Source organism: Bacillus sp. FSL E2-8900, from assembly GCF_037966225.1.
Taxonomy (GTDB): Bacteria; Bacillota; Bacilli; order Bacillales; family Bacillaceae_G; genus Bacillus_A; species Bacillus_A cereus.
This window is the reverse complement of sequence record NZ_CP150193.1, coordinates 840,344-898,014: the sequence shown is the minus strand read 5'-3', so window position 1 is coordinate 898,014 and position 57,671 is coordinate 840,344. Positions and strand designations below refer to the sequence as shown.

The following is a 57,671-nucleotide window of genomic DNA, read 5'->3' as shown; positions in this document are numbered from 1 at the left end:
GATTACATCTTTATGTAACTATTTTAGTTACAACTAATATAGAAGTCAATTCTTTTTTTCGAAAACATTAAATTTCTACATTATAACGAAATTCTGTGTTAACTTGTAAAAAAAAAGAGGAGCCATCTCCTCTTCATAAATAAACACTATTTAATTTGTTCCTTATACTCATGGTTAACAACTACATACCACTTTCCTGTATCAAATTTTTCTTTATTAATCACGTAAACTTTACTTTCTCTCATTACCTCCCCTGGTTTTAATCCCTTAGTAATAGTAGAGGTCTCGCCTTTTTCAACCGCATAACTACTAGCTGCCAACACATCACTTTGGTAAGCATTATCATTTTCATCCACTAAATCCACTGATGGTAAAACGGCTAATTTCATCGGTTCGTTTGTGATATTTTTCCCTTCTGCTTCTACAACAATAAAGACATGTCCATCTTCAGGTTTTTGGAATCCTATACTCTCTTTACCAACCTTATCTCTTTCTACAACTCTTTTTACAGTTACATCAAATTTAGGTGTATGAAAATCCTTGTTTACAGCATACTCTTTTTCTTTTATTTTTGATTTCTCTTTTGTTTGTTCTGTATTTTTCTGCTTTGTATTCTCTTTCGTTTTCGTCTCATCAGTCGTTTGCACTTTCTTTTCTTCTTGTTTAGAATTGGTTTCTTTAGATTCTGAAGAAGTTTTGTCGGATGTATTGCCACAACCAGATAAATTGAATACTAAAGCGCCACCTAAAATACATGTAGTAAATTTTTTCAACATCTCTTTTATCCCCCAATAACACGATATATAAATTTCTTACTTATCATAGCAAAAAACACGATCTTAAATTGTTGCATCTTGTCGAATGATTAAGAATAATCAAGTTACTCCACATCTTCTTTTATTATAAAGGTAAATATAACGTCTATAAAACCTGCTATAATAGGTTTTTACACCCTTAGCATACAATTTTTTACTTTCGGTAATGTGCCCCCCATTTGAAGGATAATTGAAATATTAAGACCAACTGATAGAGGTGTTTGCGTGGAATTATTTGAGTATTATAAAAAAAGGGGAAGTTGAATTGTTTAATTGGAACTGGGCTTTTTCTTTATGGATTAATTGGTATGTATAATACTTGGGGTAATATTAATTGGGGACCAGTAATCTTAATTATTATAGCTTCTCTTGTATTTTTTAGTATTGGATTTTGGCAATTAAGAAAAGGAAATTTACTAGAAAAAAATATAGTTAAAAATGATTTAACATTTTGGGATATTGGTACTTATGTTTTGTTAGAATTACCCAGCAATAATAAACATTTAGGTTTATATACTCCTGATGGAAGATATGTAGCAGGAACAAAGATGATTTCTTCAACATTACCTATTGTAAAAAACAAAAAAGTTTTTGGATTAGAAGCAAGTGATGGAGAAATTCTTGCATATTTTCATAGTGAAGTTGAAAATTATGATTGGGCTATTTATGATTCGAATTATAATTGTGTAGGTATGTTTAAAGAAAATATGATACAAGGATTTGGAATGGTACGTGGTTCTTTGATGAATGAAAAAGAGATAAAAATTTCTGAGATAGAAGTGGAATTTGATTTTTTCGAAACGTCTTTTCGTACATTGGATGATCGTATATTAATAAACTGCAAGAGGGGATATATGCCTTTAGAATGGAGTGAAAGATTTGGCTTAAATGTACCGATTATTAAATTAGGTAATAATATTTCTAATGCTGAAAAAATATTTGGTTTAGGTATTCTTCTTTATATTTTAGAAACAATTAAAGTAAGAAAAAGTAGGATTTTTAATGATTAGAATTAATTATTTATATTATGAAATTTATTGAATCTTTTATTAGAGATTACATCGCCGAAAGTGAAATATTGTATATTTTAGAATTACTTTACGTTTACTTTTTAAAATTGATGAGCATTTGTTATGCCAGAACCAACTGGAAATGGAAACGGCAAGCGAGTATACTCCGCTTGCCGTTTTTTCATAGCTTCGTATGTATTTGAATCCCTTTCGCTTTCTCTTCTTCACCCTTCACGCGTACAATTAAATCATATGACCCAGGTTTTGGCGCTTCAAAAGAAAGCAAACCTTCTTTTTGAGAAGTGACTTCTTCTTCATAAATGACCTTATCATCTTTTGTGACTTGCAATAAAATCGTACCTTCTTCAACTGCTGCCTCATAAGGAATTTCCACATTTCCTTTTTCAGCTTTAAGCGTTTGTACATCGTAATACCCCTGCAAAGAACCAATTGTTAAAGTCGTTTCGCCATTTTTTTGAACCTTTGTGACTTTTGTTGCTGTATTACATGCGCTTAATAATACAACAAGAGTCAAAATGAGAAATGAACGAAGCAATTTCATAGAGAGTCCCCCTTCCATTAAATATATTAAGGATAAAATATACAATCTAACATATCATTACAATTATAGTTGAAAAATAAGGAAAATTATATAACAGGAAATGCAACTATAAACAATCACTGACCATTAGTCTACAACCAATCCCACACCCCAACACAAAAGAAAAAAGCACCAGGTCCCCCCTAGTGCTCTCCCTCTAAAACAAATGACAAGCCACCTCATGCCCCTTCGCAATCTCAACCATCTTCGGTACTTCCTGTGCGCATTTTTTAGTGGCGAATTTGCAGCGCGTTCTAAATTTGCAGCCGGACGGTGAGTTGAGCGGGCTTGGAACTTCACCCTCTAGGATGATCCGGTCTTTACCAGTGTTTGTTGGATCTGGTTCTGGCATAGATGAGAGTAGTGCTTGTGTGTATGGATGTGCCGGTTTTGCGTATAGGTCTTCACTATCGGCAATTTCTACTATGTTTCCTAAGTACATGACTCCGATTCGGTCTGATATGTGTCTTACCATGGATAGGTCATGTGCGATGAATAAATATGTGACGCCTGTTTCTTCTTGAATGTCTTGCAGCATGTTTACGACTTGCGCTTGGACTGAGACATCTAGTGCTGAGATTGGTTCGTCACATAGGATAAAGTCTGGTTTTACAGATAGTGCGCGCGCGATGCTAATGCGCTGGCGCTGGCCCCCGCTAAATTCGTGCGGGTAGCGATATAAATGTTCTTCTTTTAAGCCTACCTTTTTAAGCAGGTCTAATATGATTTCTTTTTGTTCTTCTTTTTCATAAGATCCATGAATGTTCATTGGCTCACTAATAATTTGGAATACGTTCATTGCCGGGTTTAATGATGCGTATGGATCTTGGAAAATGATTTGCATTCTTTTTCGATATTCTTTTAGTTCACTTTCCTTTAAACTTGCGATATCTTTTCCGTCGAATAAAACGTTACCTGAAGTGACGTCGTGTAAACGAATGATGCTTCTTCCTGTCGTTGATTTTCCGCAGCCAGATTCTCCTACTAACCCGAATGTTTCACCTTTTTTAATTGTAAAGCTTAAGTCATCGACTGCTTTTAATTGCTCTGTTTTCCTGCCAAATAGTCCTTTTTTAATAGGAAAATACTTTTTTAAGTTCCGAACTTCAATTAAGTTTTCTTCATGCATGTGAATCACCTACTGTCTTATCGTTTAACCAGCACATGGAACGTCTTTCGTTTCCGATTTCAAAATATGGCGGACGTTCTTTTTCACAAATGTCCATCGCATGCGGGCAACGCTCTGCGAATGGGCAACCTTGTGGCGGGTTTAATAAGTTTGGCGTTACACCTTGAATAGGAGCGAGCCTTTCTTTTACGCCGTTCGCTATTTTTGGCAGAGAGTTTAATAACCCTTTCGTATATGGATGATTCGGCGATTGGAAAATATCAAGTACAGGTCCTTCTTCCATAATAAGCCCGCCGTACATAACGATAACGCGCGTACAGTTTTGCGCGACGATTCCTAAGTCATGCGTAATAAGAAGTAACGCCATATTTGTTTCGTTCTTTAAGTTTTTCATTAAATCTAGTATTTGCGCCTGTATCGTTACATCAAGTGCCGTCGTCGGTTCGTCAGCAATAAGAAGGTCCGGATTACAAGACATCGCCATTGCGATCATAACCCGCTGCTTCATACCACCGCTTAGTTCATGCGGATATTGTTTTACCCTTTCTTCTGGTGACGAAAGGCCAACTTGTTTTAACAAGTTGATCGCGATCTGCTCTGCTTCTTTCTTTTTCACTTTTTGATGCCTTATAATTACTTCCGTCATTTGTTTTCCAATTTTCACGACCGGATTTAGCGCTGACATTGGGTCTTGAGAGATAAGTGAAATTTGATTTCCTCTAATAGAACGCAATTCTTTTTCAGATTTAGAAAGTATGTTTTCATTATGAAAAAGGATTTCCCCTTCTTTCACTTTTCCTGGTGACGTAACGAGAGACATAACAGACTTCGCCATTACACTCTTCCCGCTTCCAGATTCCCCAACGATACCGACTACTTCTCCTTTATTTAAGCGAAATGTAACGCCGCGAACCGCTTCAACTTCGCCACTTTCTATGAAAAAAGAAGTCTTTAAATTTTTCACTTCTAGTAGTTTTTCAGACACGCTTCTCACTCCTTTCACTTAACACTTTAGTTTTCATGTCCGGCTCCTTTTGGTGCGAAAGCTTTCTTCAATGCTTCACCAATTACGTTAAAACTAAGTACCGTTAAAAGGATAAGGAATCCTGGGAAGAGTGTTAAATACCAAGCTTCACCAATATATCCTTGCGCATTGTTTAGCATGCTGCCCCAAGAAGAATCTGGTTCCCTAATACCTAAACCTAAGAAGCTAAGTGATGATTCCATTAAAATCGATGTCGCAATCGTTAATGTCGCGGCGATAATAATGGTTGATAAAATGTTAGGAATGATATGTCTTACAATAATCATAAGTGATTTTTGTCCTGATACTTTTGCGTATAAAACGTACTCACGCTCTTTTACAGATAACGTTTCTGCCCTTACAATACGGGCCGTGTCCATCCATGTTAGTAATCCGATAATAAGAACTAGCGTCGTAATTCCTGGTTTTAAATACGCATTTAATAGTAGCATTAAAAAGAATGATGGAATTGACATAAGCACTTCAACAACTCTCATTAAAAAGTTGTCTAACTTTCCGCCAAAATATCCGCTAATTGTTCCAACTGCTGTTCCGATTGTAATAGAAACAACCATCGCAAGGAAACCGACCGCAAGTGAAACTCGTCCGCCATATAACGCTCTCGTTAAGTAATCCCTTCCGTAATCATCCGTTCCGAAAGGATGACTCATACTCGGTTCTTGTAAGCGATCTGGAATCGACATTTTGCTAGGATCGTACGGCGACACGAATGCGAAAATTGATGCGACCGTTAAAATCGCAAGTATAATAACTCCCATTGCAACAAACTTATTTTTTGTAAAGCTATGTTTTATCGTTTGAAATCTCCTATTATTCATTCCAAATCACCCCCTCATTCGAATGCGCGGATCTACTACGCCATATAAAATATCAGCAATTAAGTTACCGAGAATTAACATGAATGATGATAGTAATGTAATTGCCATGATAATCGGATAATCAAATCTAAAAATAGCATTTACCCCAAGTGAACCAAGACCCGGCCATGAGAATACTGTTTCCGTAATGAACGCTCCGCCTACTAAACTTGGAATCGATAATCCGAAAATTGTAATGATCGGTATTAATACATTTCGAAGTACGTGATTAAATAACACCGTTTTCTTTGAAGCGCCGTACGCATATTGAATTTGTACATATTCTTCTTCTAATTGCTGAATCGTACTTGAACGAATATATCTCATATAAACAGATACGTTTTGGAATGCTAACACCATACAAGGTAAAATGCCGTGTTGCACAATATCCCAGACAGAATCTTTACCTACGGTGCGCATACCCATACTCGGAAGTAGGTTCAATTTTAAAGAGAATAAGTAGACTAATAGTAGTGCAAACCAGAAAACCGGCATAGAAATACCAACGTATGAAATAAAGTTTACAATGCGGTCAAAGAATGAATTCTTTTTCACACCTGTAAATAGTCCAAGTGGTATTGCGATTACGAATGAGACGAGTAAAGATGATCCCATTAACCCAATTGTTGCAGGTAATCTTTCTGTGATAAGTTCCAAAACAGGACGATGATTTTGAAGTGAGTAACCAAAATTTCCTGTTAAAATGTTTTTTAACCATAAAAAATACTGCACGTAAATTGGTTGATCTAGTCCTAAACTTTTGCGAATACGCTCCACATCAATTGGACTCATGTTTGGCGTTACAAAGTTTCGAACGGGATCCCCCGGCGCTAGCTTTATTAATAGAAAAGAAATAATAGAAATAACAAATAAAAGCGGAATTGCATTTAAAAGCCTCTTCGCAATTACTTTATACACAAACTTCCCCCCTCAAGCTAAAGAAGCTGATTTCCACCAGCTTCTTTATTGTTTCTTATTTCACTTCATAAATCTTAGATAGATCTTCAAACATTGTGACAGGAATTGCTTTCGCTTCTTTTAATCCATCAAACTTTTTATCTACTGCAATAACTGCTTTCGGATACGCGATTGGTAGATAAGGTACGTCTTCTCTAGCTGTCTCTTGAATTTTATGGTATAGCTCTGCGCGTTTTGTTTTATCTGTTTCAACTGCAGCTTCTTCCCATAACTTATCGAAATCAGCGTTTTTATATCGTGCATAATTGTATTCAGCATTACTTAAGAATAAGCTCTTATATGAATCTGGCTCAGGTCCCATTATGTAACCACCAAATGTAATGTCATATTCTTTATTCTCTTTATCTAAGCCTTTTTCACTTGCTGCACTAGCATCTAATGCATTTAGTTCAACTTCTAAGCCAACTTCTTTTAATTTTTGTTGTGTATAAAGCGCTAAGCTTTCCATGATTTTGTTATTCGTTACATACATCACACGTACTTTTTCTTTATCTTTCACGCCAGCTTTTGCTAATAAATCTTTCGCTTCTTTTTTATCATACTTATAGTCTTTAATATCTTTCGCATAATACATAGCGTCCGGCGTTAAGATTGAATTTGCTGGTTCTGCAAATTCACCCGAAACGAATGCTGAGTTAATCATTTCTTTTTTATCTAACGCATGCGCAATTGCTTGGCGCACTTCTTTTTTCTTCATAAGATCAGTATTCATGTTATAAGATAAGTAGAATAATCTACCTTCAGGGAATGTCACCATTGAGAAGTTCCCAGTGCTATCTAGTTTCTTAAAGTCTTGCGGCTCAATCATTTTCATGTTGATTTGACCATTTTGCAGTGAAACATTTGCTGTATTACGGTCTTTTACAACGCGGTATACGATAGAGTCTAATTTAGCTTTCCCACCTACATAATCATCAAATCGATCTAATGCAACGTACTCATCTGATTTATACTCTTTAAACTTAAATGGCCCTGATCCTACAGGCTGTAAGTTTTTCTTACTCTTCGCTAAATCTGCTTCCCCTTCAAATACATGTTTCGGAATTGGGAAGAAATCATTCATCACACCTTCGAAAGATGCGCTTACTTGTGGTAAAACGAATTGAGTAGTTAACTCATCTACCTTTTTCACCTCAAGCGGCTTTCCTTTAAAAATAAAGTTTTCACGACTTGAGCTATTTTGCTTCTCATCTAAAATAGATTGGAATGTAAATGCTATATCGTCTGATGTAATTTTCTTACCATCATGCCATTTCAAATTATCTTTTAGTTTCAATGTCCACGTTAATTGATCTTCTGAAGGCGTAAAGCTCTCAGCAAGAACAAACTTTTTCTTACCGTCTTCCATATGATATAGCGGCGCATATAAAGCTTGCTGCACAGTTAATGACACACGATCATTCGCATAAAGCGGATTCATCGTATCTGGATTATCGCTAACACCAATCGTTAACGCCCCTCCATCTTTCGGAGTCCCTGATTTACTAGTGCCCGCTTGCTTCGAATCTTTTTCCCCTGAACAAGCAGCTAATGCAATAAATAATAGTAGGACAAATGGTAATACAAACAACTTCTTCTTCATATTTCGACCCCTCTCGACTATTTACACCTATAAGAAAACTCGGAATTAATACCGAGTTTTCTTATAGGTTTTAAATTACCACTACCGGTATGTATTGTCAAACTTTTTCGCAAAGGTAGAAAGTTTGTAATCTATTAATGCATTCTTGCGATAAACTATATTTATGCGGAGGAGAGAATAAAAAGACCACGAATAAGTAGCCTCATAAAATGATTTAAAAAACTAGCAGCTTACAGAAACCCCCTCTAAAATGATTGTTTTATATGATCGAAAATGTAGAATGGGATTAAAGACAAAAAACACATTTAGGCGGTTATCATGACATTTGATGAATTGAAAAAAAGACCACCAAAAGGCAGTCTCAAAACTCAATCTTATTCCCCATCCCTTGCTCCACCGCTTTCTCATACAAATACTTCGCAACGATAATATCTACTACCGCCAAACCAACTGATTTGAAAATAGTAATCTCTTCATCATTTTCGCGTCCAGCTTTTTCTTTGCTTATAATTTGACCAAGTTCAGCGTGAATGGCGTTTGCTTTGAATAGACCTTCTTTTATCGGAACTTGAAGATCTCCTGTTTCGTCTAGTGCTGCTTCTTTTGATTCGACTACTACTTTGTTTGCGCTTGTGATGGCGTGTGAGGGTAGTTCTTGCATGCTCGGTCTGAATGAGCCGACGGCGTTTATGTGGACGCCTTTTTGTAGTTTTTCTGAGAAGACTGGTGTGGATGCATTCGTAGTTGTGACGATGATGTCTGCTTCACATATCGCTTCATTTGGATCCTTGTAAACGTAAGCTGGTTTGCCTAATTTCTCTTGTATATATTGCGCAAATGCATACGCTTTTTCTTCTGTTCGATTGTATAAAATGACTTTTTCAATAGCTCTTACCGCAAATACAGCTTCAGCAATCCCCTTCGCCTGTTCTCCTGTCCCGATTATGCATAAAGTTTTTGCGTTATGACGAGCTAAATATTTTGTCGCTACTCCTGATAAGGCGCCTGTTCGGATCATCGTTAAGTACGATCCTTCTAAAAGTGCGAGCGGTTCTCCCGTTTGAAAGTCTGATAGCATCACAATCCCGTTTATCGTTTTCTTTCCTACCTGTTTATTTTGCGGGACTACCGTTACTATTTTTACTCCAAGTGCTTCAAGTCCTTCCGCTACTGAAGGCATAATTAATGCCGTATTTTGCTCGTTCGCAAATGGTAATGAGCCTCTTATTGGTGTAATTGTTCTTTCTGCGGAAAATTCTTTTAAAGCAAGCGCCGCGTATTCAATAACTTCATTCATATTTACTAAGTTTCTTTGTTCGTTCGCGCTTATGACTAGCATATCTTTCCACCCCCTCCTCTTATCCTAACAAAAATCCTCGATTCAAATCATCTCTCGGGTCTACAACGAACTGATGAAATCCTGTAATAAAGGCATTCCCCGTTACTTTTGGAACGACAGCTTCATATGTATCTACTGCGGTTACCGACAATACTTCCCCCTCGAATTTCCCGTCAGTAATGCATTCATGGACGAAAATTTCTCCCTTTTGTAAAGCATCTTTTCCAAAAAGAGTTGCGATTCTTGCGGAAGTTCCTGTACCGCAAGGAGAACGATCTACTTGCCCATCAGCAAAAATCGTTACATTTCGTAGCGTAGCACCTTTGTCTTTCGGTTCATCTGAAAAAATAACGCCGTATATTCCTTTTAAACCTTCTTCAAGTGGATGCTTCACTTCCATTTTGCTCTCTATATAATGTTTAATTTTACCGCCCCACGTTTGAATAGCAGGCAAGTCTTTAAAATCAACTTTCAAACCAAATTCTTTACAGTCTACAACAGCGTAAAATGCTCCTCCAAACGCGATATCTACTTGAAATTCATAGTTATCTATTTTAATAGGAACGTCTTTTTTGTATACAAATGAAGGGACATTTTCAAATGATACAGATTCTACTTCACTCCCGTTATATTTTGCATACGCAATGACTTCCCCAGCCGGGCTATCAATAATGAACTTTTGTTTTTCCCCCTTCACTTCAAACATGCCTGTTTCAATTCCAACTGTAATGACAGCAATAATGCCATGACCACACATCGTACTCCATCCTTCATTGTGCATAAATAAAACACCAAAATCAGCGTGGGCACTTGCAGGCGGGGTAATAATACAACCATACATCCCGTGATGCCCCCTCGGTTCATACATAAGAACTTCACGAAGGTAATCCAAATGTTCCATACAGTAGGCGCGTCTTTCCAGCTGCGTTTCTCCTTTTATTTCTGGCACACCACCCGTAATAATTCGAAGCGGCTCCCCAGCTACGTGTGCATCAATCGTTGTATATATTTTACTAACCTTCATTTCGATCTCTCCCCTATACGTTGATACTCTTTTCATTGCAAATATCATGCCAACGCATAGGGTATAAATTTGTATGCATTGTTTAGAAAAACATACACTACTGTCTATTTTTTTATACACTGTCCAGAGGCTATGTTATAGGGGCCCCCTTGATACAACCAGTCTTATTATTTTCAATGTAAAGTTACTTCGCTCCCCAACATATACTGTTCAAAAGCAAAAAGGAAGTGATCCAATGTACTACGGAACAAAGGGCTGGTACGTAGCTGAACTAAAAAAATTAGGTGTGCGTTATCATGAAGGACGAAAACTAGAAAGTTACCGCGGGCACATATTACGCAATTTATTAATCGCACAACAAGAGAAATTAAAAGAACAGTAATAGATTCTCCTATCACAATATCAACTTATCGCCGCCTACAAACTGCCAATCAATCACACATCAAACTACACTAAAAAGGTCACCCAAACGGGTGACCTTCCTTTCTTATTCACAAACAAGAATTTGTCTAGTAAATGACCCTTTTCTTGTAATACAGCGATCTGTAATTTCAAATCCTGCTTCATGGATCATGTCATCCATTGTTTCCATCGTGACAACGACTACTTTTTTCGCGATGCGGCGTGCACTTGAAAGAATGGAGAGCTGGTCTTCTGGTGTGGCATGCGTAAATAAGTCATAAGGCATATCGATAATGGCAACGTCATAGTTCTCAGTAATTTCCTCGATTGGACCTTTTGTTACTGTTCCTTCAAATCCGAAATGTGCGATGTTTTTTCTCGTTCCAAGAACTACAAGTGGATTTATATCTCTACCAACGATGTTAATCCCCATAGAAAGTGCTTCTACTACTACTGTTCCAATACCGCAGCACGGGTCAATTGCTCGTACTCCCTCTGGATTTGGTACAGCGATATTTGCAACTGATCTCGCAACACGTGTGCTAAGTGATGTCGAATAACTATGCGGTTTTTTTATGTGATGATACCAAACTGGTTCGCTTTCTACATAGTGCCCGAAGTACCAGCGTCCTCCAAGAGGAACAATCCCGAATACACGCTCTGGATTACGAACATCCGCTTCTCCTTCAATATGCATGCCAAGGTCTCGTTCAATAAGACGTCTTTCTCCATATTCAATTTTATTTTCTCCAACGAGGTCATTGATTTTAACGAAGATAACTTTAAACGACGCCCCCGCTAAATCAATTTGTTCCACTTGTTTTAAAATGCTTTCTAAGTCGTCCCCTTCATACATAACCTCAACGCGTTCTTTCATAAACGCACTTCTACTCGGGTCAATTTTTACATCACTTTTTAAAATATTAACGTGCGACTCCATTCCAAAGAACGAGCGCATTTCCAAGTAACATAAAGCACGCTCCTCCTCACGAAATGCATACGTATATATACAGGCAGGTGTTTTACTATGATTATTCAATCTATTATCATCCTCTATCGTTTAAAATTGTTATGATTACAATTACTCAAATACTTTTCTTTTGTATATAAAATTAAATGATATCATATGCCGGAAATAAAGAGAAACGTTAATAAATAAAAGAGACTGCCAATGGCAATCTCTTATTATTTATTAACGGAAAGAAGACACGTTGTTACCCATTTCCTCATAGTAATCTAAAATACCTTGATAAATAGCTTCCGCTGCACTTTGTCTCTGCGCTGGTGTAGCTATTTTATCTGCATCACTTTTATTATCTACAAATGCTAATTCTGCTAATACAGCTGGCATTGTATTTTCTCTAATTACGTATAAATCGCCTTTTTTCACACCACGATCTTTTGTTCCCAGTGCATCTACAAGACGCTCTTGAATTTTTTCTGCTAATAAACGACTTTCTGATACGTTAGGATTTGTTCCTCTTGCTGTCGCTGATTCATAGTAGAATGTTTCTGTACCTTGTCCATTTTTCTCTTCCGTGCCATTACCATGAATACTTACAAAAATATCCCCATTATTTTTTTGAGCAAATTCTACACGTTTCTTTAAAGAATCAGAAGCACTTGTTCCTGGACGTGTATCATCTGTACGAGTGAATAACACAGTAAATGGTGTCTTTTTCTCAAATATTTTCTGTAATCGTAATGATACATCTAATACAGTTTCACTTTCTTTCTCATAATAACCTGGATTACCTGAATCTGCTCCACCATGACCTGGATCAATAATAATCGCTTTTCCTTCTAAGAAATTCCCTTGCTTCACTGGATTTAATTGATTTTTATTAACCCATTGGAAACCAGCGCCCATGCGGATACGAATCCAGCTGCCGTTCTCTTCAATAACAGTTACTTGCTGTGCGTTATGTGTTCCCATTACTTTTGACGAAGAAGAAGCTTCTGCATAAGTAGTGAATCCTTCATTAATAACTTCCGTTTTCTCTACTAAAGGTGTCCATTTATCACCGTTACTTGTTGCAATTTTGATCCATCCATCTCGTTCTTCTTTAATTTCTACCGTTTGTGGATTATGCTGATTCGCACTAATCCCAGAACTTAATGATGGTGCGTGATATGTAATGAATTTTCTATCTATGTACATTTTCTTTGTTTCTACTGGACGATCACTATTCTTGCTAAATTTATCTGTTTGCGCAGTAAGCTGAGCTGCTTGTTCACGCGTAATAGAATCATTCGGTTTCCAGCCATTCTCTGTACCTAAAGAAAGTTTTAATTCTACTAAAATATTAACTTCTTCTTTACCCCAATGATTCTCTAAATCAGCGAATTTTGTAGGAACTGGTCCTGTTACTTTGCTTTTCAGATTATATGCTCTTACAAGCATAGCTGCCATTTCAGCACGAGTTACTTTTCCTTCAGGATCAAATACTCCTGGTTCTCGCCCTTTAATAATATTCTCTTTTTCCATGGCTGCAATAAATGAAGCTGCCCAATTATTTTTTGCATCATTATAAGACGGCTTTGCATTCGGATCTACTTTAGCACCAATTGCTGTTGCGATAATCTTTGCTGCCTGGGCACGTGTTAAATTTCCGTATGGCATAAAGTTACCATCTGGCATACCGTTAATTACATTTCTCTCTACTAAATAATAAATTGCGTCTTTCGACCACGCACTATCTGAAACATCAGGAAATTTCTTCGTTTCTGCTAAACTACTAATTGGATGTGCTAGTAAATTTGCTGCTAATAAACCTGCGGCTATTGCTTTGTACTTCATGAAAAATAAATCTCCTCTCAAAACTTCATATTCATACAATTTTTTTATTCAAGCTAACTAAAAAATATTAACTATTAATTAATTCCTTTCATAGTGTATAACATTATATATCTATAGTAAATACGTTTCCGGCCGTATAACAAAAATCGCATATATATAAGTTATAATGAATGTATATAAAAAACTTTAATCAGCCCTCACCAATCGGGCTTTTACAGGCAGCCCGGTCCCCATCTAACTTTTTTGCTTTCGCTGAATTTTGAGGTAGGGGTCTTACTACTCGGCAAATAGCGGGATAAAAAAGCGATTAGAACATGTCTCCTAATCGCTTTGCCAAATAAAAAGCTGATTAAAAATAATATCTTTAATCAGCTCTCTATTATCTATGAAATTATTCTTCAATTAAATTAGACATTACATATGCATACACTAATGCTTCTGTATGCGCAATAGAACTTTCATGTGTACGTTCAAATGCGTGAGAAGAATCAATACCCGCTCCAATTAAAGCATGTTTCACATCAAATCCCGCGCGAATCGCAGCTGATGCATCAGATCCGTAGTATGGATAAATATCTACTTTATATTCAATATGATTCGTTTTCGCAAGCTCTACTAAATGTTTACGCAGTGCGTAATGATACGGGCCGCTAGAGTCTTTTGCACAAATAGATACTGTATATTCATCAGATGCTTGTCCATCACCTAACGCTCCCATATCAACTGCTAAGTATTCAACAGTTTCTTCAGGAATGTTAGAATTACCACCGTATCCAATCTCTTCATTATTAGAAATTAAGAAATGCGTCGTATATGGTAATGTTACGTTTTCATCTTGTAATCTTTTAATTAATTTTAATAAAATCGCAACACTTACTTTGTCATCTAAATGACGGGATTTTATGTATCCACTCTCTGTAATTTGAACACGCGGATCAAATGAAACGAAGTCTCCTACTTCAATTCCTAATTCGCGTACTTCATCAGCTGAAAATACGCGCTCATCAATACGAACTTCAATATTTTTCTCATCGCGTTTTGCTTCACCTGCATCTTTATATACATGTACAGATGTTTGATGCATTAAAATCGTTCCTGTATATGTCTTGCCACTTGATGTTTCAATTTCGCAATATTCTCCTTCTACAGAGTTCCAGCGAAATCCACCAATCATAGAAAGACTCAGGCGACCGTCAGGCTTAATTTCTTTCACCATCGCACCTAACGTATCAACGTGTGCCGTTAATAAGCGGTGCTGCGCATCATTCTTCCCTTTTACCGTTAAAATAAGAGCTCCCTTATTATTACGTTTCGTTTCTACGTTCCACTCACTGACATAGTTTTCAATGAAATTAATAATTTTTGCTGTATTTCCAGATGGACTCGGAATAGAGACAAGCTCCTTAATCAGTTCCATCGTTTCTTTCGTATGGTGTGCCATTGTCGTTTCCTCCTCATTTTCTCTACTATTCAGTATACAAAATTCGCCAGAAAACCTCTACTTATATAGCTAAATTTTCTAAATTGTAGTAAAATTCTTTTTAGTATACAAAAGGAGTCCTGAAATATGAATATATCAAAAAAATATATACACATTGCACTCATTTGGTTTTTAGCATCATTATTTTGTTTACAAATCTCTTATGCCATTCATACTACTACTTCTATTACAATCGGCTGGATATTAACAGCTATCTTCTTCATTATTAGCTTCATTGCAACAAGAAAGCATAGCGTTACTCAGTAACGCTATGCTTTTCCTATAAAACTATTCTTCTGAAACATCTAATAAATAAATACCTCTTTCAAATCCACCGCGCTCTATCTCTTTTTGCTTACGAAGGCGTTCCACATCTTCAATCGATGCACCTTCTGCACGTGCTAATGAAATGATAACCTCTAGCGCATCTGCAAGAGAATCTAGTGCATGTTCGCGTTCTTTCATAGAAGCAAATTCACGAATTTCTTCCGTTCCAATTTTCGCTAAAGCTTGTATGTAGGCTTGACCTGTTAATTTTTGTGCTGTATATGTTTTTCCAGACATTAAAATCTTCTCTGGAACACGATCTCTGACTAACTTGTTATATGCTGACATCATTCATCCTCCTATATTTAATAACATCCGAGCTCTGCTTTATAGAAAAACCATTTTTTCTTCACGCATGCACTTAACATATCAATTCCTGATCCATGTGCTCTTACATGTGGAAAGAAATAGTGCTCTAAGTCTTCGTCCTTACCATATAGAGTTTGATACTCATCTGGAATCGCTTCTTTTTTCACATCTTTTTCTTTCGTCACCCCGTCAGAAAATGCAACACTTGGATGTCCCTCAAAAAATAACGCAGTCCGAACTGCCAAAGATGGTGTACTATGCAAAGCAGAATATGTAAGCAAAATAATAGTGATAACACCAATCATTCTCTTCATGTATTACTCCTAAAAAAAAGTGCTAACACAATTATACTAAAATGTGTTAGCACTTTCTCCCCTTTATCCCGAATTAACGAGCTAATAATCAGTGAGGAATGGACAAACTTTATTCCCCTTTAAATGCTGGTAAACGTTTCTCTAAAAACGCAGCAATACCTTCTTTATGATCCGCTGTTTGTCTCATTGCATATTGACCACGCTTTTCTAATTGCAATGTTTGCTCTAAATTAGAGCGATTTACTTCACATAAAATTTGCTTCGTTTGAATCATTGCTTTAATCGGTTTTTGTGACCATTCATTAATTTTTTTCTTCACAGCCGTTTGGAAATCTTCGCCGATTACTTCATCAATTAAGCCGATATCAAGTGCTTCGCTCGCCGATAATTTCTTGCCTTCCCAAATAATTTGCTTCGTCATATTTTCACCGACGCGCTTTTGAAGGAAGAAATGACCGCCTCCATCTGGAATTAAAGCGATTCCAATAAAGTTCATCGCAATAACAGATGATATATCCGCCATTACATAATCAGCTGTTAACGCAATACTTAACCCAAGACCTGCAGTTGGTCCATGAATTGCACTAATAACAAGCTTTGGCATCGTATATAATGTCACGACAACTTCAGAAATGGTATTCATAATACCATCAAACTTACTTTCATCATTACTTGAAAGCATCGATTTAATATCCCCACCCGCAGAAAAACCACGACCGTTCCCGCATAACACAACGATATGTGCAGAACTTTCCGCTACTTCTTTCAACTTTTGTAATAACTCTTTTAAGGTCGGCTCATCTAACGCATTTAACACCTCTGGGCGGTTGACCATAACCGTTGCAACGTGGCCTTCATATTTCACAACGACAGATTCTGTTTTACTTGTTATTTCCATTATATATACCCCTCTTTTCTCCATAAAGATTATACTTATATAATTATAGAAAACCACTGAAAAATCCTTCTTTTTTCTCAATTTTCTGTCTAATAATCTCGCAATTTGTACATTTACCGTATAAAACATACAATTCCGTTGAAAAATATAGAAATTAAAGTCGGTTTATCCATGCTTTTCATCTATTTACCATTACAATGAAATGGTGTATTCTTAAGTTTGATAAAAAAACAAATATTGAAATTCATTCGCCTTACTATGTAAAAAAGGCTTTATACCCATCTTTTGGGTGTTGTAATAAAGGAATGAAGAACTGGAGGAACATATGGTTAATAAGTTGAAACAAACGGATAACTACTTCCCACATTTCCTATTGCTATTCATTGTGTTTCAACCAATTTTAGATTTATTAACATCTTTTTCAATCTATATACTACACATGAGCGCAACAGTTGGAGTTGTAGTCCGTTTCGCCTTTATGCTTCTTGCATTAGGATACCTACTTCTTCATCACAAACAACAAGATGCGAAAAAGTACATCCTCTATTTATGTTTACTTGGAATCGCACTCGCAATCGGCCTTGTAAATAATATGATGGTTAAATCTCCAGTTTCATTTGGAGAAGAAGTTAAATTCATCTTAAAGAGCATATATCCAATTGTGCTACTGTTTGGATATATTATCGCCTTTAAAGAGCTAAAAAATAAAGAGTATGTATTCCATAAAATCATTACATATTTCTTATATGCAACTTTAATTTTAAGCATTACAATGATTGTCGCAATGCAAACTGGAACGGATTTCCCAAGCTATCCTCACTCAAAAATCGGTTCAAGAGGTTGGTTCTTCGCTGGAAATGATTTAAGTTCTCTTTTCGCCATTATGTTCCCAATCATTGTCTTATATTCGATTCATAAAACAACTTCTTTCTCGAAAATATATTACTGGATTCCAACAATACTTGCGATGTATGCAAGTATTATGGTCGGAACGAAAGTCGGATATGGCGCAATTGTTATTACATTAGGCGTAGCACTTTTCTTCTCATTCATTGAATATATGATAAATCGTAAAAAAGAAGGAAAAGGATTCACACATATTGTAAATACCGTTGTTGTCGCAGTTATACTAGGAGGTTTAATTGCTCTTACACCGCATACTCCTATCGCAAAAAATATGGGCATTCACATGCAAATATACGAATACAAAAAATCAGTACAAGAAGAGAAAGATCGAAAAGAAGGAAAAGTAATTAAAGCAGATCCAGAAGATGCAAAAAAACATGCAAAAGGTGAACTTACAGATTCTGAAGTAAAAAGTTTAATTTACAGCGATCGCGACAAATTCTTAAAAACATACAAACAGTACTATAAAGACGCACCGCTTTCACAAAAACTATTCGGAATGGGTTATGCTGGTAACTACACAGATAAAATTAAATTAATTGAAATGGACTTCCATGACCTATTTTTCGCATTTGGAATTATCGGTTTCCTTATTTACTTAATACCACTTCTATACTTTGGTATTACATTATTCATCCGCATGATCACAAACTTTAAGAAAATCATGAGCGTAAAGTATATGCTATTAGCGAGCACACTCATTCTATCACTTGGCATTGGCTTTATGTCTGGCCACGTATTAACAGCGCCAGCCGTTAGCATTTTCTTCGTTGTTATACTCGCTTATATCATTGTTGATTTTGAAATTGAATAAAAAGAAGGTGCTACGAAATATTAGTAGCACCTTCTTTTTTATTTAATTAATGTTTTACGTACTCTAAGCTTTCTTTTGCAATATACGCTTCTGTTACAGTAGGATTATCTGAAATAACTTTAACCCACGCTTTTCCATTTATTATCTCTTCACCAGTAACTGTGACAACTACATTTGTATTTAAACGATACAGTCGCTCATTTGATATACTAGGATTCTTTTTCACTTCCACGTTATTCATCACACGTGCAAGTTTGTACTTGTTGTATTCTTTTTTACCTAAATAAGAATCAAAACGGTTCATATGCCCCGCTACTTTTTTACCCCAGTTCGCATCAGATGCATATTTCGCATTTAAACCAGCAGCTTTATCACCTGTATATGTTGCTGTATAACGCCAATGTCCTGGATTTAAATATCCTTCATTCATGTATAATTTTGCTGCATGTTCAATACAATCTTCTTTTGAATTGAATGCTTCTCCGTTACCATATGGACTATCGTCTGTTGCTTTTAAACCAAATAAATTATTTTTGTCTTTTGCAAGAGCGCTTGTTCCATAATAACTTTCATGAATTGCTAATGAATATAAGAATAATGCATTTACATTATACTTGCTTTCTACTTCTTTAAATTTCTTTCCTAAACCAATTAATGGAGAGTCTGGCTTAATCGATTTCACATAACTATCTAGTTGTTCAGCTGTATAATCTGTTTTCGAACGTAATGATAAATAATTGAAATATTGATAGAAAGTTTCGTCTCCAAATGTCTTTCCATCTACACTATACATTTGCTGTCCTTGCTTCATGAAAGAAGGTGCCACACCATATCTAAATTCTGTATATCCAGGTGAACTTGTATTATATGTATAATATTTATGGTATAAATATCCATCTGATTTCACATAATAAGACGACTGTTTCATTTCATTGGTAGGAATTAAAGTGATTTCATTCTTCTTCACATAACCTGTCAAACCAGAAAGTTGAACTTTCACACGATCTTCGCCAACTTCTAACACTTTCAATTCTGTTCCATACTGAATATACGTATATACTGTTGATAAATTCTCATCATAAATATTAATGATGTTTTGCCCAGTTATTCTTTTCGCACTTGCAAAACCATCTTTAATCCATAAAAATTCGTTCTCGTATTTTACCGCATTCATACCTTTATTTTGAGCAGCGGTAACCGCTTCTTTATACGTATTATAGCGCTCTACTTCTTGCTCTGTTCCGTTTTCTCTTACATTTGTCACGACATATTTCTTAGTTTCTACAGGATTGCTATTTCCGTTTTTTTCAATCGTCTGAAGCATGCGATCCAACATAGCTGAAGCCATCCCTCTTGTAGCTGATAAATGTGGTCTAAATGTATTATCTTCTGGATACCCTTTAATAATTTGAGTAGCCACCATAACTTGCACATGCTCTTTATAGTTAATACTATCTTTATCAGTAAAGGTAAGCGGACTTACAGCTACTTTAATATTTTTATAGTCTAACGCTCGCTTTACCATTATCGACATTTCTTCACGTGTAATCACATCATTTGGTGAGAACGTCTCGTTCGTACGACCATTAATAATTTTCGCTCCATATGCTCTACTTACACCATCATATAAACCGTAAGTCTTCGGCACATCCTCGAAATTCGAATCAGCTTTCGGTAAATTTAAAGCCCTCGCTATGAATGTAGCAAACTCTGCTCTTGTTACTAATTTATCAGGCGCATATACATTGTCTCCATACCCCATTAAAACTCCTTTAGTAATAAGTGAGCGCATATTCGTCTCAAACATATGTCCTGTAATATCATCATTTGCCGCATAACTTGAAATAGGAGTTAAAAGTAATGATCCCGTTAATGCCACTGCTGTTATACCTTTTGAAAAAGTCTTCAAGGTTATCCTCCTCGTAATCTACGAATTTATTATCACAAATTTGATTATATAATAATCACAATCATTTTAGCATAATAAATAGGAATTAAAATAAAACGTTTTTTAATTTGAATTTTCATTACATTCAAAACAAAATAAAAGACACTTTACTTTTTTAATAAAGTGCCTTTTTCCATATGATCAATGAGTTTCTTTGTTGCCTGTTTGCCTTGCAACCGAAGCTCATCTATTGTCAATTGTAACTCTTGCTGCACAGTTCCTTGTTGCATTAATTGCTTTTTCGCAATTTCATATAAATATTCAGCACTCCATTCGCCATCCACACTTCCTATAACTGGCTGATTCACTTGACTTAAAAACGAATCAATTTTTGGATCGTATGAAATCCCGACCATTGGAGTTTTGGCTACAGCAGAAAAAACTAGTGCATGAAGACGCATACCAATTAGTAATGAACATTGTGATAAAATGAATATTTTCTCGTCGATATCCATTTTATATGGAAGCATATACGTCTCTTCTCCCATTAAGTCTACTACTTCACGCGAAGCTTTTTGATCAAATGGCTCATGCATTGGAACAAATAGAATTTGGTATCCTTCTTGCTTTAATTTTTTTAATGCCGCAGCTAATTTTTTTATATAATCTTCTTTTGCATTCCAATAACGCACACTAACCGCAATTACTTTTCCATGTATCGAATGCTTTTGCAACCAATCCGATTGTTTTGTCCGTTTCCATGTTAAAACAGGGTCTGGAACAATTTCAATATCGTTTTTTATGCCAAGTTCTTTTAAATATAAAAACGAATCCTCATCTCGAACTGATACATAGGAAGCTTTTGACAAGTTCCATTTTACTAATAGACGATTATATCCTTTTGTAATTGGACCTATTCCTTGTGAATAAATATAATACGGCTTTTTTAATAATCGAGCGAGTCCCATAATACCCGTATAATATAGAATACTCTTCGTACTTGTCTGATCTTGAAGAAGGCTCCCGCCACCGCTAATAACTCCATCACTGTTTTTTATCGCATGATAAACAGCTTTTATATCCCAGCGATCTACCGATTCTACACCATACATTTCCTTTGTATATTTAGAATCATTTGATAGTACTACTAGTTCTATATCCGGGTTCTCTTTACTTAACGATTCAATAATTGATTGTAGAATCGCCTCGTCTCCAACATTATAAAAACCATAATATCCTGATAAGACTAAACGCACCCTAAATCTCCTCCAAAACTAGGTAACCATTTATTTCATCTAACATAAACTAGTACCCATTCCTTACCTAAACACTTGATACCCTACATAGTTTCCTCTTTATCAGTTCATATGAATTATAATAAAAAATTAAATTTCTATATTTATCTTTTTAAAAATGGTATTTTGTTTATTGATATCCATTTTAATTTCAAAGCACATACACCATACAAAATGGTTGTAATACTTAATGCTATACCACTGAATAATAACGTCATAATTCTTGAAGATGTAATATTTATCACATTACATAATTCATACAATCCTAGTCCCAAAATACATGCTATTGCTAGCACACCAAAAAAGCTTTTTAAATGAATAGAATAGGCAATATAGCTTCGAATATACAAATGATTTACAATACAAATCAATACGTAAGTAATTAATGTACTATACGCCGCTCCATCTATGCCAAACTTCTGCACGAACATTATGTTTAACACGACTTTCACACAACTCGCACCAATAACAATCCATGCAGCTTGTGCAGAACGGTTAATGCCCTGTAAAACACCTATTGATAATACCATAACCGCAGTAAAATACGAACTGCCAATCATCACTGTTAACATACTACTGCCTTTTACGTCTGTGAACAATCCGACATTTAACGGTACTGTTAATGCCATCAACCATATTGTTAACGGTGCTGTCAAAACATGCGCTAGTCGATTTGTATTTTGAATTGTTATTTTCGCCAAATTTATATCTCTTTTGGCCAATGCGGAAGTTAAGAGTGGTATTAACGGAAATACAATTGCGCTTGCAAAAATAACAATTATTTGCGTGAATGCAAAACCGCGACTGTATATTCCAAATTGTTCTTGAATTTCTGTTGATGATCCTTGTAATACATGCGGTATTGTAAGCGAGTCTACTAAATTTAAAAGTGGCATTGATAAAGCTCCAATAGCGATTGGGATCGATACCCGCAATATCTTTTTGCCGTTTTCTCTTAAATCTCGGAGCGAATAGGAATTGCTTTTATTGTAGTATGGACTTCTATTATATTTTATACGCAAATATATAAGCGAACTAATGACTCCAAGAAAAGAGCCAACCATCGCACCACTAGTAATAACAGTATTACTCTTATCCCATGATACTAGTATGTAAGCAATTATTAACATAAAAAACACACGTACAAATTGCTCAATGACCTGTGATACCCCTGTTGGTTTCATATCACCGAAACCTTGAAAATACCCTCTATACACCGCCATGTATGGCGCAATGAGTAACGCTAATGAAGTAATAAGCAACGGCATTCTAGTTTCTTGTCCACCAAGCATATTTGCAATTTCAATAGAAAATAATACAATGACTAAACAGCCGAAAACGCCAAATGCTATCCCAATAATTGAAGCTGATTTAAATAATTTCGCAATTTCCTTTTGCTTATTTTTTTCGTTCAACTCTGCAATTAGTTTCGAAATTGCAAGTGGAACTCCGGCTACCGATAATGTAAGAGCAATCATATATACAGGAAAAACAAGGCGGAAAATACCGAGCACTTCATCTCCTGCAATATTTTGTAATGGAATTTGAAAAAAACTACCCAGCAATTTCGACAAAAAAGTTGTAATGGTTAAAATTGCTGCTCCTTTTACAAATGTTTTATTCATATTTTTTCTCTTTTCTTTTATACATATACTCTCAAACATATTGTTTTAAACGATAGGAATTCACTTTATCCCATTGGTTATCATAACAAATTTATTATAGGTTGAATACTTGGTTTTTTTTTCAAAATAGAAAAGAGAACCCATTTAAGCCTGTCTCTTCACAATATTTTTTCTAATTCCTTCCATTATATATGTACACACTATAACCGTTTCTGTTACGCAAAAAGAGCCCTTCCTCTCTATCACTGCGATACATATTACTAAAAACATTATAAAAATATCCCACAACTCTACATTATAATTTATGTAAGATTGTGAGATATTCTAATTACCATCTAAACACTTAAAATTTTCAATTGCTCTTTCTGTTCATCGCTTGCCATTACTGCGATTGTTTTTTCAATACTCGGATGTACTTGCTCAAGCTTTACACTTGCTCCTACTTTATTTGATTGCTCAACAAAATTTAATAATGCCATAGCTCCTGATACATCCATATAACGCACATCTTTCATACGTAAAACAACCGGTGACTTCACATCTTGTAAAGTAGAGAAAATACGATCTACTGATAGGAAAGAGAGCGGTCCTTGAATTGTGTACGTTTCTTCTTTTTCTTTTACGATAGAAGTTTTGCGTTCTTTACATTTCACCATATATATGATGAACGAAAGAATAATACCGAATGCAACAGCAATCATTAAATCGAACTTCACCGTTACAATCATCGTTACGAGCATAACAACGACATCACCTTTAGGAGCGACATGCATCTTTTTCATGCTTCCCCAATCGAACATTCCAATACCAGTTAAAATTAAAATACCTGATAATACAGCAAGTGGAATATATTGTACGACCGAACCAAGACCCATAATAAAAATAAATAAGATAACACTATGCATACATGCCGAAAGTGCCGTTTTACCGCCACTTCTTATATTCACGATAGACCTTACAGTCGCACCTGCACCTGCTAATCCGCCAAACAATCCGCTCATCATATTACCGATACCTTGTCCGACCAGTTCTTTATTACTTTTATGACGTGTAGCTGTCACATTGTCCATTACGACCGATGTTAACAACGAGTCAATCGATCCTAATAAAGCAATACTAAGCGCTGGCAAAATAAGTGCTGCTATTCCTGTTCCACTTAAAGATGGAATATGAAGCGTAGGCATCGCTTCTGGAATGGTTCCAATCTTTTCAATTACTTTATTTAGTGAAAGATTTCCGATAATCGGTAACTTTACTGTAAGTCCTTCGAGTAAGGAAGAAAATAAAGGAAGCAAAGCTGTCACACCGACTAGTGCTACTAAACTAGACGGAATCGCCTTAATCCATTTACCAGAAACAATCATTACAATAATCGTTAACACAACAAGTAAAAAACTATTTTGTACGTGCTTTATTTCGCCTAAAATAATGATTAATGCAATACCATTCATAAACCCCGAAACGACAGGATACGGAATATATCGAACGTAAGAACCGAGCTTACATACACCGAATAAAATTTGAAATAACCCTGCCATCATAAAGGCAATAAAACTTGCCTCTAACCCGTGCGTCGCAATAACTCCTGTTGCAATAACGGTAATTGGTCCAGTTGGCCCTGTTACTTGCCCAGGTGTCCCGCCAAATAACGCTGCGAATAAACCTGCAAAAATCGCACCATACAATCCAACAAGCGCTCCCTCAGACGTTCCTGTCGCGGCAATACCAAATGCAATCGCAAGTGGTAACGCAACAATCGCAACAGTAAATCCTGCTAAACATTCCTTTGCTATTTTTTGAAACATAAAAAAACCACCTTTGTATAAAGTCCATGTTCCATTGTACACCTAAAAAGATACATTCGTTAGCTCACTTTTTACATTCTCGTGACGTAAACGTATTCAACGAAAAGTTTTCCCCTTATCTTTGGAAACAATTGCAACTATGCTATAATGAACAAATTAAATCTTTTACTATATACTTGGAGGCACTATGCTAACTTTTGAAGAAAAATTATCGATTATTGAATCTTTCCCAGAACTAGAAAGAAAGAACGTATCATTAAAACGTGTAAACTTCCACTTTGAAGAAAGTCGTTTAGATAAAAAGAACGTTGTATTTCATTTACACCCAAATGGAAATGGATTTGTATATGCAAGCGGTATTAAAGGTTATAAAACAGATGATAAAGGCATGGTTAACATCCGTGAGTTTTCAGCAGAGGAGTTACGTTCAGTAATTGAGAAATCAATTGACCTTCTATCACAAGAAGAAGTAGTAGCACCTGTAGAACCTGCGAAAGAAGAAGAATGGCAGAACGAAGATGGTCATATTCTTACTCTTATTTCAGAGGATGACATGTGGAACGTGTACGCTGGTGTAAACTTAGACGGTACATTCAACTCTTATCCAGAAGCTGCGGAATACCTTGATGAAGAAGGCTTTTCACGCAAATAAAAATAGAAACCTATTTTATTCAACGACTTTTATAGTAATCAAAGAAGACACTTAAGGTGTCTTTTTTTGTTATATAAACTCCTTTCTCACACTATCTCTATTAATTTTCATAAAATGATTCAGAGGAGGTTTATATGAATACAACTGCTAAATTAATAACTTGGAAAGAACATGGCGATATGATTATTCTAGAATGTGAATTAAATGGAAAACGCTTCGAGATATCAACATATAAACAACGAATATATAATGCACACCTTTTATCAGCTGACGTTTATATTCGTTTAGACTCATCTGATAATATAATTGGAATAAATATTTATAAAAAGTAAGAAAAGCCCCCTATTCGTAGGCGGGCTTCATCTTTATTACACAATATTAGAGTATACTCTCTTTTTTTTCATACAGTTTATGTAATTATACATATTCATCAAAAAATACACTAAATGAATATTACATGTAGTAAAATATAACTTGTGGGCACGTTCTATAAAGCAGATTCTTTTAAAAGGCGTAACATATCAATTATTATAGGGGATGTGGCGTCACTTCGATATTGATTTCAAATCTCTTGTCTTTTGTGAACTAACAATCTAGTGTATATAGACGATTCTGCTTTATAGTGTGTGTTTACACTCATAACAAAGGGGTAATGGTAATACGGATAGATTCCGATTCGTATGAAATGAAATGGTTCAAGTCGGAGAGAGGCACCTTAGGGTGTCTTTTCTTTTTGTGCATTACATCCCTTTTGTTTTTCCACCTTATTTCAAATGCGCTAATTAACCTTCACCAAGAAGAAATGAGAATTAACAAAGATATTGTTTCTTCTGTTTAATACAGAAAAATGCAGGATACCCCATAGATATGGGGCATCCTGCATTTTCTATTTTTTCGCACCTTTCAACGACTCCCTCAGTACAAACTTCTGCAACTTCCCGCTCGCATTACGAGGGAGTTCATCTACAAATAAATAATGACGCGGACGTTTATAATCTGCTAGTTCATCACTTTCTTTGCAATACGTTTCTAAATCAGCTTCTGTTATTGTTTCATCTTTCTTCACAATAACTGCCACAACACGCTCTCCCCATAATTCATCTGGCTCACCAAGTACCGCCACATCTAATATACCTGGATGACTATGAAGGAAATCTTCAATTTCACGAGGATAAATGTTTACGCCACCGCTAATTACCATATCATCAACGCGATCAGCAACGAATAAATAACCGTCTTTATCAAAATAGCCTAGATCACCAGAATGATACCATCCTTTATACATCGATTTTTTATTCGCTTCTTCACGATTATGATAGCCAGCCATCATAGTTGGGCCGCGTAAAATAATTTCTCCCACTTCATAAGGAGGTAATACATCATCTGGTTCTGCCGGTGCATCCTCGTTCGGTTTCACAATACGAACTTCATGGCTAAAACATGGCGTGCCTGCTGAACCAGCTTTCGTAATTTGATCCTCCTCTACGAGAAACGCAACAACTGGCCCCATTTCTGTCATTCCGTATATTTGAACAAGATCAATATAAAGACGTTCTTTACATTCCTTCACTAACGCCGGTGCCATTGCTGCTCCGCCATATATACCGATTTTCATTGACGTTAAATCATACTGAGCTAAATCTTTTTGCAACAACATATTCCACATCGTCGGCGCTGCAAAGAACGTCGTAATCTTTTCTTCTTGAATCGTATGTAATACTGTTTCTGTATCAAAATGATGCAAAATAACATTCTTTCCGCCAACTTGAATGCGTGGTATGATTCCGGCATTTAATTCACCACAGTGATATAAAGGCGCAACAACAAGCCCAACACTATCTCTATTATATTTAAGGAAATACGTACAAATCATACTATGCTCAGTCATTTCGCGATGACGATGTAATACGCCTTTCGGATGCCCAGTCGTACCGCTCGTATAAAGCATTGAACAATAATCCATTTCATCAATTTCGATATTTACTTTCTCAGAAGATGCTTCATTCACTTTTTCATGGTAGGAACTTGCATAGGAAGGTTTATCGTTTTCTATAGACCAAAAAGATGTATTTGGAAAATCTCTTTCAATTATAGCAACAGTTGACTCAACTGCTTTTTCAAAGACAACGACTTTCGAGGATGCGTCCTGAAGAATATAAGATACTTCTTTCGCCTTTAAGCGGAAGTTAATCGGGTTAAAAATCGCACCAATTTTCGCACAGGCTAAGTAAACGTTTACAAATTCATGGCAATTATATAAGTAAACAGATACCGTATCTCCCTTTCTTACCCCTTCTTCTAATAGAGCGTGCGCTGTTTTATTTATTTGTTCATCCCACTGTTTATACGTCCAGCGAATATTTTTTTCAGGTTCCACTAACGCCTCTTTATTTGGATACTTACCAACTGATAAATCAAAAATTCTCCCTATCGTCATATACATGCCAACAATTTCCCCCTTTTCTCTTTCATAAATCTATCATTTCGTCCATAAGTAGACATTGTCCTCTAATGATTTGACTAATTTTTCTGATTATTATCGACATAGTTTTACATACGGTACCGCTAGACGCTAAATGAAATTATATCGGCGATTTTCAAAATATATCAACCACAACTCAATTTATATCAGCGATTTTTCGAATATATCGACTTACCGACAAAAACTGACAAGATATAATCGGACCGCCCGTTACTGCAGGATAAAAAAGAGGTTGTTCCGACTCGGAACAACCTCTTTCTTCTTATGCAAATAGCTCTTCTAAAATTTTCAGTTTATCTTCTGTATATTTCACAAAGCCATCATTATATGATTTTGGATCTTTCGGATTCGCAAAGTGCGTAATTGCTCCCGTCTTCGGATGAACAAATTTACTTGATGCACCACAACCAAGTCCGATAATTGATTGTACTTCTTCCATAATGACAATGTTGTAAATACTTTCTTGCGTCGGCATTGCATAACCAACATTCTCTAAGTTACCTAAAATATTCTTTTGACGATATAGGTAATATGGTACGTAATTATGCTTTTGCGTCCACTCTTCTGCTTCGTGCATCATCGCTGTAATTTCTTCGCGACCTGCTACTTTATATTTACGTTTGTTTTGCGTCATTTCAGAAGCACGTTTAAATGATAACGTATGAACTGTTAATGATTCTGGCATTAACTTTTCTGTTTCATCTAACGTATGCTTGAAGATATCTAACCCTTCACCAGGAAGACCAATAATTAAGTCCATATTAATATTGTTCATTCCCATTTCACGAGCTAAATGGTATTTCTCAATTGTTTCTTCTACAGTATGATGACGTCCAATTGCTTTTAGTGTCTCTTGATGGTATGACTGTGGATTAATACTAATACGGTCAATGTTCCATTTATTTAACACTTCTAGCTTTGCTGGAGTAATCGTATCTGGGCGACCTGCCTCAACTGTTACTTCACGCACATTTTTCACATCTGGGAACGCTTCATACATTTCTTCATACAGCATATCCATCTCTTCTGCTGTAATACTTGTAGGTGTACCGCCGCCGTAATAAATCGTCGTAACTTTTACACCTTTTTCTTTTAAAAACTTACCAATTTCACGAACTTCATAATGTAAACCACCTAAGAACGAATCAACAGATCCTTGGCGTCCATTAATTGCATAAGCTGGGAATGTACAGTATGCACATTTCGTTGGGCAGAACGGAATACCGATATAAATACTTACTTCTTCTTTCAAACGGTATAAATCCGGAACAACTGCTAATTGGCAATCAACAATGCGCTGAAGAAGTTCAATTTTCTCTTCATGAATTAAATAACTTTCACGAAGTTCTTGATGCGCTTCTTCTTTTGACATACCATTTTGAAGCATTTTGTGAAGAAGTTTCGTCGGACGTACTCCCGTTAAAATACCCCAGCTTTGTTCAATACCAGTTAACTGCTGAAGAACAGAAAGATATACATAAGAAACAACGTGCTTCACTTGCTTCATACGCTCTTTTTCATCTGTGAAAGCAGATAAATCTTTCGAGAATGTTTCTTCATACACATTTCCTGTGCTAACATCCGTCAATTGAGCAGATGCTTTCACATTATCCTCAATGTGTATATCAACGATCAGATTTGCTTCCTCTTGTTCAAATCCAATCGTACTATCTTCAAAAAATAAGCCGCCAATATTTTGTAGCGGACGTAAAAAACGATCATCTTGTAACGTTTTAATTGAAATTAACAACATTATCACCTTTTCATTTGCAAACTCTCTTTAGTTTACTTGAAGGGCGTTTACAGGTCAATACAGAAGGTTTTACCTGTTTCTCTTACATTTTTTCAAATAATTCTTTTTATGAATATTGCTCATGTATATAGACATCATGATTTTCTCTTGTTAAAATTTATTAGTGTTAAAATCGATACATAGTGAAAATACAATATAAAAAGGAGGACTGTTAACACTAGATTCCACAATCTAATGTGTTAAAAACAAATATGAAAAAGAAATTTTATAGTGTTTTAACTCTCTCTCTTGCATTACAAACTGTTCTTGCGCCTACTTATTCATTTGCAGAGAGTGCTGAAAAATCTGCCGAAGTATATACGGAGGATCAAGTTTTTAAAAGTATTAAAGAACATGTTAATGAGCATAGTACTCATGAAGAAGATATCGAGGTTACTGGCCAATTCCTACTATACACTTCAAAAAAACATTCATTATATACCGCGAATGATTTAAAAAACAAATCGAATATCGAGATTACAGAACAAGTCGTAACGGCGACAAAGAAAAAAGGAAATGCTTATTACATAACGACGTCAACTGGCGCTGGATGGATAGATAACAATGATAATAGCTTAGAAGTTCAAGAGATTCATAAACTATCTAACCAAAAATTAATCGTAAAAGAAGAAGCTTCCATACATGCACTTCCGTTCCAATCATTTAAAGAAGAAGGAAAACTAGAGCCACAAGTCATAACTCCTACTGAACAAGCTGGAAATTGGTTTAAAGTTCAAATAAATGAAACAGCAAAATGGATTTATGCACCTTCTGCTACATTTGAAGGTACAAAAGCTTCATTATTAAAAAACAGTCGTACTGCTAAAAATAGTTTATTGAGATCGCCAGAAGCTCTACAAACAAACAATATTTATGGCGTTACATTTAAAGAAATGATTGTCCCAAAAGGAAATGACGATATTCGCCCTGGCTACCCGATGGTGCCTAAATATATTACGATTCACGAAACGGCTAATACAGCGAAAGGTGCTAATGCTCTGAATCATGCAAAATTCTTAGATAATCAAGCACGCGGAACAGCTGATCGCGCTGCATCTTGGCATTTCACAGTAGATGATAAAGAAATTTATCAACATCTTCCAGTAAATGAAGTTGGATGGCATGCTGGAAATAAAACTGGAAACTATGAATCTATCGGAATTGAAATTGCCGTTAATCAAGATGGAAACTATGAAAAAGCGGTAGAAAATGCACGTAAATTGGCAGCTTATTTAATGAACGACTTAAATATTTCTCTAGATAAGGTCCAAAAACACCAATTTTGGTCAGGAAAAAACTGCCCTGCGTTTATGATTCAACGCGGACAATGGGATGCTTTCTTAAAAGGAACTGAAACATACTATAAGGAAAACCAAAAAAATCCCGTAACTGATGACATTACAGGTGGATGGTATGAACAAGACATTCGTCAATTAGCAGCTAGAGGCATTATGCAAGGAGAAGGGAACGGCAAGTACTTCCCAGAACGTCTTGTAACGCGTGCTGAATTTGCTACATTAATTACTCGTGCTTTACAATTACCAAGTGGAAATGCTAATTTCACAGACTTAGAACAAGTACACCCATCTTTAAGAGACGGTATTAATCGTGCAGCAAGCGCAGGCATAATCCGCGGACGTGGTGATAATACATTTGATCCAAATACTACAATTACACGCGAAGAAGCTGTTATTATGATCGATCGTTCTCTAAAACACGCTGGTATTTTTGCAAAACAAGTTGAACTACCATTCGTAGACCAAAACTTAATTTACGCTAAAGAAGAAGTACAAAGAGTGTATGGATATGGAATTGTAAAAGGTAATGAATTTAATCAATTCGTACCAAAAGGACCATCACAACGTGCTCACGCAGCTGCATTTATAAACAGAATGCTTAGCGTAATTGAAGCTTAACATATTTATCATTCCATATAGATATTTTCATTTTATCTGTATTCACTTAAAAGGCATCAGAGATTATATATCTCTGATGCCTTTTATACATCCGTTAACTATTTTTAGCCATGAATCTTAAACGTATTCCTAGTAACAGAAGCATAAAACCGATGAATGGAACGTAATTCGTATTGTGTCCTGTAGCTGGAAGTTGTTGATTATTAGAAGAACCTTGTCCTTTTTCTGGTAAATTAGGTTTTTCTACTCCCTCACCTGGCTTCTCTGTTCCTTCACCTGGTTTTTCTGTTCCTTCACCTGGCTTTTCTGTTCCTTCACCTGGTTTTTCTGTTCCTTCACCTGGCTTTTCTGTTCCTTCACCTGGTTTTTCTGTTCCTTCACCTGGTTTTTCTGTTCCTTCACCTGGTTTTTCTGTTCCTTCACCTGGTTTTTCTGTTCCTTCACCTGGTTTTTCTGTTCCTTCACCTGGTTTTTCTGTTCCTTCACCTGGTTTTTCTGTTCCTTCACCTGGCTTCTCTGTTCCTTCACCTGGTTTTTCCGGACCTTTTTCTGTATCTTTTTTATTTGTAATTTGAAGTTTTACAAATTCAATTTTTTCATTAGAAATCGTAAATTTCATTTCCTTATCGGATAAAGTATATCCTTCTGGCGCTTGGATTTCTTTTAAAATATAATCTCCTGGTTCTAACTTCTGAGAAATTGCTTTACCGCTCTTATTTGTTGTTAATGTGTCAATTTTTGTTTCGTCTTTCCAAATTTCAAACACTGCGCCTGCTAATATTTTATTTGTATTATTAGCGTCTACCTTTGTAATTTCTAATTGACCTGTAATTTCTTCTTTCACTTTTTCATTCATAACTTCTTGTTTTACTACTTCATTTGCTACAACATTTACTTCTACTGTTACTTCTAACGCTCTATAACCTTCTGGTGCTTTCGTTTCTTCTAACGTATACTTTCCTGGCACTAAGCTTTCGAATTTCACAACACCGTCTTTACTCGTTGTTTTCGCTTCTCCAACTACTTGACCAGCTTCGTTCTTTAATTTAAATTCCGCACCTTCTAGAACTTTTCCACTCTCTGCATCCTTTTTGATTACTTGTAAGCTTCCTAGTTCTTTTGCGTTTTCTATTTGTACTTCTACTACTTTATTTGCTTCCACAACGACTTCAATTTCTTCTTTTAGTAGTTTATATCCTTGTGGTGCTTTCATTTCTTTTAATGTGTACTTTCCTGGTTCTAATTTCTGAGAAATTACTTTACCAGTTTTATCTGTTCGTAATGTATCTACTTTCTTACCATCTTTATACACTTCGAATTCTGCACCTGATAACAATTTCGTTTTATCATTCGCATCTACTTTTACAATTTCGAATTGACCAAGGCTCTTACCGTTCGTTACTTTTACATCAATAGCTTTTTCACCGTCAACTGTTACATGAATTATTTGTTTTGTTAACTCATAACCTTCTGGTGCTTTTGTTTCTTCTAACGTATATTCACCTGGCACAAGTCCGTCTACTTTAACCGTTCCAGACTTATCTGTTGTAATTCCTTCTTTTACAACATTTCCTTTCGCATCTTTCAATGTAAATTCTGCGCCTACTAAGCGTTTCGTTTTATCTTTATCATCCATTTTAATAATTTGTAGAGAACCTAAGATTTTTTCGTTTTCTGCCTCTACTTTTACTACTTCTTTCTCATTTTGAATTGTTACTTTCCATTCTTTATTTGAAAGTTTGTAGCCCGCTGGTGCTTTCGTTTCTTTCACTGTGTATTCACCTAGCGGTAATTTCGGTGACATCACTTTTCCACTCTCATCTGTTTTCAGTTCCGCTACCTTTTTACCATCTTTATACACTTCGAATTCTGCACCTGATAACAATTTCGTTTTATCATTCGCATCTACTTTCACGATTTCGAATTGACCCATTACTTTTTCATTCATGACTTCTTGTTTTACTACTTCGTTCGCTACAACGTTCACTTCTACTGTCACTTCTAGCGCTTTATAACCTTCCGGCGCTTTCGTTTCCTCTAACGTGTACTTTCCTGGCACTAAGCTTTCGAATTTCACAACACCGTCTTTATTCGTTGTTTTCGCTTCTCCAACTACTTGACCAGCTTCATTTTTCAGTTTAAATTCTGCACCTGCTAGAACTTTTCCACTCTCCGAATCCTTTTTGATTACTTGTAAGCTTCCTAGTTCTTTTGCGTTTTCTACTTGTACTTCTACTACTTTGTTTGCTTCCACAACGACTTCAATTTCTTCTTTTAGCAATTTATATCCTTGTGGTGCTTTCGTTTCTTTTAATGTGTATGTTCCTGGTTCTAATTTCTGAGAAATTACTTTACCAGTTTTATCTGTTCGTAACGTATCTACTTTCTTGCTGTCTTTATACACTTCGAATTCTGCGTCTGATAATACTTTCGTTTTATCTTCCGCATCTACTTTCACAATTTCGAATTGACCTGTTACTTTTTCGGGGATCTTTTTATTCACCACATCTACAGTCACTACTTTATTAGCCTTTACATCAACAGAAACTGAACTAGATGATAATTCATATCCTTTCGGTGCTTCTACTTCTTTTAATGTATAGCTTCCAACTGGAAGTTGTTTCGATAAGGCTTCGCCTTTATCACCTGTAACAATTGTTTCCACAACATTACCATCTTTATCGATAACATCAAATTTTGCACCTGGCAGAAGTTGACCAGATTCACTATCTTTTTTCAATAATTTAAATTGGCCATTCTCTACTTTTTTCGTATTCTTCATAACAAGTTCAATTACGTTTGTATTATCAATTGTTACTTTGACTGGTGTATCAACTTTTATATATCCTTCTGGTGCATTTATTTCTTTTACAAAATAGTCACCAAGTGGTAAATCTTTAACTTCCGCAATACCCTTTTCGTTTGTTGTAACAGTAGCCACAACGTTATTATCTTTGTCTATAACATCAAATTTTGCGTCTTTTAAAACAATGTTTTCATCGTTTTCATCAACTTTTTTAATTTGTAAATGTCCTTTTTCAGCTGCTGGTTTATTCCATTTTGGCCAGTTAAATTTAAAGTTATGAACCTCAAAACCATCTCTTTGGTGTAATCCTCCAACATAGGCTTGTCCATTAATAGAACCACCTTTTGTTTCTACAACTGCATTAGGTGCAAACACACTACCTACTACACCATAACCTTTAGTTGTTATCTTTGTAGCATTAGGAAATACCCAAATTACCTTACTAGCTAACTCAGTAAAAGATGAATTAGGGTCATATGCTTGAGATGTATTAATTAAATCCGTCGCCATCCCAGTATTTCTTGTATCATACAAAATTGCACCGCCACCAAAACTCACTTCTTCTGCATCTGAATAAATAACAATAAAATCTTTATTCTCTACATTCGGAAGAAAAACGTCTTTTACATCGAATGCTTTCTTTCCCGTCTGACCTGAAGAGACATAAATATTAGGGTTGTTTGCATCTTCACCGATTCCAAAGCTCATATTAGGTTTTGGCTTATCAGTGTGTAGTTTACTTGCATCCCCAATTACACCATCAACGTCTTTTCTAAATTCTTTAAACTTAGCATCAATCTCCGCTTGCTCTTTATAAGAGATACGGTCATACGATGTTTTCATTGCGCCATCTGGGTCACCGTCTTTTGTCATCGCCACTGTTCCATCTTGAATAATTACCTGTCCTGCTCCAGCTTTCGTAAATTGACCGCCTAGTAATAATGATGGATATCCTTCATCTACCCAAGTTGCTCCAGCTAAGTTATTTGCTCCAGTTGCAGCCGCTACGACTGTATAACTTGATGCGTTCATATTTTTCTGAACAGCCATCGCACCTTCAATATCCGCACTCGTTGCACTATGATCTCCAAAAATGATGGCGTTGTAATAAGATACATCACCTAAACCTTTTAATTCTGTTGTAGCTGCCTCTGCTTTAAATGGTAAATGGATTAAAAAATTCATACATATTAGTAATACAACTATTAAACTACTACTTAACTTTTTAATTTTTTGATTAAATGATTTCCTCAAGAAATTCATTCCCCCTTTTAAACTTCCTAAAACCACAAAAAGAAGTACATTTCATATGTACCAGGTCTTACTCACATTAACTTAAAATAATCCATTTAAATACAACAAAGGAACGCTACAACTACTTAATAAAATTACTACAATTCATTTTTGAAATAATACGTGAACTAAACTGTCATGCGGAAATACTTTTACGTATGGGAGCCCAATAAAATTAATCTGAAGAATATTTCATGTGGTGTAACTATTTTGACAACATCATCCACTTTACATTAGTTTTCTGAAGGATTCAAGTGAATTGTATGAATCCCATACACAATTCACAATTTAAAACGTTTCCATTCCTTTTAATAAGCTCAACAAAAAAACGTAGCCAAAAAGCTACGTTTTTCTTTCATCGTTTCGGTGTATTTTTATGATTCTTCAAAAACGGAAGCGGGAATTGCTTACGGAAATGCTCTTTAATCATATACTCTACACCGTTTTCGCTATTTGAACGTGTAATCCAATCTGCTACTTGCTTTAATTCTACAGGCGAGTTCCCCATCGCTACCCCAAGTCCCACGTTTTCAATAACCTCTAAATCTTCCATACTATCTCCAATCGCAACCATTTCATTTAGCGAAATATTTAAATGCTCTCCAAGCAATTGTAATCCACGTAATTTTGATACATTTTGCGGTAAAATTTCTATTCGTTTTGAATCACATTCAACATACTCTACATCTTGGAACGCTTTTCTTAATGTGTTCAGTCCTCTTTCTTTTTCACCTTTACTTTGGAAAATAACATCAATTTTTGGCGCTGCTACCGGATGGTCACGAAGCGCGTCACCTAACGAATCTACAAATTGAACTGGATAAAATAACGGATCTGCGCTTGATAATACAGTGCGCGCAATTAAGTTTGGTGTATTTCTCTCACGATTTCCTATCGAAAACCGTTCATGAGAAATGCGTACGTTACAATCAAAGTGCTCTAACACTTGCACAATGTTAAAAGTCTTCTCTTCAGATAATCTTCTTTGAACGTACGGCTTATCTAACGTTGCTGAAACGAAAGCACCACCATGTGTCACTAATATAGAATCTAATTTTAACGCCTTTGCTACTTTATGAGCGGATTGAAAATTACGACTCGTAAATAACGTAACGTATACATCTTTTCTTTTCACAAATTCAATTGTTTCTCTTAATCCTTTTGCAATTTTTCCATTGTTGTATAGTAGTGTCCCATCTATATTAAGAGCTAGTAAGCGATAAATCATGTCGCACTCCCCCTCTTCGCTGTTGTACTCTATCCATAATTTATGAAATAAATGTAGCAAATAGAACGAGTTAGAATTACTACTGAAAATTTGGTTTACTATATACATATACACTTAGCAAAGGAGATAGTACAATGCAGGCACCTCCTTCTTTTTATGAAGGCGATACGTTAGAAGTCGCAAAAAAATTACTCGGGCAAAAACTTGTTCATATTGTAGACGGAATAAAGCGAAGCGGAATCATTGTAGAAGTAGAAGCATATAAAGGCCCAGATGATAAGGCCGCACATAGTTACGGAGGCAGACGGACAGATCGCACAGAAGTTATGTTTGGTGCACCAGGGCATGCTTACGTATATTTAATTTACGGTATGTATCATTGCTTTAACGTTATTACAGCGCCAGTGGGCACCCCGCAAGGTGTTCTCATTCGAGCCCTTGAGCCAGTAGATGGAATAGCAGAAATAAAACTAGCGCGCTACAATAAGACCGAAATTACAAAAGCGCAGTACAAAAATTTAACAAATGGTCCTGGCAAACTATGCCGTGCACTCGGAATTACTTTAAAAGAACGCGGCGTATCGTTACAAAATGATACGTTACATATTGAATTAGTTCCAAAAGAAGAACACATATCATCACAATATAAAATAACAGCAGGACCTCGTATTAATATCGACTATGCAGAAGAAGCTGTACATTATCCGTGGCGTTTTTATTATGAGGGGCATCCGTTTGTTTCAAAGAAATAAGCGATATCAACGATTTTTCGAATATATCTATCGTAACTTACAATATATCAACGGTTCGACAAGAAATATCGATTTATCGACAAATAATAACATTACGAATAAAAGAAGACTGTTCCAAAATGGAACAGTCTTTCCCTCTTACTCTGCACCTTCCGCAGTTGCAATATTATCCTCTAAATTTTCTCTTGATAATTCAGCCGCCATAAAATCAGCTGTTTCTGGAAGTGCTAAATGCATATGAGCTTTTTGACAAATTTGGATCGTACAGTTTTCTATAACATAGTCGAAAACATGTCCGCCCCCGCTTCTTTCATCATCAATGTAATGTAAGTGGAATCCAGCTACCCCAATACCTTGTGCGTAATCTGGTGTCCAAAATCCAGCAAGCGTACCTTCTGTATTTTCAAATGAAAAGATTGGTTGTGATTTCGTCACTTCAACGAGCGGTGTATACGGTTTTTCTTGTCTTGGAACAGTTCTCGTCCTTACTTCACGGAACGTACCGTCCATTCGAATACCGTAAAACAAGTTTTTACTTGGCATTAATTCATGTAATAACGCTTCAACTTCTTCACGATTCATCGGACGCTCTACCGTATAACTCATTTCTTTTTCAAAAAACGTTACAGTCGCAAATGGCGTTGTTTCTTCTGGCTCTACTTTTTCTGCTGAACCGTCTGAACGTAAATGATAAAATTCATTATCAAATGCAATCATTTCACCATCTAATTGATCAAATGTGCCGATGCCGAAATCACCATGTTTTTTCAAATCTTCAAAGCTAATTACACCATCATATATACCATCTAATAGCGCAAGCATTGTAGATGTTTGATATACTTCATTACTCGTTTTCGTTTTTTTCGCATCAATATCAATTAATTGCGCAACAGTCATCTCAAATCTGCCTCCATTAGTTTAATTGGTTTGGTAATAATTTTTCGCTTAATTTAATGTTGTCACGATAGTCAATTGGAATATCAATAATGACAGGACCATCTGCTGCTAGCGCGGATTTTAACACACCTTCTAATTCATCAGGCGTGTTAACACGAAGACCTAACGCCCCGAAACTTTCCGCATATTTCACAAGATCAACATCGCCAAACTCTGTAGCGGATGTTCTGCCGTATTTCATCATTTGTTGGAATGCAACCATATCATATGTGCCGTCTCTCCAAACAAGATGGACGATTGGAGAATTTAAACGTACCGCCGTTTCTAACTCCATCGCAGAGAATAAGAAACCACCGTCACCTGATACGGAAACTACTTTTTTACCTGGTTCTACTAAAGTAGCTGCGATTGCCCAAGGAAGTGCAACACCTAGCGTTTGCATACCGTTACTAAATAATAATCTACGTGGTTCATAAGAACGGAAACATCTCGCCATCCAAATAGAATGGGAACCGATGTCACATGTAACAGTTGTATCGTCACTAATTAAAGAACGAAGTGTACGAATCACTTGAAGTGGATGCGTAACACCTTCTGAAGGACGATTTGGAACTTCTGCTTGTTCTGATAATTTTGCGCGTAATCGTTCTAATACCGCTTCTGATTTCGTACTTAATACAAGTTTCGGTAATTTCTCCGCGATGCTATTTACCGTTAAGGCAATATCACCAATTAATTCACGCTCTGGTTGGTAATCATGGTCGATATCTGCTTGATGGTCATCAAGATGAATAATCGTTCTGTCGCCAAGTTTATTCCAGAACTTTGGATCATACTCAATTGGATCATAACCGATAGAAATAACAAGGTCTGCTTCTTCTAGTAAAATATCACCTGGTTGATTACGGAATAATCCAACGCGGCCGAAGAAATGATCTTCTAACTCACGTGAAATCGCACCAGCTGCTTGATATGTTTCAACAACAGGAAGCTCTGTATCCGCAATTAATGCACGAACAGCTTTCGTCACTTCATTTGTACTTGCTCTCATACCGAGTAAAATAACTGGTAATTTCGCTGCTTTTATTTTTTCTACTACGTATGTAATATCATGTGTGGGAGCGATTCCAAGCTGTGGCTTAGAAAGCGCACCGATAGACTCTACAGTCGTTTCCGCAGTCATAACGTCTTGCGGCAAACTTACTAAAGTTGCTCCTGGATTTGTAGAAGTCGCACTTCGGAATGCATTTGATAATGCTTCTGGCACATTATCAGGATGCTCTACTTCTACGCTATATTTTGTGATTGGTTCGAATAGTGCAGCATTATCCATAGATTGATGTGTACGTTTTAATCGATCCGTACGCGGAACTGCACCAGCTAAAGCAACAACGGGATCACTCTCCGCATTCGCAGTAACAAGACCTGTCGCTAAATTTGATGTCCCTGGTCCTGAAGTTACAAGACATACGCCCGGTTTTCCTGTTAATCTACCAATAGCAGCTGCCATAAATGCTGCATTTTGTTCATGACGACAAACAATTAACTCTGGTCCTCTTTCTTGCAGTACATCAAATACAGAGTCAATCTTTGCTCCTGGAATACCGAAAACATGTGTAACACCTTGTTTAATTAAACAATCAACAACAAGATCTGCTCCTTTTGTTTTTGTCTTCACGTCGTTTGCTTTTACACCTGTACTCAAACTAATCATTCCTTTGTTTCATAATTTGTGTAATAAAGATTTTTAATTTCACCTAGTTAATTAACGTGGTGAAGTATCATTTATCATTATATTACAAATTCATTATTTTTCCAACAATATGAATTCGACATTATTTTGACAAGATTTAAAGAATGCGCTTACAACCTTTTGTTTATCTTAAAATAACATTTTTATATCTCTGCTAAAAATGTACAAAAATACTTCCACCTATTCACATTATTAACAAATTTATAGTACCTTGCAAAGAACAATAGTAAGTGATATATTTGTAAATAATGGAATACCCATTATTTGGAATGTTATTCACGATTAGTATATCTCCTTTCAAAAAGTAGATATAGATTGTGTGTGCTGTTTAGAAAAAAGATAGGATTTTCAGCCATAATTCATCATTTTATAAAGGAAAGTGATTGTTATGAACAAAAGTGAATTTTTAGAGCAACTTAGTTCTTCCCTACGGAATATGCCTAATTTAGAAAAGGAGGATATTATCTCGGAGTACGAAACTCATTTTATTAGTGGTAAACAAGATGGAATATCTGAAGAGGAAATTTCTAAAAAGCTAGGAAACCCTAAAACCATTGCTAAAGAACTTAATATTTCATATGTAATAAGTAAAGCTGACAAGAAACGCAGCCTAAAAAATATTATGACAGCACTGTTTTCTGTTATGAGCTTAAGTGTTTTAAACTTTATATTTATCATTATCGCCTTTTTCGTATTACTCTTTCTATTACCGCTTCTTCTAACACTTATAATTGCCACTCCGTTATTAATTATTTCACCTATCTTATTAATAGGATTAGGATTCTTTAAAGGGTTTCATCAAATCAGTTATTCCGATGTTTACAATGTATTCATAGCCTTTTGCATCGGCTTACTAATATCCGTCATATGTTATCAAATGATAAAACATATATACTCACTTTTAGTTAAGTATTTAAAATGGAATTTAGCTATTTTACAAAGATACTAATGAATGTAAAAGGAGATTACTATGAAAAAATATATTTTATATCCACTCATGTTACTTACAATTTTATTTCTATCAGCTTGTTCAAACAGTGCACAACCTAAGGAAGAAAACGATGTACAATCTATTAAAGATGTTGCTATTAAAGTTCCAGAAAATATATTTAGTTCCTCAAAGAAAAATGAAACTATTAATGAAGACGAAATGAAGCAAAATATAAAAACTTATTTAGATTATAGCGGAGAGTTATACGAAAACATCGTTCCACTTTCGTCAGCCATGTCTGACGAGAAGGTTACTGAGTCCGACCGGGATAAATTACAAAAACTAATAGATTTAGCTCAACAAAACGATGCGAACTTCCATCATTTTATTAGTAACAATACGATTCCTGCTGATTACAAACAGCCTTCGAAGGAAATTCATAATTATATTTCAGCATCTACAGCACTTTCAGTAGAATTAGATCAGGAAATAGAAAAATTCGCTCAAGATGGTAACTTATTCAAAACTGATTTCTCTTTTACAAAGCGCTTTGAGAAAGTTAATGGTAGGAAGCAAAAAGAAATTGAAGAGTTTTTGAAGGAGAAAAACATTAAAACGGAGTATTTCAAAAAATAACAAACAAAAAAGACGTGTGTAGAGATAATAAACTTGTTTACTTCTTATAGGGCTAACGAAGTAGTTTAATGGAAGAAGAATTTATAGTGAGTGTTATAATAATCAATAACTTAAGCAAAGGGGGCAGCATTTTTGCACAAACTCAATGCATTAATACCAGAGCTATCAGTTTCAGATATGGAGGAAAGTTTAAATTTCTATTCGGAAATTCTCCTGTTTAAAATTGAATATCAAAGACCAGAGGATAAGTTTGCTTTACTGTCTTTAAATGACTGCCAGATTATGATTGAAGAAGTAAATGGTCATTGGAGTACTGGGGAGTTATCTTATCCCTACGGAAGAGGAATCAATTTTCAAATTATCATAAATGATATTGATTCACTATATGATAGTTTGAAAAAGAACGAGTATCCAATTAAATTTGATATTCAAGAGAATTGGTATAGAGCTGATACTAAATTAAAGGGACAAAAAGAATTTTTAATTATGGATCCTGATGGTTATCTATTAAGATTTGTTCAAAATTTAGTTGAAAAAGATGTTGAGGCAGATTAAGCTATGTAAAACAGGATAAAAATTTAGTAAATGGAGCAAGCTACTTTTTTTCAATAAGCGGCATTAGTTGAAGAAAAATTAACCAACTTTATTATTTTTATAAATTAAAGGCTACAACAATTAAATTTAGTTTTAAATAAATTTAAAACCACCTACAAGTTAATTTTAATAGGTGGCTATTACATTTCTTATACTAAAATTAAACACCTTTATTGTCACTGAAAAAGACGCCCCTATACTAGGAGCGTCTTCTCTCATTACGCTTGTTGTTGCGCGCTATATAATTCTTCAAGTGGCTTCATGATAATTTTGTTAACGTCACCGATTACAACGTTTAGGCGTTGCTCAGTTTCCATTAATTTTGTAATTTTAGCATCTTGTTGAATACGAGCTACAACTTCTTGTGCTTGTTGGTTGTCTTCTTCAGTGATTTCTTGGCCTTGCATCATTTTCTGTTGTAGGCTAAGTTGCATTGTACGGAACTCATCGAATAAGTTCTTTGAAGCTGTGTCAGCTTGAACTGCTGCGTAGCTCTCTTTTAAAGTTTTGAAGTCTTCGTTTTCAGCGATTGCTTTTTGTAATTCATATGCAACATCATGAATGTTCTTTGTCATTTTATTTTTCCTCCTTTAGAAGGCTAGCGCTTTTCACTCGCACTGCCTTTTACGTGCATTTACATACGCACCTCTTCTTACCATATCAAACTATGCAAGAGATGTGAAGAAATTTCACTTTTATTTCTATGTACTCACCTTATTATCTAAGAAACAATAGTAACAATCCTTGTACGAGCCCGATCATTCCGCCTAATAACGCTCCTAAATACGTAATCATTTTCAATTCGTTTTTCGTAATAGACAGAACTAAGTCTTCTAATCTTTCTGTTGAGAATGTAGACACTTCTTGCTGGACAATTTCCGCAAGGTGTAGATTATTTAGTATACTCTCTACATTTTCTGTTCCCCACTTTAAGCCTTTCGCTACTGCACTTGGAACCACTTTTTCAATAATTGTTTCTCGAACTGGTTCACATACTTGCTGAACAGATTGATTTAAAAACTTACTCACTGTTTCCTCTACTTTAACTGCTGACAGCACGGAGCTTACAATCATTTCTTTCTCTACAAATGCTTCTAATTCTTTTACATCTCTTCCTTTTAACTTTTCCCACTCTTTTTGCAGTACGTCAGTTAAAAGCTGCTTTGTACCATCTTGACCTAAAAACTTAATAACTTCTGGCTGCACACGATCCACTACACTTACATTTCCTAAAAACATTCCGACTAAGTTAAGTAGCGTTCCGCGAGAAGCAAAGAAATCATCAATCATTTTTGAAAGACGTGCTTTCCCTTCTTCACTTTCAAAAAAGCTAATTCCTCGCTCTAAAATAAACGCCGAGACATTCGGAATCGCATTCTCTACTTTTTCATTTACAGAATGAGGTAAAGCCTGTTCCCATGTATATGTATAATACTCTGCTAAAAATGCATGAATTTTTTCTGTAATAACATGTTCGATTTTTCGAGTCGCTTCTTCTTCTACATGCGCTACATTCCATTTTTCTAACATATGTCGCAGTGATTGTTCATTCGTAATTACTTTATCCACTTCCACTTGCGCCCAGTGAATTAAACCTTTTTGAAACTCTTCATTTGTTAGCTTTTTTCCAATTCCTTCTGGTGTTAACAAATGTTCTACAACCATATTTCCTAATTGAACAGCAAGTTCATCACGACGCTTCGGAATTAACCCTGGTGTAAATGGAACTTGAAACTTTCCGATATAAATAGGACGATGAGGACGAAATAACATTTTTATCGCTAAATGATTCGTATATCCCCCAATAATTGCTCCGAGTCCTGTCGTCGTTAACATATTTAACCATATATTCATTACAATCAACCTTTCACTTCTCCAAAACTATAGCATATCATCATACGGACAAAAGTATAATGGTATAAAAACGTATTTGCAATATATAGCTTCGCCTATTATGCAAATAGTAGTAAAGGAGTGATTTCGTTGGTTCTCGGTCTTTTAGCTTCTAAACTTCATTACGAACAAACGTATTACACCGAAATCGCTAAACGCGCTCGGCTTTATCATAATGTCGTTGCCCAGTTTACGCCATTTTGTATTGATCCTAAAACAGACCTTATTTCTGGTCTTATTTACGATACAGATACAGGAAAATGGAAAGAGCAAACATTCCCTATTCCTTCTTATATATATGATCGTTATTCTTTTCACGAGGAAACAGACTTTGAAAAAGCAAAATCAATTATTCACTCTTTGCACAATCGTCCTTCCACTACCTTTTTAAATAACACACTTATCAATTTAAGTGAACTACATGATTTATTTCTCACTAATAAAAAACTGTCTCCTTATATACCAAAATTTGAAGTGGCAACGATACAAAACATTTTTAAACTGTTGTTAAAAACTAAAGATATTATTATACGCCCCACTAATACACATTCAAAGGATAACTTATATCGAATTGCTTACAAAAAGAAAACGTTTCATATCGATACAGTAAATGAAAAATACCATACTTCTCTTCCATTAAAACGGACAGACGAATTTATATCTTGGTGTAAATCTAACATACCTTCATCACGTTACATAGCACACACTATGCTACAACCACCAAACCAATTAACATATCCACTCCACATTCGAACCATTTTGCAAAAAAACAAAGAACAAACTTGGACTGTTATCGGTCAATTTATACAAAAAAGCTCATTTCCTAATCAACTTTTACCCTCAGCAACGGCCGATGATTCATTACATTCATTTTCAAAAATTAAATACGTACTATCTAGTACCGGTGTGCAACTATTGCAAGATGCTTTACACGACATTGTAAATGAAGTATTCCAAACACTAGATCAGTCTTATTCTTCGTTATTTGAACTAGAACTTTCCACAATTATGGATCAAAAAGGCGCAATTTGGCTTATGTATGTCAACACGATTCCCCCTTACGAACAATACATTCGTCATAGTGATTCATTAGCTGAAAAGATATTTCACGGACCACTTAAATTCAGTAGCTTTACACCATAATGAAAGGAGGTAAACCTATTTTGAAAGAACATATATATACATTAAACATTTCAGATGAACATCCAAATAGTATTACTTTACCTTACGTTTTTTCTATTACGCCACCTATTACATCCCTCTCCTTCGGTATACGTCACATTGCAAGTGAAGAGGTGAAAATTCATTATTCCTTTACTCGCGAAATTATTATCGGAAAACATATTGCCGAAAAACTTTTACTACCTCAATCCACTACTATTCATGCATTCACACAAAACCAAACAATTATTTTCGGACCATTAATCGGCATTTTTACAACTGGCTTTAACGATGATTCTTCTAACCCTTTAGGAAATCGTTCAATTGCTCTCAGTGAGTTGTTAACACCACCATTCTCATTACGACCGTTCGTATTCGTCTTTGGCGTTCAGCATATAAACTGGGAAGAAGAAACGATTGAAGGATATTTCTTTCAAGAGAAACAATGGATAAAGAAAAAGGTCCCTTTACCAAATGTTATTTACGATCGATTACCGAATCGACAAGCAGAAAATTATAAACCGATCGTCAGAGCAAAAAGAAAGTTAGAACATGACTACTCTATCCCATGGTTTAACCCAGGTTTTTTTAATAAATGGGAAGTTCATCAACTTCTTATGAAAGACGAATCAATTAGACCCTTATTACCAAACACAGAAGCATTTCAGCATTTTGAACAAGTAGAACGGTTTCTTGGCACGTATAAATCTGTGTACATGAAACCAATACACGGGAGCTTTGGTAGAAATATTCATCAAATATTTTATTCTCAAACAGAGAATTGCTACTACTGTCGTTATCGCGAAAATGAAGAAAATAAACTGAGAAAGTATCAATCATTAGAAACTCTTCTAAACCACGTATTAAAAGGACATGATTTAAAAAAGTTTATCGTACAGCAAGGTATTTCGTTACTTCGCTTTGATGGGCAACCTGTTGATTTCCGCATTCATACAAATAAAAATCATTTCGGTAATTGGATAGTTAGTGCAATCGTCGCCAAAATTGCCGGCAAAGGCAGTTTAACAACGCACGTAAATAGCGGCGGTGATACAAAATTGCTACAAGAACTTTTTCCAGATTCAACGAAACAAGTTCAAATTGAAAATAAATTAAAACATACTGCCTTACAAATAAGTTACGCGCTCGATGAACAAGTAACCGGAAATATTGGAGAAATCGGTTTTGATATCGGTTTAGACACAAAGGAAAATCCGTGGTTATTTGAAGCCAACTCTAAACCTGGGCGAACTGTATTCCAAGATGCCAAATTAAAAGAACAAAGTGAACTGACACGCCAGTTATTTTACGAATATGCCATCTACTTAACTGAACATTCTTTACGTGATGCAAAGGAAAAAATGTCCCAAATAAAATCCGGGACTTCATCAAACACCGAATGTATCCCTTCTCCTATGATTCACTCACAAATGCAAAAACAAAAACTTCCACCTAGATAATAAGGTGGAAGTTTTCTATTTACACAAGTTTTACTACAACCTCAGTTTCCACATTACATACTCCGCAATAAAAAATATGATTGCAATATTCATTTGAATTATTATGCGTTAAACCATCTACTGCACTTAATAATTCTTGATCCATATAGGCACTATAATCGTCTATGTAATCTACAGACTTCCCATAATCTTGGAGTATACTTTGGCAATTTTGACAAGAATATGTTTGTGATTCTAATGCGTTGCAAAGCGGGCAAATCCCCATCATGATTCCTCCATACTTTATCGTTTAAAGCCTCTCTTTTTTAGAGTGAAGAGAGCAACCTATCCAGACATAGGAGTGCCCACTCCATCCCTACTTAAAAATAGAACTATAAAGTTGCTACCGATTTCATTTTTATTTCAATAAATCCTATATAAGAAGCTAATAATTAGCCTACAAGTAGCAGGCTACAATGAGAAAATTATATTTAATATCCTCCTTAGTTTGGCCTGTTTTCTTAAAAATACAACGATTACTCTTATTTCATAATTTACGAAATCAATAAGTTTTTTTGACAAAATTTACAAATTGTTATTTTGTATATCTTTCTAGGTAACATCCATACTATGAGTACAAACTTAATTACCGATGGATTAGCGCCAACCGGGGCGATAATCTGGTTCAACTCCAGCTAGTCCAACCAAAAAAACTTTTATAACTCTAAGGAGGATATATTCCTATGGCAAACCAAAATTCTTCAAATCAATTAGTAGTACCAGGTGCAACAGCTGCAATCGATCAAATGAAGTACGAAATCGCTCAAGAATTTGGTGTACAATTAGGAGCAGATTCTACGGCTCGCGCTAACGGTTCAGTTGGTGGAGAAATCACAAAACGTCTAGTTGCAATGGCTGAGCAAAGCCTTGGCGGATTCCACAAATAAATATATATGGCAAAAAGGTCTCAAGGCATATGCCTTGAGACCTTCCTTAATTTATTGCAACATTTGTAAAAACTTCTTCGTACGTTCTTCTTTTGGATTTGTAAATACTTCTTCTGGTGTACCTTGTTCGACAACGACACCACCATCCATGAAAATAACACGGTTCGCAATTTGATGTGCAAAACGCATTTCGTGCGTTACAATAACCATCGTCATGCCTTCTTTAGCAAGTTCTTTCATTACTTTCAGAACTTCTTGAACGAGTTCAGGATCAAGCGCTGACGTCGGCTCATCAAATAGTAACACTTCCGGCTCCATCGCAAGCGCGCGCGCAATTCCAACGCGCTGTTGTTGTCCGCCTGATAATTGGAACGGATATAAATCCACTTTATCTGCTAAACCAACTTTTTCAAGGAAATAGTTTGCTTTTTTCTTCGCTTCTTCTTTCCCCATCTTTTTCACTGTAACGAGCCCTTCCATTACATTTTGAAGTGCTGTTAAATGCGGGAATAAATTATGGTGCTGGAATACCATACCTGTTTGCGTACGAAGATTAACAATATCTTTCTTCGTTACTTTTTGAGAGAAGTTAAGCTCTTTATTACCGATACGAATATTACCAGCGTTTGGCGTTTCTAATACATTGAGACAACGTAAGAATGTCGTTTTACCAGATCCAGACGGCCCAATAATAACAACAACCTCGCCCTTCTCAACTGTTAAATCTATATGCTTTAGTACGGTATTATCTCCGAAACTTTTTTGTAAGTGCTGAATTGAAATCATAAAAACAAAAACTCCTTTTGTAAAAGGATTATTTTAATGTGTAGCGTTCTGAACGCTTTTCTAACATCTGTTGTACGATTGATAATAAGAAACAAATAACCCAATAAATAAGACCTGCTTCAAAATAAACAATTAAAAACTCGTAGTTCATCGCCGCAATTTCCTGCGCTTTTCGGAACATTTCTGTTACTAAAATTAACGATGCTAACGAAGTATCTTTCACTAAGCTAATAAATGTATTCGAAAGCGGCGGGATTGATACGCGCGTTGCTTGTGGTAAAATAACACGTTTTAATGCTTGTGGATATGTCATCCCAATTGTATAAGCTGCTTCCCACTGCCCTTTCGGAATGGAAAGGATAGAAGCACGAATAATTTCAGATGCATATGCACCGACATTTAATGAAAATCCAACAACTGCTGCTGTATATGGCTCAACTTCAATATTAAGAGTTGGAAGTCCATAGAAAATAATAAATAATTGTACAAGAAGTGGCGTTCCGCGAATGATAGATACATAGATACGAGCAATCCATTGTAAAATACGACTACCAGAAATACGTGCGAGCGCTGTTAACGTTGCCAGTATAATCCCGATAATAAATGTAATAAGCGTTAATGGAATTGTTGTAAAAACAGCTTCCTTCAGCATAGGCATGAAGGAAGTCTGCATAATATCTATCCAAGTAGACAATCGATCTGAAACTAATGCACTACTTAGATACATTTTCACCGAACCATTTTTTCGTTATTTTGTCATACGTACCGTCTTTTTTCATATCTTCTAACGCTTTATCTACTTCTTGTACAAGCTTAGTGCTACCTTTACGGAATAAGAATCCACTTTCTGAAGCTTCTTTTTCAGTATCTACAATTTTAATTTTTGCATCTTTTTTCGTTTCTAAATAATTTAATACTGATAACTTATCATTAATTGTAAAATCAACGCGTCCTGAAGCTAATAATTCTGCCGCTTGGCTAAATCCTTCTACACCAATAATTTCCGCACCGTTTTTCTTAGCAATATCTGCATAGTTACTCGTTAAAGATTGTGCTCCTTTTAAACCTTTTACATCAGCAAATGTAGCAGGCTTATCTTTATCTTTTGCAATAACTAATGCCGCTGAAGATGAAACGTACGGTTTAGAGAAATCATATTTCTTTTGACGGTCTTCACGAATACCAACTTCGTTTGCAACCATATCGAAACGTTTTGCATCTAAACCAGCAAGTAAGCTATCCCATTGTGTTTCTTTAAATACAGGTTTTACACCTAAACGTTTTGCAACTTCTTCTGATAGTTCAACGTCAAATCCAGTTAATTTATTGCTTGAATCATGGAATGTGAACGGTGCGTATGTACCTTCTGTTCCAATTACAAGTTCACCGCTTTGTTTTATCTTTTGTAACGCGTCTTGACTAGCTGTATCTTTTTTCTCTTCTTTACCGCAGCCGGCTACAATCCCGATCGCTAATGTAGTTACTGCAAGCACTGAAAATAATTTCTTCATGATAGTAATCCTCCAAGTATTCTGATAGGAATTTAAAAACTATATTGATTGTATGCAATCTTGAACAATTTTTCAATGAAAATGTTCTTATTTAGTTTATCCTTTTTCTTCATAATCAAACAAAAGGGAAAAATAATGCTACATACAAAAAATAAGTAACATTTTTTAATATAGCATTTATGGAGAAAAAGGTAAAACAATACTTCTTATTTAACTGTCGTAATTCGCTAAAGAGTCGACATGTTCATCAATAAAAAAGAACTTGTGAAAATCACAAGTTCTCCTCCATGCATATTAAGCACTCTGATTGCCTTCCATTTGCGTTTTATACATATCGTAATAACGCCCGCGCTTTTTCATGAGTTCATCATGAGAGCCTTTTTCTAAAATGGTTCCTCTATCGAGCACAATAATTTGATCTGCACTTTTAATCGTTGAAAGGCGGTGAGCGATAATAAATGTCGTTCTTCCTTTTTTTACAACTTCTAGTGCTTGTTGAATCATCGCCTCTGTTTCTGTATCAATACTAGACGTTGCTTCATCTAAAATTAAAATAGCCGGATCAAAAGCGAGCGCCCTAGCAAACGAAATAAGCTGACGTTCTCCAGTGGAAAGCGTACTTCCCTTTTCTGTAATTTCTTCATTTATATTGTTCGCAAATCTTTCAGCACCAACATCACGTAACGCCTTTACAATGCGCTCTTTTGAAATTTTTTCATTTTCTAAGCTTACATTGGAAGCGACCGTCCCACTAAAAAGAAACGGGTCTTGCAGTACGATTCCCATATGTTCACGGGTTGCTTGTTTCGGCATCTCTTTTACATCGTGACCATCAATCGTAAGCTTTCCTTTTTCAAACTCATAAAATTGAAAGAGTACATTCATGATAGAACTTTTTCCTGATCCAGTATGACCGACAAGTGCCACTGTCTCGCCTTGTTTCGCTTCAAAAGAAATATTTTTTAACACTTCATCTTTTCCATTATAAGAAAATGATACATTATCAAATTTTACATTTCCTTTTAAACGAGGCATACGTTCTTCTTCTACCGGTTCCCCTTTTTCCTCTAACAATTCAAAGACACGTTCTGATGCAACGCGCGCTTGCTCTAAGTTTGCAAGCTGGTTCACCATATTCGTAATTGGCGAGAATAATCGTGTTAAATAATCGACGAACGCATACAGTACCCCAAGTGAAATAATACCTGTAGCACTTAATGACGCACCGCCGAAATACCAAATTACTCCTGTGAAAGCGATATTTCTTAATACGGCTACTAAGTTATGCGAAGTTGCTGCATTTAAATTTAAAATTTTATTTTGATACTTAAAATAATCGCCATTTAATTCTTCAAATTCTTTTTTCGTTTCACGCTCTTGACGGAACGCTTGAATAATTGGCATCCCTTGAATGGATTCATTCACTGTTCCGTTAATATCAGATAAACGAGAGCGCATTTTATGATTGTATACAGACGCGTATTTTCTATAAAGAATCGCCCAAACAATTAAAATTGGGATAATTAATAAACATAATGAAGCGAGCTTCACATCTAATAAAAATAACGCAGCGAATATCCCAATAATATAGATGATACTAGAAACGAATGTTGCCAGCACCGTTACATATAAATCACGAATGGCCTCTGTATCATTCGTCACACGCGAAACAATTTTCCCCGCCGGTAAATGATCAAAGTACCGAATTGGCAACGTTTGAATATGAGAAAAAACATCTTCCCTCATAATTTGAATAATTTTGTTCGCTGCCTTTTGCAAGAAGAACTGCTTTCCGTATGCAAATAATGACACGACTACTAATAAAGTGAAATAGCCACCACCAAGTAATAATAGACGGTTTATTTCTGGCTTATAAAATGCAAATACTTCTTCCTTTGTTAATGCTTTCGCTTTATAAACTTGCACCGCCTTACCATTTTGAACGGTAATCATATCCCCTTTTACAGTCCGTGACCCTTCCGCATTTACTTTATTCGGTACAAAATAATATTGAAAACCGACTTGCATCACACGTACTTCTTTACCTTTTGTCTCGCCTTGTTCAAAGCGATCACTTCGCTTATAAAAAGCGCCATTATACGAAACAGCTTCTTCACTCTGTTCTGTTTCATACCAAGGTTTCTCTATCCCGACGATATGATCATCAATCATCGTTTTAGCAACGAAAGGACCAGCAAGCTCTGCGATGACGAAAATAAATAACATTAACATCGCAGCAAAAATCGTCCCTTTCACTTTCATCGCGTATTGAAACAATCGTTTTGAAACGCTCATATTTTCACCCCACTATCCGCACTTTCACTTTCACCTTGTTGTCTTTCAAACTGTTCAGCATACCAACCTCCGCTCTGGATAAGCTGAGCATGCGTACCTTCTTCTATAACTGCGCCTTCATCCATAACGAGAATCCAATCCGCATGTTGCACTGCAGATAAACGATGCGTCGTAATAATCGTCGTCTTTCCAGTTCTTTCCGTTCTTATATTTTCAATGATCGCTGCTTCCGTACGAGCATCTACAGCTGATAAAGAATCATCCAAAATTAAAATTTCTGGATTTTGAATAACAGCTCGTGCAATCGAGATCCTTTGTTTTTGCCCTCCTGATAAAGAAACACCTTTCTCTCCAACGAGCGTTTCTAACCCTTCTGGTAAAAACTCTAAATCCTTTTTAAACGCAGCAATTTCAATTGCTTTCTCTAGTTCTTCTTCAGTCGCTTCCCTATTTCCGAATAAAATATTTTCTCGCGCTGTTTTTGAGAACAAAATATGCTCCTGCGGTACATAACCAATCCAGCCGAGTACATTTTCATTCGTCATTTTATCTAATGTCACATCAGAAACTGCAATATCTCCATCTCCAAGCGGATATTGGCGAAGAAGCTGACGTACAAGCGTCGTTTTCCCGCTTCCTGTTTTTCCGACAACCCCTAGCGTTTCTCCTTGCTTTAATGTGAAAGAAACCTTTTTTAAATTTTCTTCAGTTGATGAAGGATATGAGAAAGACACATCATCAAACTGAATATAATCCGGCTCTTGCACAAGCTTTGGATGTTTCGGATTCTTTACATCTGGCTCATACGCTAACGTTTCATTCACACGGTCAAGCGAAGCATTTCCTCTTTGCATAACATTAATTAGTTCCCCAATTGCAAACATCGGCCAAATCATCATCCCTAAATACACGTTAAAAGAAACGAGTTCACCAAGCGTCACCTTTGACTGGAACACAAGGTATGCACCGTACACTAAGCCGATTAAATAACTAAGACCGACAAGCATTTTCACAGTTGGTTGGAATAATGCATCAATCTTTGCTACCTTCATATTTTTTTCGTAGACGTCATCTCCTAAATGATGAAATCTTTCCTCGTCTGCATTCTCTTGTACATATGCACGAATAACACGCACACCAGCGATTGATTCAAGCACTTTATCGTTCATATCACCAAACGCATCTTGCGCAACGGTAAATCTTTCATGCAATTTCTTTCCATATATATTCATCGCATACGCCATAATTGGAAGCGGAATAAGCGCTGCAAATGTAAGCTCCCAACTAATTGTAAACCCCATCATAAAGACAATCGTAAGCATATATAAACTAGAATCCACAAGCGTTAATATACCAAAACCAGCTGTCATAGCGATTGCTTTCAAATCATTTGTCGCTCTCGCCATTAAATCACCAGTACGATTTTTTTGATAAAAAGTCGGCGTCATCTTAAGTAAATGCCCCATAAATTTAGAGCGCATCGTTTTCTCAAGTACGAATGCACCGCCAAACAATTGATGTTGCCATACGAAAGTGAGGCCATATCCAACGATCGTGACCCCTATTAAAATAAGAATAGACTGTATAATAGCTTCGTTCGATAACGTTCCTGTTTTTATATTATCTATCGTAACCCCTAACACTTTCGGGGGAATCACTTCAACTATATTCACAATTAAAAGAGCTCCAATGGCAATACTATATCTCTTCCAGTGCTCCCTAAAAAACCATTTTAGCTTTAGTAATACTGATAACAATGTAACCTCTCCCTTCTCGTTCTCGTTTACCTCTCATTTCTTTATCCACTATCCAGACCTATCACATTTACATTTCGTAACCCATACAATCTCATCACATTTTTCCACCTTCCAAAGTTTTTTATCGGAACTAAACAAGGGAAAATAAACAAAAAAAAGCATACCGCCGCTTGACGATATGCACAGGAATGCATAAAAGCGTACGTTACGATATACGCAACGTACGCTTCTTATAAGACAAAGATGCCCTATATATCCGTACGGGTTGCGTAATGATATGAATGTTTTCTGCCATTTAACAGAGCTAAGCCCATTACATTTACGATTACAATCATTACGCACACCCCTTTCATTTATTTTCCATTTATAATCTTACAACTTTATTGAGTATTCTGTCAATTATTTTTTCACACTTTAAATAAAAATATATGATACACCATTTTGAAATAAGGGAATGTTCTGTAAGAAAGGGCATACAAAATAAAAAAAGAATAAGAAATCGTTTTCACAAACATTTCATTTGAAAAATGTTATCAAACCCCCTACAATCACCTTATACTCACTCTTACAAGTTGCTATTTTAGGAGGACTAATCATGACAACTAGCAATACGTACAAATTTTATTTAAACGGAGAATGGAGAGAAAGCTCTTCAGGAGAAACAATCGAAATTCCATCTCCATACTTACACGAAGTAATTGGACAAGTACAAGCAATTACTCGCGGAGAAGTAGATGAAGCAATTGCATCTGCAAAAGAAGCTCAAAAATCATGGGCCGAAGCTTCTCTACAAGATCGCGCAAAATACTTATATAAATGGGCTGATGAGCTCGTAAATATGCAGGATGAAATTGCCGATATCATTATGAAAGAAGTCGGTAAAGGATATAAAGATGCGAAGAAAGAAGTTGTTCGTACAGCTGACTTCATTCGTTACACGATCGAAGAAGCTTTACATATGCACGGAGAAAGCATGATGGGCGATAGCTTCCCGGGCGGTACAAAATCTAAGCTTGCGATTATCCAACGCGCACCACTTGGTGTTGTATTAGCAATCGCACCATTTAACTACCCAGTAAACTTATCTGCTGCAAAACTTGCACCAGCATTAATTATGGGTAACGCTGTTATTTTCAAACCAGCAACTCAAGGTGCAATTAGTGGTATTAAAATGGTTGAAGCACTTCATAAAGCTGGCCTTCCAAAAGGTCTTGTAAACGTAGCTACAGGACGCGGTTCTGTAATTGGTGACTACTTAGTAGAGCACGAAGGCATCAATATGGTATCGTTCACAGGCGGTACAAACACAGGTAAACATTTAGCGAAAAAAGCTTCAATGATTCCACTTGTATTAGAACTTGGTGGTAAAGATCCTGGTATCGTTCGTGAAGATGCTGACTTACAAGATGCTGCAAACCATATCGTAAGCGGTGCATTCTCTTACTCTGGTCAACGTTGTACAGCTATTAAACGTGTACTTGTACACGAAAACGTAGCGGACGAGCTTGTTAGCTTATTAAAAGCGCAAGTAGCTGAACTATCAGTTGGATCTCCAGAACAAGACAGCACAATCGTTCCATTAATCGACGACAAGTCTGCTGACTTCGTTCAAGGTTTAGTTGACGACGCTGTAGAAAAAGGTGCTACAATCGTTATCGGTAACAAACGTGAGCGTAACTTAATTTACCCAACATTAATCGATCACGTAACAGAAGAGATGAAAGTTGCTTGGGAAGAGCCATTCGGCCCAATCCTTCCAATCATCCGTGTTTCTTCAGATGAACAAGCAATTGAAATTGCTAACAAATCAGAGTTCGGTCTGCAAGCAAGTGTCTTCACTAAAGACATTAACAAAGCATTTGCAATTGCTAACAAAATCGAAACTGGTTCTGTACAAATTAACGGACGCACAGAGCGCGGCCCTGACCACTTCCCATTCATCGGTGTAAAAGGTTCAGGTATGGGCGCACAAGGTATTCGTAAGAGCCTTGAGTCTATGACACGTGAAAAAGTAACTGTATTAAACTTAGTTTAATCTTATAAAAAGAAGCTGATCTATTTTTAGATCAGCTTCTTTTCTATATAAATACTTCCGAAAAACGGAGTATTTCGTTCTACTTCCGATTTGGTTTTCCAAATCGAACTAAAACATGCCATAATAATTTTAATTCCTGAAGCACTTCTTCATAAGTTCCACGATCACTCCAAGATAATGGATTGCGTTTCAAATCCACTACAGCAGAGCCAATTATATTTGCATCGATGCAATGATTCCGTGCAATACGTCTTGCTAAAGATGGCATTTTTGAACCTCTAAAATCCATCGGAACTTCGTCTACCGCAAGTACAAAACCGATGTGCCAATACAAATCAATCGCATACTTCAGGCAAATTTCTTCTAAAACTCTTCCTACATCCGTACCCTTAAATGAAGGATCTGCAACAAGCGCCTCCACGTCTTCTTTAAGAGAAATCTCTCCATGAATCTGCGCTTCAATATAATGATTAAGATTACGGGCTGGCTCTTTGCTTACTACATCTATAAACGGCCTTTTCAGGTTAGCCAGTAAATGATTAATTAATATTGTTGGAGTCAAATTTCCTTCACCAATTGCAAAATCTCTTACAAATGTCTCTTCCAAAAGAGCAGCTAAAATCATATCAAACTCCTCATAAGTCCCCTTTTCTTTCGGATCTTGATGCGAATCTAAATACGTATATGTAGAGCGCGAAGAAACTTTTGGAGATAAGAGAAAATAACAGGAACCAAAACGCGGAGCCGGCCCATCTGGATGTAACATTAAATTTAGCGCTCCATATTTTGGCCGTTGATTATTTGTTACGCCTTCTAATTGATATGCTCCTCCAAATATTCTTTTTTCCCAAAGGTCACGTTCACCACCAGGG

Annotated in this window: 48 protein-coding genes and 1 pseudogene (1 of these 49 cut by a window edge); 15 read left to right on the top strand and 34 right to left on the bottom strand. The window is 35.9% G+C overall.

Going from position 1 to position 57,671, the window contains the following annotated elements; translation table 11 throughout:
* Window positions 1-146: 146 nt before the first annotated feature.
* Window positions 147-776, bottom strand: coding sequence for a hypothetical protein (locus NST90_RS04590; protein ID WP_025966929.1), 630 nt, complete (start codon window positions 774-776; stop codon window positions 147-149).
* 264 nt (window positions 777-1,040) lie between these two features.
* Here NST90_RS04590 and NST90_RS04585 point away from each other — a divergent pair.
* Window positions 1,041-1,825 (top strand): annotated as a pseudogene (locus tag NST90_RS04585) (ABC transporter ATP-binding protein).
* 181 nt (window positions 1,826-2,006) lie between these two features.
* Here NST90_RS04585 and NST90_RS04580 read toward each other — a convergent pair.
* From NST90_RS04580 to NST90_RS04545, 8 genes are all read right to left on the bottom strand, one after another.
* On the bottom strand, window positions 2,007-2,387 hold the full coding sequence (locus NST90_RS04580) for a hypothetical protein (RefSeq protein ID WP_000771856.1): 381 nt from the start codon (window positions 2,385-2,387) through the stop codon (window positions 2,007-2,009).
* Window positions 2,388-2,583: 196 nt separating this feature from the next.
* Window positions 2,584-3,555, bottom strand: coding sequence for an ABC transporter ATP-binding protein (locus tag NST90_RS04575; protein ID WP_130067851.1), 972 nt, complete (start codon window positions 3,553-3,555; stop codon window positions 2,584-2,586).
* Window positions 3,548-4,540: an ABC transporter ATP-binding protein gene (locus NST90_RS04570; RefSeq protein ID WP_016121976.1), complete on the bottom strand. Its 993-nt coding sequence runs from the start codon at window positions 4,538-4,540 to the stop codon at window positions 3,548-3,550. The genes NST90_RS04575 and NST90_RS04570 overlap by 8 nt, the downstream gene beginning before the upstream one ends.
* Window positions 4,541-4,566: 26 nt before the next feature.
* Window positions 4,567-5,418 (bottom strand): ABC transporter permease, encoded by an 852-nt coding sequence (locus NST90_RS04565; RefSeq protein ID WP_001065278.1) that lies wholly within the window; start codon window positions 5,416-5,418, stop codon window positions 4,567-4,569.
* A gap of 6 nt (window positions 5,419-5,424) precedes the next feature.
* Window positions 5,425-6,375, bottom strand: a complete 951-nt coding sequence (locus NST90_RS04560; protein ID WP_000278778.1) for an ABC transporter permease — start codon at window positions 6,373-6,375, stop codon at window positions 5,425-5,427.
* 55 nt (window positions 6,376-6,430) lie between these two features.
* Window positions 6,431-8,017 (bottom strand): ABC transporter substrate-binding protein, encoded by a 1,587-nt coding sequence (locus NST90_RS04555; protein WP_046392390.1) that lies wholly within the window; start codon window positions 8,015-8,017, stop codon window positions 6,431-6,433.
* Window positions 8,018-8,378: 361 nt separating this feature from the next.
* Window positions 8,379-9,356 (bottom strand): ornithine cyclodeaminase family protein, encoded by a 978-nt coding sequence (locus NST90_RS04550; RefSeq protein WP_025709967.1) that lies wholly within the window; start codon window positions 9,354-9,356, stop codon window positions 8,379-8,381.
* A gap of 19 nt (window positions 9,357-9,375) precedes the next feature.
* A complete protein-coding gene (locus NST90_RS04545; protein WP_000868682.1) occupies window positions 9,376-10,380 on the bottom strand; it encodes a proline racemase family protein in 1,005 nt (334 codons plus the stop codon).
* A gap of 106 nt (window positions 10,381-10,486) precedes the next feature.
* Here NST90_RS04545 and NST90_RS04540 point away from each other — a divergent pair, with 106 nt between their 5' ends.
* Window positions 10,487-10,762, top strand: coding sequence for a YflJ family protein (locus NST90_RS04540; protein ID WP_139124011.1), 276 nt, complete (start codon window positions 10,487-10,489; stop codon window positions 10,760-10,762).
* A gap of 105 nt (window positions 10,763-10,867) precedes the next feature.
* Here NST90_RS04540 and NST90_RS04535 read toward each other — a convergent pair whose 3' ends face one another.
* From NST90_RS04535 to NST90_RS04525, 3 genes are all read right to left on the bottom strand, one after another.
* Window positions 10,868-11,821 (bottom strand): methyltransferase domain-containing protein, encoded by a 954-nt coding sequence (locus NST90_RS04535; RefSeq protein WP_001059320.1) that lies wholly within the window; start codon window positions 11,819-11,821, stop codon window positions 10,868-10,870.
* Window positions 11,822-11,974: 153 nt separating this feature from the next.
* Window positions 11,975-13,582: an N-acetylmuramoyl-L-alanine amidase gene (locus tag NST90_RS04530; protein ID WP_000875329.1), complete on the bottom strand. Its 1,608-nt coding sequence runs from the start codon at window positions 13,580-13,582 to the stop codon at window positions 11,975-11,977.
* Between the two features lie 391 nt (window positions 13,583-13,973).
* A complete protein-coding gene (locus NST90_RS04525; protein WP_000930085.1) occupies window positions 13,974-15,023 on the bottom strand; it encodes a M42 family metallopeptidase in 1,050 nt (349 codons plus the stop codon).
* Window positions 15,024-15,149: 126 nt separating this feature from the next.
* On the opposite strand from NST90_RS04525, the gene NST90_RS04520 reads away from it, so the two are divergent.
* Window positions 15,150-15,329 carry a hypothetical protein gene (locus NST90_RS04520; protein WP_001027085.1) on the top strand — a complete coding sequence of 60 codons (180 nt, stop codon included), beginning with the start codon at window positions 15,150-15,152 and terminating at the stop codon, window positions 15,327-15,329.
* A 21-nt stretch (window positions 15,330-15,350) separates the two neighbouring features.
* On the opposite strand, the gene NST90_RS04515 is transcribed toward NST90_RS04520, so the two are convergent.
* From NST90_RS04515 to NST90_RS04505, 3 genes are all read right to left on the bottom strand, one after another.
* Entirely contained in the window at window positions 15,351-15,677 is a 327-nt protein-coding gene (locus NST90_RS04515; protein WP_001277350.1) for a nucleoside triphosphate pyrophosphohydrolase, read from the bottom strand.
* Between the two features lie 17 nt (window positions 15,678-15,694).
* A complete protein-coding gene (locus NST90_RS04510; RefSeq protein WP_000827122.1) occupies window positions 15,695-16,012 on the bottom strand; it encodes a hypothetical protein in 318 nt (105 codons plus the stop codon).
* Window positions 16,013-16,121: 109 nt separating this feature from the next.
* Entirely contained in the window at window positions 16,122-16,934 is an 813-nt protein-coding gene (locus NST90_RS04505) for an enoyl-CoA hydratase (protein WP_002023367.1), read from the bottom strand.
* Between the two features lie 301 nt (window positions 16,935-17,235).
* Here NST90_RS04505 and NST90_RS04500 point away from each other — a divergent pair, with 301 nt between their 5' ends.
* Window positions 17,236-18,630 (top strand): O-antigen ligase family protein, encoded by a 1,395-nt coding sequence (locus tag NST90_RS04500; protein ID WP_065224678.1) that lies wholly within the window; start codon window positions 17,236-17,238, stop codon window positions 18,628-18,630.
* A 46-nt stretch (window positions 18,631-18,676) separates the two neighbouring features.
* Here the strand turns inward: NST90_RS04500 and NST90_RS04495 are convergent, their stop codons facing one another.
* The 4 genes from NST90_RS04495 to NST90_RS04480 all read right to left on the bottom strand — a co-directional run bounded on the left by NST90_RS04495 (window position 18,677) and on the right by NST90_RS04480 (window position 25,243).
* Window positions 18,677-20,539, bottom strand: coding sequence for an S-layer homology domain-containing protein (locus tag NST90_RS04495; RefSeq protein ID WP_000847506.1), 1,863 nt, complete (start codon window positions 20,537-20,539; stop codon window positions 18,677-18,679).
* Window positions 20,540-20,685: 146 nt separating this feature from the next.
* Entirely contained in the window at window positions 20,686-21,774 is a 1,089-nt protein-coding gene (gene csaB, locus NST90_RS04490) for a polysaccharide pyruvyl transferase CsaB (protein WP_001241591.1), read from the bottom strand.
* Window positions 21,775-21,917: 143 nt separating this feature from the next.
* A complete protein-coding gene (locus NST90_RS04485; protein WP_006919753.1) occupies window positions 21,918-23,438 on the bottom strand; it encodes a polysaccharide biosynthesis protein in 1,521 nt (506 codons plus the stop codon).
* A 335-nt stretch (window positions 23,439-23,773) separates the two neighbouring features.
* Window positions 23,774-25,243 carry a SulP family inorganic anion transporter gene (locus NST90_RS04480; RefSeq protein WP_163093104.1) on the bottom strand — a complete coding sequence of 490 codons (1,470 nt, stop codon included), beginning with the start codon at window positions 25,241-25,243 and terminating at the stop codon, window positions 23,774-23,776.
* Between the two features lie 187 nt (window positions 25,244-25,430).
* Here NST90_RS04480 and NST90_RS04475 point away from each other — a divergent pair, with 187 nt between their 5' ends.
* The gene (locus tag NST90_RS04475) at window positions 25,431-25,895 is read left to right on the top strand and encodes a hypothetical protein (RefSeq protein WP_000954998.1); all 465 of its coding nucleotides are present in this window, start codon (window positions 25,431-25,433) and stop codon (window positions 25,893-25,895) included.
* A gap of 134 nt (window positions 25,896-26,029) precedes the next feature.
* Window positions 26,030-26,227: a hypothetical protein gene (locus NST90_RS04470; RefSeq protein ID WP_001098262.1), complete on the top strand. Its 198-nt coding sequence runs from the start codon at window positions 26,030-26,032 to the stop codon at window positions 26,225-26,227.
* A gap of 554 nt (window positions 26,228-26,781) precedes the next feature.
* Here the strand turns inward: NST90_RS04470 and NST90_RS04465 are convergent.
* Both NST90_RS04465 and NST90_RS04460 read right to left on the bottom strand, forming a co-directional pair.
* A complete protein-coding gene (locus NST90_RS04465; protein WP_000281993.1) occupies window positions 26,782-28,338 on the bottom strand; it encodes a fatty acid--CoA ligase in 1,557 nt (518 codons plus the stop codon).
* A 301-nt stretch (window positions 28,339-28,639) separates the two neighbouring features.
* Complete coding sequence (locus tag NST90_RS04460) at window positions 28,640-30,130, bottom strand: coproporphyrinogen III oxidase (protein WP_002164625.1); 1,491 nt, start codon at window positions 30,128-30,130, stop codon at window positions 28,640-28,642.
* A gap of 251 nt (window positions 30,131-30,381) precedes the next feature.
* Here NST90_RS04460 and NST90_RS04455 point away from each other — a divergent pair, with 251 nt between their 5' ends.
* On the top strand, window positions 30,382-32,085 hold the full coding sequence (locus NST90_RS04455) for an S-layer homology domain-containing protein (RefSeq protein WP_044307491.1): 1,704 nt from the start codon (window positions 30,382-30,384) through the stop codon (window positions 32,083-32,085).
* A 94-nt stretch (window positions 32,086-32,179) separates the two neighbouring features.
* Here the strand turns inward: NST90_RS04455 and NST90_RS04450 are convergent, their stop codons facing one another.
* Window positions 32,180-36,145 carry a SpaA isopeptide-forming pilin-related protein gene (locus NST90_RS04450; RefSeq protein WP_339201132.1) on the bottom strand — a complete coding sequence of 1,322 codons (3,966 nt, stop codon included), beginning with the start codon at window positions 36,143-36,145 and terminating at the stop codon, window positions 32,180-32,182.
* A 394-nt stretch (window positions 36,146-36,539) separates the two neighbouring features.
* On the bottom strand, window positions 36,540-37,412 hold the full coding sequence (locus NST90_RS04445) for a Cof-type HAD-IIB family hydrolase (RefSeq protein ID WP_283748298.1): 873 nt from the start codon (window positions 37,410-37,412) through the stop codon (window positions 36,540-36,542).
* A 134-nt stretch (window positions 37,413-37,546) separates the two neighbouring features.
* On the opposite strand from NST90_RS04445, the gene NST90_RS04440 reads away from it, so the two are divergent.
* A complete protein-coding gene (locus tag NST90_RS04440) occupies window positions 37,547-38,164 on the top strand; it encodes a DNA-3-methyladenine glycosylase (RefSeq protein WP_001148783.1) in 618 nt (205 codons plus the stop codon).
* A 138-nt stretch (window positions 38,165-38,302) separates the two neighbouring features.
* Here the strand turns inward: NST90_RS04440 and alsD are convergent, their stop codons facing one another.
* Entirely contained in the window at window positions 38,303-39,061 is a 759-nt protein-coding gene (alsD, locus tag NST90_RS04435) for an alpha-acetolactate decarboxylase (RefSeq protein ID WP_000215024.1), read from the bottom strand.
* A 16-nt stretch (window positions 39,062-39,077) separates the two neighbouring features.
* Complete coding sequence (gene alsS, locus NST90_RS04430) at window positions 39,078-40,766, bottom strand: acetolactate synthase AlsS (RefSeq protein WP_000103510.1); 1,689 nt, start codon at window positions 40,764-40,766, stop codon at window positions 39,078-39,080.
* A 436-nt stretch (window positions 40,767-41,202) separates the two neighbouring features.
* On the opposite strand from alsS, the gene NST90_RS04425 reads away from it, so the two are divergent.
* From NST90_RS04425 to NST90_RS04415, 3 genes are all read left to right on the top strand, one after another.
* A complete protein-coding gene (locus tag NST90_RS04425; protein WP_001042965.1) occupies window positions 41,203-41,763 on the top strand; it encodes a DUF1700 domain-containing protein in 561 nt (186 codons plus the stop codon).
* 21 nt (window positions 41,764-41,784) lie between these two features.
* Window positions 41,785-42,381 carry an NDxxF motif lipoprotein gene (locus NST90_RS04420; protein WP_000760028.1) on the top strand — a complete coding sequence of 199 codons (597 nt, stop codon included), beginning with the start codon at window positions 41,785-41,787 and terminating at the stop codon, window positions 42,379-42,381.
* Between the two features lie 132 nt (window positions 42,382-42,513).
* On the top strand, window positions 42,514-42,936 hold the full coding sequence (locus NST90_RS04415) for a VOC family protein (protein ID WP_000549334.1): 423 nt from the start codon (window positions 42,514-42,516) through the stop codon (window positions 42,934-42,936).
* 257 nt (window positions 42,937-43,193) lie between these two features.
* Here NST90_RS04415 and NST90_RS04410 read toward each other — a convergent pair whose 3' ends face one another.
* Window positions 43,194-43,550 (bottom strand): YlbF/YmcA family competence regulator, encoded by a 357-nt coding sequence (locus NST90_RS04410; protein ID WP_000164614.1) that lies wholly within the window; start codon window positions 43,548-43,550, stop codon window positions 43,194-43,196.
* A 142-nt stretch (window positions 43,551-43,692) separates the two neighbouring features.
* The gene (locus tag NST90_RS04405; protein ID WP_283748297.1) at window positions 43,693-44,829 is read right to left on the bottom strand and encodes a DUF445 family protein; all 1,137 of its coding nucleotides are present in this window, start codon (window positions 44,827-44,829) and stop codon (window positions 43,693-43,695) included.
* Window positions 44,830-44,958: 129 nt separating this feature from the next.
* Between NST90_RS04405 and NST90_RS04400 the strand changes: the two genes are divergently transcribed.
* Both NST90_RS04400 and NST90_RS04395 read left to right on the top strand, forming a co-directional pair.
* Complete coding sequence (locus tag NST90_RS04400; protein WP_283748296.1) at window positions 44,959-46,011, top strand: YheC/YheD family protein; 1,053 nt, start codon at window positions 44,959-44,961, stop codon at window positions 46,009-46,011.
* Between the two features lie 20 nt (window positions 46,012-46,031).
* On the top strand, window positions 46,032-47,489 hold the full coding sequence (locus NST90_RS04395) for a YheC/YheD family protein (RefSeq protein WP_283748295.1): 1,458 nt from the start codon (window positions 46,032-46,034) through the stop codon (window positions 47,487-47,489).
* 19 nt (window positions 47,490-47,508) lie between these two features.
* On the opposite strand, the gene NST90_RS04390 is transcribed toward NST90_RS04395, so the two are convergent.
* Window positions 47,509-47,754 carry a hypothetical protein gene (locus tag NST90_RS04390; protein WP_000510474.1) on the bottom strand — a complete coding sequence of 82 codons (246 nt, stop codon included), beginning with the start codon at window positions 47,752-47,754 and terminating at the stop codon, window positions 47,509-47,511.
* Window positions 47,755-48,211: 457 nt separating this feature from the next.
* Between NST90_RS04390 and sasP the strand changes: the two genes are divergently transcribed.
* Window positions 48,212-48,415, top strand: a complete 204-nt coding sequence (gene sasP, locus NST90_RS04385; protein WP_000013338.1) for a small acid-soluble spore protein, SasP family — start codon at window positions 48,212-48,214, stop codon at window positions 48,413-48,415.
* Between the two features lie 51 nt (window positions 48,416-48,466).
* Here the strand turns inward: sasP and NST90_RS04380 are convergent, their stop codons facing one another.
* The 5 genes from NST90_RS04380 to NST90_RS04360 form a co-directional block, all read right to left on the bottom strand.
* Complete coding sequence (locus NST90_RS04380) at window positions 48,467-49,201, bottom strand: amino acid ABC transporter ATP-binding protein (protein WP_000623610.1); 735 nt, start codon at window positions 49,199-49,201, stop codon at window positions 48,467-48,469.
* A 28-nt stretch (window positions 49,202-49,229) separates the two neighbouring features.
* The gene (locus tag NST90_RS04375; protein ID WP_000281499.1) at window positions 49,230-49,928 is read right to left on the bottom strand and encodes an amino acid ABC transporter permease; all 699 of its coding nucleotides are present in this window, start codon (window positions 49,926-49,928) and stop codon (window positions 49,230-49,232) included.
* Entirely contained in the window at window positions 49,915-50,712 is a 798-nt protein-coding gene (locus NST90_RS04370) for an amino acid ABC transporter substrate-binding protein (protein WP_000732836.1), read from the bottom strand. The genes NST90_RS04375 and NST90_RS04370 overlap by 14 nt, the downstream gene beginning before the upstream one ends.
* A 294-nt stretch (window positions 50,713-51,006) precedes the next feature.
* The gene (locus NST90_RS04365) at window positions 51,007-53,007 is read right to left on the bottom strand and encodes an ABC transporter ATP-binding protein (protein ID WP_025709954.1); all 2,001 of its coding nucleotides are present in this window, start codon (window positions 53,005-53,007) and stop codon (window positions 51,007-51,009) included.
* The gene (locus NST90_RS04360; protein ID WP_061113464.1) at window positions 53,004-54,764 is read right to left on the bottom strand and encodes an ABC transporter transmembrane domain-containing protein; all 1,761 of its coding nucleotides are present in this window, start codon (window positions 54,762-54,764) and stop codon (window positions 53,004-53,006) included. The genes NST90_RS04365 and NST90_RS04360 overlap by 4 nt, the downstream gene beginning before the upstream one ends.
* Window positions 54,765-55,359: 595 nt before the next feature.
* Here NST90_RS04360 and gapN point away from each other — a divergent pair.
* Window positions 55,360-56,799, top strand: coding sequence for an NADP-dependent glyceraldehyde-3-phosphate dehydrogenase (gapN, locus tag NST90_RS04355; RefSeq protein WP_000213634.1), 1,440 nt, complete (start codon window positions 55,360-55,362; stop codon window positions 56,797-56,799).
* 79 nt (window positions 56,800-56,878) lie between these two features.
* Here gapN and NST90_RS04350 read toward each other — a convergent pair whose 3' ends face one another.
* Window positions 56,879-57,671 carry the 3' portion of a DUF3626 domain-containing protein gene (locus NST90_RS04350; protein ID WP_000422025.1) on the bottom strand. It continues 293 nt past the right edge of the window, so the window shows 793 of its 1,086 coding nt (coding positions 294-1,086); the start codon falls outside the window, past its right edge — the gene reads right to left on this strand; its stop codon occupies window positions 56,879-56,881.

Coding starts and splice junctions, on each gene's coding strand:
- NST90_RS04590 (WP_025966929.1), bottom strand. CDS start 776: ATGTTGAAAAAATTTACTACATGTATTTTAGGTGGCGCTTTAGTATTC.
- NST90_RS04580 (WP_000771856.1), bottom strand. CDS start 2,387: ATGAAATTGCTTCGTTCATTTCTCATTTTGACTCTTGTTGTATTATTA.
- NST90_RS04575 (WP_130067851.1), bottom strand. CDS start 3,555: ATGCATGAAGAAAACTTAATTGAAGTTCGGAACTTAAAAAAGTATTTT.
- NST90_RS04565 (WP_001065278.1), bottom strand. CDS start 5,418: ATGAATAATAGGAGATTTCAAACGATAAAACATAGCTTTACAAAAAAT.
- NST90_RS04555 (WP_046392390.1), bottom strand. CDS start 8,017: ATGAAGAAGAAGTTGTTTGTATTACCATTTGTCCTACTATTATTTATT.
- NST90_RS04550 (WP_025709967.1), bottom strand. CDS start 9,356: ATGCTAGTCATAAGCGCGAACGAACAAAGAAACTTAGTAAATATGAAT.
- NST90_RS04545 (WP_000868682.1), bottom strand. CDS start 10,380: ATGAAGGTTAGTAAAATATATACAACGATTGATGCACACGTAGCTGGG.
- NST90_RS04530 (WP_000875329.1), bottom strand. CDS start 13,582: ATGAAGTACAAAGCAATAGCCGCAGGTTTATTAGCAGCAAATTTACTA.
- NST90_RS04525 (WP_000930085.1), bottom strand. CDS start 15,023: ATGGCACACCATACGAAAGAAACGATGGAACTGATTAAGGAGCTTGTC.
- NST90_RS04520 (WP_001027085.1), top strand. CDS start 15,150: ATGAATATATCAAAAAAATATATACACATTGCACTCATTTGGTTTTTA.
- NST90_RS04515 (WP_001277350.1), bottom strand. CDS start 15,677: ATGTCAGCATATAACAAGTTAGTCAGAGATCGTGTTCCAGAGAAGATT.
- NST90_RS04510 (WP_000827122.1), bottom strand. CDS start 16,012: ATGAAGAGAATGATTGGTGTTATCACTATTATTTTGCTTACATATTCT.
- NST90_RS04505 (WP_002023367.1), bottom strand. CDS start 16,934: ATGGAGAAAAGAGGGGTATATATAATGGAAATAACAAGTAAAACAGAA.
- NST90_RS04500 (WP_065224678.1), top strand. CDS start 17,236: ATGGTTAATAAGTTGAAACAAACGGATAACTACTTCCCACATTTCCTA.
- NST90_RS04485 (WP_006919753.1), bottom strand. CDS start 23,438: ATGAATAAAACATTTGTAAAAGGAGCAGCAATTTTAACCATTACAACT.
- NST90_RS04480 (WP_163093104.1), bottom strand. CDS start 25,243: ATGTTTCAAAAAATAGCAAAGGAATGTTTAGCAGGATTTACTGTTGCG.
- NST90_RS04475 (WP_000954998.1), top strand. CDS start 25,431: ATGCTAACTTTTGAAGAAAAATTATCGATTATTGAATCTTTCCCAGAA.
- NST90_RS04470 (WP_001098262.1), top strand. CDS start 26,030: ATGAATACAACTGCTAAATTAATAACTTGGAAAGAACATGGCGATATG.
- NST90_RS04465 (WP_000281993.1), bottom strand. CDS start 28,338: ATGTATATGACGATAGGGAGAATTTTTGATTTATCAGTTGGTAAGTAT.
- NST90_RS04460 (WP_002164625.1), bottom strand. CDS start 30,130: ATGTTGTTAATTTCAATTAAAACGTTACAAGATGATCGTTTTTTACGT.
- NST90_RS04455 (WP_044307491.1), top strand. CDS start 30,382: ATGAAAAAGAAATTTTATAGTGTTTTAACTCTCTCTCTTGCATTACAA.
- NST90_RS04445 (WP_283748298.1), bottom strand. CDS start 37,412: ATGATTTATCGCTTACTAGCTCTTAATATAGATGGGACACTACTATAC.
- NST90_RS04440 (WP_001148783.1), top strand. CDS start 37,547: ATGCAGGCACCTCCTTCTTTTTATGAAGGCGATACGTTAGAAGTCGCA.
- alsD (WP_000215024.1), bottom strand. CDS start 39,061: ATGACTGTTGCGCAATTAATTGATATTGATGCGAAAAAAACGAAAACG.
- NST90_RS04425 (WP_001042965.1), top strand. CDS start 41,203: ATGAACAAAAGTGAATTTTTAGAGCAACTTAGTTCTTCCCTACGGAAT.
- NST90_RS04420 (WP_000760028.1), top strand. CDS start 41,785: ATGAAAAAATATATTTTATATCCACTCATGTTACTTACAATTTTATTT.
- NST90_RS04410 (WP_000164614.1), bottom strand. CDS start 43,550: ATGACAAAGAACATTCATGATGTTGCATATGAATTACAAAAAGCAATC.
- NST90_RS04405 (WP_283748297.1), bottom strand. CDS start 44,829: ATGAATATATGGTTAAATATGTTAACGACGACAGGACTCGGAGCAATT.
- NST90_RS04390 (WP_000510474.1), bottom strand. CDS start 47,754: ATGGGGATTTGCCCGCTTTGCAACGCATTAGAATCACAAACATATTCT.
- sasP (WP_000013338.1), top strand. CDS start 48,212: ATGGCAAACCAAAATTCTTCAAATCAATTAGTAGTACCAGGTGCAACA.
- NST90_RS04380 (WP_000623610.1), bottom strand. CDS start 49,201: ATGATTTCAATTCAGCACTTACAAAAAAGTTTCGGAGATAATACCGTA.
- NST90_RS04375 (WP_000281499.1), bottom strand. CDS start 49,928: ATGTATCTAAGTAGTGCATTAGTTTCAGATCGATTGTCTACTTGGATA.
- NST90_RS04370 (WP_000732836.1), bottom strand. CDS start 50,712: ATGAAGAAATTATTTTCAGTGCTTGCAGTAACTACATTAGCGATCGGG.
- NST90_RS04365 (WP_025709954.1), bottom strand. CDS start 53,007: ATGAGCGTTTCAAAACGATTGTTTCAATACGCGATGAAAGTGAAAGGG.
- gapN (WP_000213634.1), top strand. CDS start 55,360: ATGACAACTAGCAATACGTACAAATTTTATTTAAACGGAGAATGGAGA.